Raw genomic sequence first — 54,495 nt, 5'->3', positions numbered from 1 at the left:
TCCTGGGTGGTCGCGGGCTCGCTTGCCGAGTGGCAGTCCTGGACCGGCCTTCCGTTCGACCGCAGTGGCCCGGTCGAGGTCCCCGGCGCGCTGGTGCCGGTGGACTGCGACGTCGCGGCTGGACGGGCCGTGTATGTGGAGCCGAACGTCTGGGTGCGGCACAAGTTCTCCACAGATTGAAAAACGTCGGTCGGGAGCGGGTCGAAACGCGGCAAGTTCTTGGGCATGAATCCTCAACTTGCCGTGATGGCGTCGATCCGTGGTGGCGTGTTCACCCGGGCCGACGCACGTGCCTGCGGGTACGCCGACGTTGACATCGACACCTTGCTGGACTCGGGCCGCTGGCGCCGGATCCGGCGCGGGACGTATGCCGCCCATCGATCGCTCATGCTCGTCACCGACGAGGTCCTGCACCTGCGGCAGATCTACCGGGTCCTGCGCAGGAGCGGGCCCGGGGTGTTCGCCAGCCACCAGTCCGCTGCGGCCCTGCATGCCTTACCTGTCTGGGGTCTCGACCTCACGCGTGTGCATGTGACCGCCGCGGACGGCCGATCCGGCCGGTTGCGCGGCGTGCACCGCCACATCCGCGACCCAGTCGGCCCGGGCCTGCAACTGTGGAACACGCTGCACATGGTCTCGCCGGCCCGCGCGATCGCGGAGGTGGCTGCGACCGCACCGGCCGCGCCCGCGGTGGTGCTCGCCGACGCGGCGATGTTCACCGGCGCGGTCGACCGACGTGCGCTCAAACACGCGGTCGCGATCCTTGACCACGGCAACAAGCGGGCGTCCAAGATCCTCGGACAACTGACCGGCGCGGCCTCGATCGCGGAGTCGCGTCTGCGCCACATCCTCAGCACGGAAGGGCTCCCGGCGCCCAGCCAGTCGCCGCCTCCGGATCTCGATCCGCCGGATCCCGAGGACCAGCCGGCCGAGGGCTTGTGGTTCCCCGAGGAACGCACAATTGTCGAGTTCGAGCCGCGTTTCCCCTTCGGCAGCGAGGATTCCGAGCCCGGTACGGACGACCCGATCGCCGAGTCGTCGATCTCCGACGGCCCTCGACCGGTCGAGCACTGCTGGATCCCGTGGACCGACCTCGACGACCCCGCGACCGTGGCCGACCGCATCCGAACCACGTTCGCCCGAGCCGCCCGCCGGACCGGACTCCGGCATTTCGACCTCGCCCGGGTCCGCTGACCTACCCGTTGCCCTTCAACGCGGTGGCGAACAGCTGAACGACCTTCTCCAACGCGTAGCCGACCGAAAGGACTGTATCCGTGGCCAATGCAGAGCTGATGGTCTTGTCGTCGAAGACTGAACAGGCCCGCCCCAGGAAGTTCCCCGGAGCAGGCCTGTTCGATGGACTGCTTGCGCCCGTCAGGCGCGGAAGGTCAGGCGTTCAGCGAGGTACCGGTCGAGCGCAGGCTCTCGCAGGCCTCGCCGACACGGTTCGCCATGCCCTGCTCGGCCGCCTTGCCCCAGGCGCGCGGGTCGTAGGCCTTCTTGTTGCCGACCTCGCCGTCCACCTTCAGCACGCCGTCGTAGTTGGTGAACATGTGCGCGGCCGCCGGCCGGGTGAACGCGTACTGGGTGTCGGTGTCGACGTTCATCTTGATGACGCCGTGGTCGACCGCCGCGCGGATCTCCTCCAGCGTGGAGCCGGAGCCGCCGTGGAACACCAGGTCGAACGGGCGCTCCTTGCCGACCTTGGCGCCGACCTGGTCCTGGATCTCGCCCAGGATCTCCGGCCGCAGCTTGACCGCACCCGGCTTGTAGACGCCGTGCACGTTGCCGAAGGTGAGCGCGGTCAGGTAGCGGCCATTGTCACCGGTGCCGAGCGCCTCGACCGTGGCCAGGCCGTCCTCGACCGTGGTGTAGAGCTTCTCGTTGATCTCGTTGGCGACACCGTCCTCCTCGCCACCGACGACGCCGACCTCGATCTCCAGGACGATCCGGGCCGCGGCCGCTTTGGCCAGCAGGTCCTTGGCGATCTCCAGGTTCTCGGTCAGCGGGACCGCGGAGCCGTCCCACATGTGCGACTGGAACAGCGGGTTCTCGCCGCGGGCGACGCGCTCGGCGGAGATCTCCAGCAGCGGCCGGACGAAGCCGTCCAGCTTGTCCTTCGGGCAGTGGTCGGTGTGCAGCGCGATGTTCACCGAGTAGTTCTTGGCGACCTCGTGCGCGTAGGCCGCCAGCGCGACCGAGCCGGTGACCATGTTCTTGACGGTCGACCCGGACAGGTACTCGGCGCCACCGGTGGAGACCTGGACGATGCCGTCCGAGCCGGCCTCGGCGAAGCCGCGGATCGCAGCGATCAGCGTCTGCGAGGAGCTGACGTTGATGGCCGGGTAGGCGAAGCGGTTCTGCTTGGCCTTGTCCAGCATCTCGGCGTAGACCTCAGGGGTTGCAATAGGCATGTCTCGCGGTACTCCTCACAACACAGTTCTTGTGGGTTCGGCTCCAGTATTGCCGTCCGGCACTTCGTCGTGACCGGCGGCCCACCTGCCGAACCGGCCCGGTGGCCGGGGAGCGATCAGCAGGGATGCAGACCAGTTGGTGAACAGGACCGATCCAGTTCGTTGCGGCCGGATGTCCTCCGGGTGCGGAGGCCGCCGCCGGGCCGGCCGGTCCTGCGGGATGGATCAGGCGGACCCGGTTCGCGGGCCGCGCGGAGTCAGGGCCATGTGCAGCCGGTAGCGGTCGGCGCGGTACGCCGACCAGGACAGCTCGACGACCTTGCGGCCGGCGAACGTGGTGCGCTCGAGGACCAGCAGGGGTGCCCGCCGGGCCACGCCGAGCACCCGGGCGACATGACCGTCGGCGTTGTCCGCCCGGACGGTCTGTTCGCCGGAGGTGACGACGACGTCGTACTCGCTCGCGAAGACGTCGTACAGGGTGCCGAGCTCACGGCCGAGCAGGCCGGGGAAGAGCGCGGACGGGTAGTAGCCGACCTCGTAGGCCATCGGCGACGCGTCGGCGGTGCGGAGCCGTTCGACCCGGATCACCTTGGTGCCCTTCGCGACGCGAAGGCCCTTGGCGGTCTCGTCGGACGCCTCGATCTCGCTGGCCGACAGCACCACGGTCCCCGGCTCGAGCCCGCGGGCCCGCATCTCCCGGGAGAACGAGGTGAGGTGCAGTTGCGAGTCGACCTGAGGACCGGTGACGAACGTCCCCTTGCCGTGCACCCGCTCCAGGGCGCCGGACTCGACCAGGTCGCTGATCGCCTGCCGGACGGTCACCCGGGAGACGTTCAGCTTGTCCACCAGGGCACGCTCGGAGGGGATCGGGTCCCCCGGATGCAGCTCGACGTCGATCAGCCGTTCCAGCACCGATCGGACCTGGGCCCGCTTGGTCGCCACCATGGAATCTCGATCCTCCAGACCTGGGCGGATCTCGGGGGTGCCCCGGAGCGCCGCTCACTGCTATCGTGCGCAGCATACCTGTTAAGACCAGATAGGACCAGTGATCGCAGTGGTGTCTGTCCCCACCCAGGAAACCCGGATGGCGGCCGAGATCGCCGAGCAGCCGGCCGCGCTCGCCGCCACGTTCGAGCATGTTCTGCCGCTGCGGCACGACGTCACCCGGCTGGCCGCCGGGCGCCGGAACGTGATCTTCGTGGCCCGCGGATCCTCCGACAACGCCGGCGTCTACGGGCGGTACCTGACCGAGATCCACGCCGGCCGGCAGGCGTCCCTGGCCGCCCCGTCGGTGGCCACGCTGTACGGCGCCAACCTCGACCTCTCGAACTCGCTGGTCGTCGCGGTCAGCCAGTCGGGCGCAACCCAGGAGATAGTCGACACGGCCGAGTGGGCGAAGCGGAACGGTGCCGCGATCGTCGGTATCACGAACGACGGCAACAGCCCGCTCGCATCGACGGCCGACGTCGCCCTGATCACCCAGGCCGGTCACGAGCTCGCTGTGCCGGCCACCAAGACGTACACGACCCAGCTGGCCGCGATCACCGTCGCGGTGGACGCACTGGCGCCGCGGCCGGGGATGCTGGACGCGGACATCGCCTGGGTTCCGGACGCCGCGACCAAGATGCTGTCCGGATCGGTCGAGGCGGCGGCGGACCTGCTGGCGGGCGCGCACGACGTTCTCGCGAGCGGACGTGGGCTGACGTTCGGCACCACCCTCGAGGTGGCGCTGAAGCTCGAGGAGACCTGCCTGCAGCCGGTGCGCGGACTCTCGTACGCCGACCTGAAGCACGGCCCGATCGCGGTCGTCGACTCCGACCTGGTGACGATCCTGGTGACCGCGGGCGAGGGCCCCGCGCTGCCCGGCATGATCGAGCTGGCCGGCATCGTCCGCGAGAAGGGCAGCAAGATCCTCGGCATCGGCGGCGACTCGACGTTCGCGTCCCGCTGCGACGTGAACCTGGCCGGTCCGGACCTGCCCGAGACCTTGGCGCCGCTCGCCCTGGTCATCCCGGCTCAGCGCGCGATCGAGCTCCTGGCCCGCAAGCTCGGCCTCGACCCGGACGCTCCCCGCGGCCTCCGGAAGGTCACTCAAACCGACTGAATCAAAGTGCTCACTGGGTGAGCACTTTGGGTGGCAGCGTGGTGGTCGTCAACCGGGACGACCTGAGAGAGGACCACCACGATGCTGCGAGGACTTGCGACCGTCAGCTTCTACGCCGCCGATGTGAAGGCTGCACGGGACTGGTACGAGAAGTTGCTGGGGATCGAGGCGTACTACGCCGTGCCCAGCGCGGAGGAGCCCGCGTACGTCGAGTTCCGGTTCGGCGACTTCCAGTGCGAGCTGGGGATCATCGACGCCAAGTACGCGACACACCTGGTCGGGCCGACTCCTGCTGGGGCGATCGTGCACTGGCACGTGGACGATCTGGAGGCCACGCTCGCGCGGCTGGTCGACCTCGGCGCGACAGTCAACGAGGCGATCGTCGAGCGCGGCAACAACACCGGCTTCCGGACGGCGTCGGTGGTCGACCCGTTCGGCAACCTGATCGGCATCATGACCAACCCTCACTACCTACAGGTTCTGCAGGACCTCACGCCCTAGAAGTCGATGCGCATGACGGCTCGGCGAGGGCTGGGGCGGCACGCTTCCGTGAAGCCCGCTTCGGTGAAGGTGGCGGGGGTGCCTACAGAACCGCCGTCGACGAAGTCCGGGTAGCCCTCAATCGCCTGGGCGCCACGTTCGCGGGCGAAGTCGACAGCGGCACCGGCCAGGGCGCGGCTGATGCCTCGGCGACGGTAGCCGGCGCGCGTGACGAAGCAGGTCAGCGACCACACCGTGGGGTCGGTCTTGTCCTCGTCGCGGCCCAGCCACGGCACCCGATAGTCGCGCAGCAGGCGCGCGTGATCGGCGCGCGGTGCGACCGCACACCAGCCGACAGGTTCGCCGTCGAGGTACGCGATCAGACCTGTCGTCGACGGAGCCTTTGGGTTACCGCAGGCGGTTTGCTCACGGAGCCGGGCGGCGAGTTCCTCGGGGCCTTCCGAGGCCCACGACTCCTTCGGCAGCATCCGGAACCGCTGGCACGAGCAGCGCGCCGGGTCGCCGGTCGCGAAGACGGCCTGCAGTTCCTCGACGGAGGCCTCGTTCGCCGGGACGATCTTGAGTTGCTCTGGGGTGACGGGCTCCCGCGAGCCTTTCGGGCGAACGACAGGCTGGCGCTGGATCGGCTGCCGCACCTGGCGCGGCATCGCGTCGAACGAGAGCTCGACCTCCACTGTGTCGCCCGCGTCCAGGCCGGCGGGTTTGCGTACCGCGTCCTTCAACGGGAGCAGGTAGCCGTCGTCCTTGGGGAACAGCGACGTCTTCCACTCCGTGGTACCGATCCGGGCGCGGATCGGGAGCATGCCCCAGCCGTAACTGGCGGCTGCGGCGACCGTCCGCAGGGCGTCCGCATCCTCGTCCGGTACGGGAACGAAGTAGTACGGCGCCGGACCGCGCCACTCGATGATCTCCCCGCTGAACGTCTGGTCCATGAGCCGATGCTAGGCCCGGTTCCGGTCGAACCACTTCCGGATTCGGCGCGAGCTTCAGAGGTGGCCTCGGTGGGTCAGGGCGGTGGTGATTTGGGTTGCGGCTTCTTGGAGGTGGGGCAGGAACTCTTCGTGGAGCGAGGTGGGGGTCGAGCGGGAGGCGTGGGCGGAGACGTTGAGGGCGGCGATGATCCGGCCGCGGGAGTTCCGGATCGGGGCCGCGATCGAGCGGAGGCCCAGCTCGAGCTCCTGGTCGACGAGCGCGTAGCCGTCGATTCGGGCTGTGGTGATCGTGGCGCGGAGGCTGTCGACGGAGGTGAGCGTGCGATCCGTCAGTGCTTCGGCCCGCAGCGATTCCAGGTACGCGGTGAGCTCGTCGTCGGGCAGGCCGGACAACAGCACGCGACCCATCGACGTCGGGTACGCCGGCAGCCGGGCGCCGACTCCGAGCGCGACGGTCATGATCCGGCTGGTCGGCACGCGGGCGACATACACGATGTCCGGGAGGTCGAGGGTCGCGATCGAGCAGGACTCCCGGGTCTTCGCGCTGAGCTCTTCCATGAACGGGCCGGCGAGCTCGCCGAGATCCAGCGACGACAGGTAGGCCCAGCCGAGCGCGAGCACGCGCGGGGTGAGCGCGAAGCGGCGATTGTCGTTGCGCACGTAGCCGAGCTCTTCGAGTGTGAGCAGGATCCGCCGGGCGGTCGCCGGGCTGATGCCGACGGCGCGCGCCACCTCGCTGAGTGTCAGCGACGGCGCCTCGGCAGAGAACACCCTGATCACCGCGAGCCCGCGCTCCAGCCCCTGCAGAAACGTCCCGGTAGACGCGTCACCCGCCATCGGCTAGCCTGCTTTTCGTTGAAAGAAGAACTATTCGCTGAGCGAAATCCTAGCGGAGCAACGGATGACAGGTCCAGGCGAACCCCCACCCGCCCCGCTGCCGGGCGCGTTCGTTCACACGTTCCTGCCGGGGCGGGTGGTGTTCGGTGCCGGGGCGCTGGATCAGGTTGCGTCCGAGGTCGAGGCGCTCGGCGTACGGCGGGTGCTGGTGATTGCGACGAGTTCCGCGCGCGATGCGGCGGATGTGGTCGAGGTGCAACTGAACGAGCGGTTCGCCGGGCGGATCGACGGTGTGGCGCAGCACGTGCCGACCGCAGTCGCGGACAGCGCCCGCGCCAAGGCACATGAGGTCGACGCGGACGGGATCGTCGCCATCGGCGGCGGATCAGCCATCGGACTGGCCAAAGCAATCGCCCTCACCAGCACGAGCCACGGCGGGGAGGGGCTGGGGGTTGTGGCGGTGCCTACGACTTATGCGGGGTCTGAGATGACGCCGGTGTGGGGCGAGACGTACGGCGGTCGCAAGACGACGGGGACGGACTTGCGGGTGCTGCCTCGGGTTGTGGTGTACGACCCGGTGTTGAGTCAGCACCTGCCGATGAAGGTGACCGCGGCGAGTGTGGCGAATGCGATCGCGCACTGCGTCGAGGCGGTGTGGACACCGAGGGCCGATCCGATCACGGAGACGACCGCCGTCGAAGGTCTCCGGGCTTTGAGCAGCGGACTACGAGAAGTGCTCGCGGCCCCGTACGATCTAGATGCCCGAGGCAAGCTTCTGTACGGCGCCTGTCTCGCCGGCTCCGCATTGGCGACTGCTGGCACCGGCCTGCACCACAAGCTGTGCCACTTGCTTGGTGGCACCTACAACCTCCCGCACGCGGAGACACACGCAGCCGTGCTCCCACAGGTAGTCCGCATCAACGCCCTGGCCGTACCGCAAGCAGCAGCACGCCTCACGACCGCACTGGACACACCGAGCACAGATCTGACGGGCGGACTGTTCGACCTGTTCCAGCAGGCTGGGACGGCCACGAGTTTGCAGCAGTTGGGGATGACGGCGGCGCAGGTGGACGAGGCGGCCGCGGCGTTCCGGCCGACGGAGAATCCGGTCCCGGTGACCGAGGAGTTGGTGCGAGAGATCCTGACCCGGGCCTGGGACGGCGCGCGACCTTGAAGAGCGAGGAGAGCGGATGGACCTGCAAGGCGATGACCTGACCGAGGCCGTGGTGGCCAGCTTCAGTGACAGTACGAGCGACCGCTACCGCGACGTGATGAGCGCCCTGGTGCGGCACCTGCACGCGTTCGCGCGCGAGGTCGAGCTGAGCGAGGACGAGTACTTCACCGCGATCGACTTCCTGACCAGGACCGGTCAGATCTCGACCGGCACGCGGCAGGAGTTCGTGCTGCTCGCCGACGTACTCGGACTGTCGATGCTGACCGTCGGACTGGGCAACAAGAAGCCGCCTGAGGCCACGCAGTCCACCGTGTTCGGGCCGTTCTTCGTCGAGGGATCACCCGAGGCGCAGCTCGGCGACGACATCGCGAACGGTGCTCCGGGACAGCCGTGCCTGGTGAGCGGCCGGGTCCTGAACACCAAGGGCGAGCCCATCGCCGGAGCCCTGGTCGAGACCTGGCAGGCCGACGAGGACGGGTTCTACGACGTCCAGAAGGACCTGGACGGTCCGCAGAACCGCGCGCATCTGACGACTGATGCTGCGGGCAACTACAGGTTCTGGGCAGTGAAGCCGGTCGCGTACCCGATCCCGGACGACGGCCCGGTCGGCGAACTGCTGCGGGCGGGCGGCCGCGGCCCGATGCGGCCGGCGCATATCCATTTCATGGTCACCGCTCCTGGATACGCACGCCTCATCACGCATGTCTTCGCGGCCGGCGACGAGTACCTCGGCAGCGACGCGGTCTTCGGGGTCAAGCAGTCCCTGATCGCCGATTTCACCGAGCATCAGGACGACAAGACCTACTACACCGTCGACTACGACCTCGTACTCGCGACCACCGAGGAGACGCAGGGATGATCACGACCGACGTGCTGATTGTCGGCAGCGGCCCAGCCGGCGGCGCAGCCTCGCTCTTCCTGTCGACGTACGGTGTCGACAACATCGTCCTGACCCGGTACGGCTGGACCGCGAACACGCCCCGCGCGCACATCACCAACCAGCGCACGGTCGAGCTGATGCGCGACATGGGCATCGAGGACCAGGTCGTGGGCAAGGGCACCGCGCATCATCTGATGGGCGAGACCGCGTTCTGCACCAGCCTCGCGGGCGAGGAGATCGGCCGGATCCGTACCTGGGGAACGCATCCGCGCCGACTGGCCGACTACACCGAGGCGAGCCCGTGCCTGCCGATGGACCTGCCGCAGACGCTGTTCGAGCCGATCCTCGTCAGTACGGCGGCGAGCCGCGGCGCGCGACTGCGCTTCAACACCGAGTACGAGACGCTCGAGCAGGACGACGACGGTGTCACGGCGACGGTGCGCGACCGGCTGAGCGGCACGACGTACCAGATCCGCGCGAAGTACCTGATCGGCGCGGACGGCGGGCGCAGCAAGGTGGCCCAGGACATCGACCTGCCGATGGCGGGCGCGATGGACATCGAGGGCTCGATGAACATCGTGTTCGAGGCCGACCTCAGCCGGTACGTCGCGCATCGCCCCAGCGTCCTGTACTGGGTCCTGCAGCCGGGTGCGCAGATCGGCGGGATCGGCGCCGGGCTGGTTCGCATGGTCCGCCCGTGGAACGAGTGGCTGATCGTCTGGGGCTACGACATCACGCAGCCGGCGCCGGTCGTGGACGAGGCGATGGCGACCGAGATCGTGCACAACCTGGTCGGCGACGACACGATCGACGTGAAGCTGACGGGTACGTCGGTGTGGAGCGTCAACCACATGTACGCCGAGAAGGCTTCGAAGGGTCGCGTGTTCTGTATGGGTGATGCGATCCATCGGCACCCGCCGAGCAACGGTCTCGGCTCGAACACGTCGATCCAGGACGCGTACAACCTGGCCTGGAAGCTCGCCCTGGTGGTGAAAGGGCAGGCCGCGCCGGAGCTGCTCGCCACCTACGACGAGGAGCGCGTCCCGATCGCCCGGCAGATCGTTGACCGTGCCAACAAGAGCCGGAACCAGTTCGGCCAGATCTTCCGCGCGCTCGGGATGACGCCGGACGCACCGGCCGGACGGACCATCGACTCGCGCAAGGACGACTCCCCGGAAGGTGCCGCACAACGCGAGGAACTGCGGCAGGCGATCGAGCTCAAGGACTACGAGTTCAACGCACACGGCGTCGAGCTCGGACACCGTTACAGCTCGACGGCCGTCATCGCGGACGGCACTCCGGAGCCGCCGTACGAGCGCGATCCGGAGCTCTACTACCACCCGACGACCTACCCGGGCGCGCGCCTCCCGCACTGCTGGCTGACGCGCGGATCGGACACCGTGAGCACGCTGGACGTGGTCGGCAAGGGCCGATTCACGCTGCTCACCGGCATCGGTGGCGATGCCTGGGTCAAGGCGGCGCAGTCCGTGTCCGAGCAGCTCGGCGTACCGATCGAGCCGCTCGTCATCGGCCCCGGTCGCGAGCTGGACGACCTGTACGGCGACTGGGCGCGGGCACGCGAGATCCCGGACAACGGTTGTCTGCTCGTCCGCCCGGACGCACACATCGCGTACCGCGCGTCCGAGCAGCCCGACGACGCAACCGAAGCCCTGCGTCAGGCGATGCGCAGTCTTTTAGGAGACACGCCCTAAGCCGCTGAAGAAGCCTCGGCCTTGCGGAGGATCTGGTCGAGGATCGCCGAGATCTCCGCGGTCTCGGCGTCCAGGAGGGTGATCAGCGCGACCCGGGAAGTCTCCGAGCGCGCTTCCAGAGCTGCGGCGCTCAACGCGCGCACGGTGCCCAGCTCATGTATCAGTTCGTCCCACAGAGCGTTCATCAGCAAACCCCCATGTTCCCCGTCACAAAACCAGTTACGACGAGAAGGCCTCACTTCTGTCGTCAAGAACAACGGAAGCACGCCGCCGGAAGTTACGTACTTGTCAACAACTTCCACGCGTGAGCGGGCACCACGGGCGTGTCGGCGAGTGGGAACGTCTGCTCCTGGTCGGACACGTTGAGCAGCAGGAGGACCCATTCTTCCCCGTCCGTACTGCGGAGCGCGACCGTCTCGTTGGTGAGGTGCTCGACCGTCGTCCGCGCCCGGGTCAGCCACGGATGCCTCCGACGTACGCCGATCAGTTCCTGATGCACCCGGTACGTCGGCCAACCCTGCGGCGCGAGCTCCTCGGGCGTCGGGGGGAACGCCGGCCGGATCGCGTCGTCGCCGCCGGCACGCTCCTCCTTGAGACCCCGGAACGCCTGCTCGTCGCCCGAATACACACTCGGTACCCCGCCGACCAAGAACAGGATCGCCAGCGCATGCTCCAGGTGCCGCTCGTCCTCGAGCACCGTCGCGAGCCGGGTCACATCATGGTTGCCGACGAACGTCTGCGGTACGAAGGTGTCGAGCAGCGCGTTGTGCCGGCCGAGCGCGTACGAGAGCTCGAAGAAGTTCCGGTCGTTGAGCGAACTCCAGATCGCCTTCCACAGCTCGTACTGCGTGACGGAGTCGAGCCCGCTCTTCTCCACGTACGCCGCGTAGTCGCCGTGGATGACCTCGCCGAAGTACCAGACGTCGCGGTCTCGTGGCAGCACGCTGCGCCAGAACTCGGGCGGGACCGCGTACGCGGCATCGAGGCGCCAGGCGTCGATGCCGCGATCGTTCCAGAACCGGAGGACGTCGCTGACGTACTGCGCGACCTCGGGGTTGCTGTGGTCGAGGGCGACGAGGTGCTCGTGCCCCTCGAAGGTGGCGAGGCCGCCCGCACCCTGTCGGAACCAGGACGGGTGCGCAAACGATTGTGCGACGTGGTTGAAGACGCCGTCGAGCGCGACCCGGAGACCGCGCGCGTGCGCCGCCGCGATCAGGCGATCGAAGTCCGCGTCGTCACCCAGGCGCGGATCGATGCGGAAGTGGTCGATCGTGTCGTACCCGTGCGTCTCGGCGGCGAAGATCGGCCCGAGCAGGATGCCCGAGCAGCCGAGGTTGATCGCGTAGTCGAGCCAGTTCTCCAACTGGGGCAAGCGGTGCACGACGTCGGGCACCGCAGTGGGCTCCGCACCCGTGAAGCCGAGCGGGAAGATCTGCCACCAGATCGCATGGTCAGGCCACATAACGCCTCCTCAGCACCAGCGTAGGAATGATCGCGCCACCGATCAGCTGCTCGACGGTTGACTGAAGGTGTGTCGCCGGATCCACGCGTGCATCGCGATCGCGGCGGCCGCGCCGGCGTTGATCGACCGGGTCGAGCCGAACTGGGCGATCGAGAGCACGGCGGTGCAGATCTCATGCGCCTCAGGAGTGAGCCCCGGGCCTTCCTGGCCGAAGAGGAGGACGCAGCCGGCCGGCAGGTCGTAGGTCTCCAGCGGCACCGAGCCGGGGAGGTTGTCGATGCCGATCACCGGCAGACCGGCCTCAGCGGCGTACGTCGTCAGATCGGCCAGCGTCGGGTGGTGCCGGACGTGCTGGTACCGGTCGGTCACCATCGCGCCGCGGCGGTTCCACTTCCGGTTGCCGACGATGTGCACCTCGGAGGCGAGGAACGCGTTTGCCGTCCGCACCACCGAGCCGATGTTCAGGTCGTGCTGCCAGTTCTCGATCGCGACGTGGAACGGGTTCCGGTGCTCGTCCAGATCGGCGACGATCTCCTCGAGCTTCCAGTACCGGTACTTGTCCACGACGTTGCGCCGATCGCCGTTCGCGAGCAGCTCGGGATCCAGCCGCGGGTCGTCGGGCCGCTCGCCTGCCCACGGGCCGACGCCGACCTCGCTCGGCCCCACCATGTCGGATCCCCGCAGGTCACTGCTCAGCTCTCGCACAGGTCGGGACGCTACCCTGTCCGCGTGCTTCCTCTTGTCGCGATGCTGATGCCGTCCTGGATGGACCCCGAGTACCTGCTGAACTGGATGGGTAACTGGGCCCTCTGGGGCACGATGCTGGTCGTGTTCATCGAGTGCGGGGTGCTGTTCCCGATCCTGCCCGGTGACTCGCTGCTGTTCGCGGTCGGCCTCTTCATCGCCCAGGGCACCATCAACGTCCCGCTGTGGCTGGCCTGCATCATGCTCACGGTGGCAGCGTTCCTCGGCAACGTGTCCGGCTACTACATCGGCCGCTTCCTCGGAACGTCGCTGTTCAAGAACCCGAACGCCCGGATCCTGAAGCCGAAGTACATCGAGCAGACGCACGAGTTCTTCGACCGGTACGGTCCGCGCGCGCTGGTGCTGGCCCGGTTCGTACCGATCGTCCGGACCTTCATCACGATCGTCGCCGGCGCCGGGAAGATGGACCCGAAGAAGTTCTTCCTCTGGACCGGTGTCGGCGCCGTGATCTGGGCGCCGGGCATCACGCTGCTCGGGCATGCGCTCGGCCACGTCGAGTTCATCCACAAGAACCTCGAGGCCACGCTGGTCCTGCTGGTGCTGATCTCGCTGATCCCGATGGTCGTCGAGTACGTACTGGCCCGGCGCCGCAACCGCAAGCGCAACGGCGACGCACCGAAGCACGCCGCCTCCAAGACGAACTAGAAACCCGCAGCTGGAACCTCAGTGCCCGAAGGGGAAGTGCGGGTCCGACCAGACCCAGTCCGTGCTCAGCACGGCCAGGTCCGCGACCTCAACCGCTCCGGTCGGTAGCGGGCCGACCACCTGACCGGAGCCGAGTGCACAAGCCACCCGGATCCGGTCTGCCGCCTGGTACCAGACCAGCGCCCCCCGTGGCGCCGCCCCTTCACGGAGCAGGCTGTGGTGGTCGAGCCAGCGAACCGCATCGGCTGCGTCGTGCCAGCCGCTGTCGTGCGCGTAACCGAACGCCATCCGCTGGAACTTCAACGGCCAGTCCAGCCACGCCGCCGAACCGACCCGTTCCAGCTGCCAGTTCAACGCTGCCTCGCTGTCCCGCGGGTTCGCGACCCGCGGGACGTTCCCGCGCTCCACGGCAACCTCCCCCACCCAGGCCATAGGCATCCTCCCCGATCCCCCGTCCTCGGCCTGCGTGCCGTGGCATGGTTGAAATCTTGGCGAACCCGGATACAGCCGCCGTACATTTCAGCCGGCCGTTACACCCGTCTCCGATCCGACCAGGAGCCGCCTGCAGTCCGCGGCGGCCGCGTCGTTGCCGGCCTGCTGCCAGACACGCGCCGCGCGCTCGAGAGTACGGCGGGCGTTCTCCAGACTGCCCGTGGATAGGTAGAGCTCGCCGAGGTACTGCGCCGCCTGCCCTTCGACGCTGCGATCACCCAGCCGGTGGCCGATGTCCATCGCGTCCAGCAGGGTCTTGCGGGACGCAGCCACCTCACCGCGCTCTGTCAGCGCCCGCCCGAGCAGCGCCCGGGTGTACGCGGCGCAGTGGTCGTCGCCCATCCCGTCGAAGATCGCCAGCGCCTTGCGCAGCTGCCGTACGGCTTCCTCGTGCCGCCCCTGTGTGACCCGGAGCGCCGCGATCCGCCTGCGTACCTTGGCCTCCCGGTGCGCGTCCGCCCGCCGGACAGCGATCACGAACGCCTGCGCCAGGTACCGCCGCGCGGTCACCAGGTCGCCGCGGACCAGGTAGACGTTCGCGGCGGCCGTCCGTGCCAGGGCCTCGGCGTTCGCGTTGCCGTCCTCGACGAACGCCTCGATCGCCTTCTCGTACTGCGCGAGCCCTGCGTCACGTTCGCCGCGCTCGCGCAACCAGGTCCCGAGGCCGACGGCCGCAACCCCCTCACCGAGCCGGTCGCCGACCTCAGCAAAGGCCTGAGCGGCCGCGTCGAAGTGCCGGCGCGCGGTGTCCCAGTCGTCCTGATAGACCGCGAGCTGGCCGAGGTTGCGGTGCATGATCGCCTCGCCGTGCCGGTCCCCACACTCGACCGCGCTCAGCAGGCCCTGCTGGTGCGAGCCGTTCCAGTCGTCGAAGCCGGCCCGCAGATCCAGGTACGGTCCCCAGGCCGCCGCGATCCGCCACGCGTACTCGTGCAGGCCGTTCTGCGCAGCGGCCCGGATGGCCGGCACGAACGTACTGCGCTCGCTGTCCAGCCAGGCGATCGCATCCGCGTCGGTGAACGGCGACGGGTCCGGCGCGGTCAGCGGGCCGGTGTGTTCGAGAACGCCGAAGTACTCGAAGGACAAGGCATCGTTGGCGCGGCGGAGCTTGTTCAGGATCGCGTCGACGACGGTCTCGACGTCCCGTACCGCCTGCGCCTGCTGCTCGTCGGTGCCGACCCCGAGGGCGTGCAGCCGGAGCAGATCGTGCACCCGGTAGCGCGCCGTACCGCGGTCGTCGACCGAGCTGATCCGGACCAGGTTGACCTCGATCAGCCGGTCCAGACTGCGCCGTACGGCGGCCGGCGACGCGACCGCTTCGAGCGCACGCGCCGAGAAGACACCGACCGCGAAGTGCCCGATCAGCCTGTACAGCCGGGCCTCTTCGGAGCTGAGCGCGTCGTAGCTCAGGTCCGCACTGGTCCGTACGGCGAGCTCACCGATGCTCAGCTCGTCCAACCGGGAGGTCTCGTCGCGTAGGCGCCGGGCGAGCTCGCGCGCGCTCAGATCGGGTCGCTGCGCCAGCCGGCTGCCGACGATCCGGATCGCGAGCGGCAGGTTCGCGCACGCGGTGAGGATCTCCTCGGCCTCCGGGGACGACGGGTCGATACGGCCGGCGCCGGCCACCGACGCCAGCAGTCCCGCGGCCTCGTGGTCGTCGAACGTGTCGAGCGGCGTGCTCGCCCCGGCCAGGTCCATCAGCCGGTTGCGGCTCGTCACCACCACCGCCGACGCACCGGTACCAGGCATCAGCGCAGCGACCTGACCTGCGGTCGCCACGTCGTCGAGGATGATCAGCACCCGGCGGCTCGCCAGCTCGGACCGCAACATCGCCGAACGGCGCTCGGGATCAGTAGGGATCGCGAAGTCGGGCAGGTTGAGGCTCAGCAACAGGTCGGTCAGCGCCGCGGCCGGATCACGTGGCTGCGTCGCGCCGTGCATGTCCAGATAGATCTGCCCGTCCGGAAAGTGCTCCCGGACCAGGTGCCCCAGCCGTACAGCGAGCGAGGTCTTTCCGGTCCCCGGCGCACCGGTGATGACCGCGATCGGCGGGCGCACCGGGTCGCGGCCGCAGACCAGGTCGCGCAGCTGCTCCAAGTGGTCCTGCCGGCCACTGAAGTCGGCCAGGTCGAGTGGCAGCTGGCTCGGCGGCCGCACCGGGTCGGTCAGCTCGGGCGCCGCCATCGGCCCGGGCGGCGCGGCGGGGCTCGGGCGTTCCGCCGTACGGTCCGCGGGGATGCCTGGGTTCGGCCAGTTGGCCGAGCGGCCGTTCTCGGCGCGGGCGCCGGCGGCTTCCAGTTCCGGGCCTGGCTTGATGTCTAGCTCGTCGGCGAGCGTCTGTACTGCCTTGGCGTACGCCGCTCGTGCTTCGCCGACACGTCCCGCTGCCACGAGCGCGTCGACCAGGCGGCGCCACAGCTGCTCGTCGTACGGGTCGTCGGTCAGCCGCGCGCTCAGCAGTACGGCAGCACCACTCGCGTCGCCGTACTCGAGCCGCAGGTCCAGGAGCGTGTCGACGAGCCCGCGGTGCTGTGCCTCGAGGCGGGCTATGGAGCCCTCCCACGCGGCCGGCATCGGCAGGTCCTCGAGCGGACGACCACGCCAGAGCGAGTACGCGCGAGACAACACCTGCATCGCCTGGCGGCCGTCGCCCGCGTCCCGCAGGTGACCGCCCTCGGCCAGCAGCGACTCGAACAGGCTGGCGTCGAGCTCGTCGACACCCACCTCGATGCTGTAGCCCGCGGCCGACGTGTCGATCGGCGCAGGCAGGCCGGCGTCCTGAAGGACACCGCGGAGCGCGCGGACGTACGTCCGGATGTTGGCAGTGGCGGACCGCGGCGGGTTGCTCTCCCAGAGCGCGTCCGCGATCAGGTCGGTGGAGACGAACCGGTTCGGGTGCAGGAGCAGCGTCGCGAGCAACTGGCGCGGCTTGGCGGCCTTGAGCGGCTGTCCCTGGGCGTGAACGAGCCGCAGAGGTCCGAGGATTCCGTACCTCAGACTGTCCACACGCTCGGCCTCTCCACTCTTGAACCGACCTATCGTGGCATCCGCCGGTCCCCGGCGGGAAGGCCGATGTACGCCGGATGTATCTCAGTCCGGCACTGTTGACACAGGTACCGGGGGGAGGGCAGGCCCGGAGGTGGCGACTTGACCGCCGTCACACCGGGCCTGGCACTGGGAGTGAGTCCTGGATCGGGGGACCTGGATCACGGGGAACCGGTGCCTACTGGCCACCGGTGAATGGCGGCTGTCCGTCCTGTGGCGCGGGGGAACCCGCAGGCGGCCCGCCCACCGGTGGCTCTCCCTGGTACCCCTGACCCTGCTGCTGCGTCGGGTACTGGCCCTGACCCGGCTGACCCTGGTACGGCGGCTGCTGAGCGGGCTGCTGCTGGGCCGGCTGCTGCTGGTAGCCGCCCGGGATCTGCTGCTGCGGGTAGCCCTGCTGGAAGTTGCCCTGCTGGTAGCCGCCCTGGTCGCCCGGCATCTGCGGGTGGATCTGACCCGACGACGGCGCACCCGGCTGCATCTGCGGCGGCGCCTGCTCACCCGCGACCGAACCGATGGTGCCGAACGAGACCTGCGGCACCGCGCGCACCTGCTCGTCCTTGACCTCGAAGTACCCGGCCTTCTCGAACTTGAAGCCGTTCGCGATCAGGTTCGACGGGAACGCCTCGATGCGGGTGTTGTAGTCGCCGACGTTCGCGTTGTAGAACCGGCGGCCGGCCGCGATCCGGTCCTCGGTGTCGGTCAGCTCGCGCTGCAGACCCAGGAAGTTCTGGTTCGACTGCAGCTGCGGGTACTGCTCGACCGAGATCATCATCTGCCGCAGCGCGCCGGACAACTGGCCCTCGGCCGCCGCCCGCTGCTCCGGGTTCGCGCCCTGGGTGTTGACCGCCTGGGTACGCAGCCGAGCGACCTCCTCGAACACGTGCCGCTCGTGCGCCGCGTACGCGCGCACCGTCTCGACCAGGTTCGGGATCAGGTCGTACCGGCGGTGCAACTCGACGTCGATCTGCCGCCACGACTCCTGGATCAGGTTTCGCTGCTTGACGAACCGGTTGTACGACGTGATCAGCAGGATCGCCACGATGACGATGACCGCGACGATCGCGAGGATGACCCAAAGCATGACAAGAGCTCCCGAGAGTTGGCAGTGCTGAGAGCGACTCTACGGGTACGTAGGTCCGCCGGGCTGTTGCTGCTGCGGCGGGTAGGCAGGCGGTTGCTGCGGGTACGCCGCCTGCTGCGGGTACTGCTGCTGGGGCGGGACCTGTTGGGGCGGCAACTGTTGCGGGGTCTGCTCCTGGGGGCGGGGGTCGACGCCGGCGTAGTCGCGCCAGACGTACGGCGGAACGTTCTCGACCACCTGCTGCAGCAGGGCGAGCCGGTTCATCACCTCGTTCGGGTTGTGCGCACCGCTGTCCCAGCCGACCAGCGAGTTCCCCTCGAACCGCCAGCCGATCTCACCGCGGGCCAGCAGCATCTCCATCATCCGCGGCGTCACCACCGCGTGCCCGAACCGCTCGTCGTCGGCCTTCACCCGGAACGCCCGGTTGAACTGCTCGCTCTCGAACTGCAGGTCGCGGAACCCGAAGGCGTTCGCGATAGCGCCGCCGAAGATCCCCTCATGCGTCACCTGCAACTGCGGGAGCGCGCCCGGCATCTGCAGCACGACGACGCCGAAGTTGTGCGTGGTCGTCGTACGGCGGCCCTTGGAGTCGGTCGAATGCGTCTGGTAGCTGTAGTCGAAGGCAACCATCTGGTGCCCGTTGTACGGACCGGACAGCACGTTCTTGACCCGCCGGTTGTCACCGGTCTGGAACGGCGTACCGCCCCACTGGCCGGCGAGCGAGTTGTTGACCGGCACGTACGACCAGCCCTGCTGGGTGGCGAACCCGGCGAACAGCTCGCGCCGCTTCTTGGCCCGGTAGTAGTTGAAGTAGAACATCCCGCCGGCGACCAGCAGCGCGACCAGGATGATCAGTACTGTGCTGCCGCGCATCAGCCGAGCCCCAGGTCCTCGAGCCCGAACACGGTCCGGTACTCGAGCCCTTCCGCCTCGACCCGTTCCTGTGCGCCGGTCGAACGGTCCACGATCACCGCGACCGCGACCACCTCCGCGCCGGCCTCGCGCAACGCCTCGACGGCGGTGAGCACCGACCCGCCTGTCGTCGACGTGTCCTCGACCGCGAGCACCCGCCGGCCCTTCACGTCCGGACCCTCGATCCGCCGCTGCAGTCCGTGCGTCTTCTCGGCCTTCCGTACGACGAAGGCGTCGAGCGTACGGCCCTGCTGGGCGGCGGCGTGCAACATCGACATCGCGACCGGGTCCGCGCCGAGCGTCAGGCCGCCGACCGCGTCGAACTCCAGGTCCTTGGTCAGCTCGAGCATCGCCGGGCCGATCAGCGGCGCGGCGGCTGCGTCGAGCGTGATGCGCCGCAGGTCGACGTAGTAGTCGGCCTCCTTGCCGGACGCCAGCGTCACCCGCCCGTGCACGATCGCCTTGCTCTTGACCTGCTCCAGCAGTCCGTCCCGGTCGTAGCTCATGAGCCTTGAGCTTAGAGGACGGTCGGGCCGCTACTTTTTGGTGACCTTGGTCAGGTGGCCGAAGGCGACGGAGCGGTCCGGGGAGTGGAACAGGTCCTGACAGGTGGTCAGCGTGATGATCGATCGGGTCGGCGGCTGGCGCTTGCCGGGGACCGGGTCGAGGACCCAGGTGTCGGTCTGCGGGACGGTCAGGTCGCGCGGCGAGGCGTCCAGTGTGTACGTATACACGGAGTCGGCGGTCTCGACCACGACCTCGTCGCCGGCTCGCAGGTCGAGCAGTTTGCGGAACGGCGAACCGTGCGTGACGCGGTGCCCCGCGATCGCGAAATTCCCGGGCTGTCCGGGCAGCTGGGTCTGCGGGTAGTGCCCGATCCCGCGCGCCAGGTCGTCCGCGGCGACGCCCTGCACGATCGGCTTCTCCCAGTCCGTACCGAACTTCGGGATCCGCAACAACGCCAACGGCTCCCCGGACTTCGGAGCAGCCGTGGTCGTAGGAGTCGTGGACGGCGCCGTCGGAGGCTTCTGCCACTGCTGCCGGAGCGAGCCCTTGGCCTTCCCCATCTGCTCGTTCGCGGCGATCCCGGTCCCGAAGTACTGCCACCCGACCCAGCCGAGCGCCCCGAGCCCAGCCACCAGGAACACGATCCCGAGCCCCCTGATCACTCCCCGCATGCGACCAGGGTAGGGCCCGTATGCAGTTGGACTGAAAAGCTTGTGTACGACGTGTCGATGGACGGGGGTGGTTGCCCAGGACGACGATGTGGGCATGAAGGCGCTCGTGAAGGCCGAGGCTCGGCCCGGTCTGTGGTTGCAGGATGTTCCGGAGCCGAAGATCGAGGCCGACGAAGTACTGATCAAGGTACTCCGGACCGGCTTGTGCGGCACCGACCTGCACATCCAGAACTGGGACCCGTGGGCCCAGAAGAACGTCCCGGTCCCGATGGTCACCGGCCACGAGTTCTGCGGCGAGGTGGTCGAGATCGGCGTCGGCGTACGCGACGTCGCGGTCGGCGACCTGGTCAGCGGTGAGGGGCACCTGGTGTGCGGCCGCTGCCGCAACTGCCGGGCCGGCCGCCGGCACCTGTGCATCAAGACCCGCGGCCTCGGCGTCCACGTACCGGGTGCGTTCGCGGAGTACGTCGCGCTCCCGGCGATGAACGCGTGGGTGCACAAGGACCCGGTGGACCTCGACGTCGCCGCGATCTTCGACCCGTTCGGCAACGCGGTCCACACGGCGCTGTCGTTCCCACTCGTCGGCGAGGACGTTCTGATCACCGGCGCCGGCCCGATCGGCGTGATGGCCGCCGCGGTCGCCCTGCACGCGGGTGCGCGGAACGTGGTGATCACCGACCTGTCGGAGTACCGGCTGGACCTGGCCCGGAAGATCGGCGTCACCCGCGCGGTGAACGTCGCCGAGGAGACGATCGCGCAGGCGCAGCAGAGCCTCGGGATGCGCGAGGGCTTCGACGTCGGGATGGAGATGTCCGGGCAGCCGGCCGCGCTCCGCGACATGCTCGCGAACATGACCCACGGCGGGAAGGTCGCGATGCTCGGCCTGCCGTCCGACGAGATCGCGATCGACTGGGGCACGGTGGTGCTCAACATGCTGACGATCAAGGGCATCTACGGGCGGGAGATGTTCGAGACCTGGTACTCGATGTCGGTGATGCTCGAACGCGGCCTTGACCTGACGCCGGTGATCACCCACCGGTTCGGGTACGGCGACTTCGAGCGCGCGTTCGACGTCGCGCGCCAGGGGCAGTGCGGCAAGGTGATCATGGACTGGACGACGGAATCCCTGGAGGAGAAGCACTGATGTTCGCATCGATGCGGGACGATTTGACGACCACCATCGGCGAGATCCGGGACGCCGGGCTGTACAAGTCCGAGCGGGTGATCACCTCGCCACAGCAGGCACTGATCTCGGTTGCCACCGGCAACGAAGTATTGAACTTCTGCGCGAACAACTACCTCGGCCTGTCCGACCACCCGGAGGTTGTCGCGGCGGCCAAGGACGCCCTGGACCGCTGGGGATTCGGGCTGTCGTCGGTCCGGTTCATCTGCGGTACGCAGCAGATCCACAAGGACCTGGAAGGTGCCCTGAGCAACTTCCTCGGCACCGAGGACACGATCCTCTACAGCTCCTGCTTCGACGCGAACGGCGGCCTCTTCGAGACCCTGCTCGGGGCCGCGGACGCGATCATCTCCGACGAGCTCAACCACGCCAGCATCATCGACGGCGTCCGGCTCTCGAAGGCCAAGCGGTACCGCTACAAGAACCGCGACATGGCCGATCTCGAGGCCCAGCTCAAGGACGCGGCGGACGCGCGGTACCGGCTGATCGCCACCGACGGCGTGTTCTCGATGGACGGGTACGTCGCGCCACTGGACGAGATCTGCGACCTGGCCGAGCGCTACGACGCGCTGGTGATGGTCGACGACTCGCACGCGGTCGGCTTCGTCGGCGACGACGGTGCGGGCACGCCGTCGCTGTTCGGCGTGCAGGACCGCGTCGACATCGTCACCGGGACGCTCGGCAAGGCACTCGGCGGCGCCTCCGGTGGATACGTATCCGCCCGCCGCGAGATCGTGGAGCTGCTGCGGCAGCGTTCCCGCCCGTACCTGTTCTCGAACTCGCTGGCCCCGTCGGTGACGGCTGCCTCCCTGAAGGCGCTCGAGCTGATCGGCGGCTCCAGCGACCTCCGCGACAAGCTCACCGCGAACACCAAGCTCTTCCGCACCAAGATGACCGAGGCCGGCTTCGACGTGCTGCCCGGCGACCACCCGATCGCCCCGGTGATGATCGGCGACGCCGCCGCAGCCGGCCGCCTGGCCGACAAGCTCCTCGACCTGGGCATCTACGTGATCGGCTTCTCGTACCCCGTGGTCCCCCAAGGCAAGGCCCGCATCCGCGTCCAACTCTCCGCGGCCCACTCCACCGAAGACGTAGAACGCGCCATCACAGCCTTCACCGAGGCCCGAGCCGCGCTCAGCTGAGCAGCTCAGCCGGATCCAGCCGGTACCAGTCGGGGCCGACGAAGAAATGCAGCGCCGGCCCCCGTCCGACGACCTCGGCGCCGACCATCGAGCCGCCGTCGGGGCGCACCACCCGGTACTCGCGATCGACCTGGACGTATCCGTCCGCGAGCCGTCCGACGACGAGCCGATCCGCGTCGTCGCCGTACCCGCCGTAGAAGGCGACAGCGTCCCTGCGGATCGCGACCGCCTTCGCGCCCTGCACGGTGTTGCCAAAGGACCTGACCGTCGTACCGCGTAGTTCGACCAGTGGGAAGTCTGTGTAGTAGCAGCTCCACGCAGCCTCGCCGTCGACGTTCAGCGCGTAGCAATCGGCGATGTCCAGCTCGAAGACATCCGGCTCGGCCTCGAGCTGCGGCGTGAAGCGAACGAGGCCGGGTGCCCCGATCGGTTCGGTGCCGTCGCCGGACCCCCAGCCGTAGTTGCCGAACACGCCCTCGTCGAAGTACCCGACCCAGACCGCACCGGACGGCGTGGCGAGCACGTGCTGGATCCCGTCGCCGAAGAGCCCGTGCCCGACCGGCCGCCCGCCCGCGTCGTACAGGATCGCGTTCGGGGGCGTGCGGTCCTGGCCGCGCCGTGCCCGCGGAGCGACAATCAGGAACCCTCCGCCGGGCATCGGCTGCACCATCGGAAAGGTCAGCGAGAGTCCGGCGATCTCGATCTCCTGCACCAGGTCCGGTGCGTGGATCGTCGCCCGTACCGGAAGCGGCCGAGCGAGCCGGTCGACCGGGAAGCTGGCGCCACCCGGGCCAGTTTCGCGCCCATGAAACTGCGGAGCGTCCGCAGCGGAAGCCCACAGCGCACCCGCCTCCCCCGCCGCGCCGACCGACACCGCGACAAGTTCGGCGCCCGCACTGCTCGGTTCCAGTCTCCCGATGGACATCGCCGCCACCGGAACGCGCTTGTGCTGCTTGCGCCACTTCATCCGGCAATTGTCCATGTCCTCGGGCAGGATGCCGGTATGGCGGTGATGAGTGGGCGGGCTGTTAATCGGGCGACGTTGGCTCGGCAGTTGTTGTTGGGGCGGGAGGCGGTGCCGGCCGGTGAGGTGGTGGGGCGGCTGGTGGGGATGCAGGGGCAGGAGGCCAAGCATCCGTACGTCGGGTTGTGGTCGCGGATCGACGGGTTCGAGGAGGGCGAGCTGGATCGGGCCGTCCGCGAGCGCGAGGTCGTCCGCGGGACGATGTTCCGGGGCACGTTGCATCTGGTGACTGCCGCGGACTATCTGCGGTTCCGTACGACGGTGGCGCCGGTGCTCGAGGCGGTGTTGAAGGTGCTGGGCGACCGCGGCGCGGGACTCGAGCCGGACAAGGTGGTCGCCGCGGCGAAGAAGCTGCTCGCGAAGGAACCGCTGACCTTCACCGAGGTCCGCGACGCACTGCAACAACAGTTCCCGGATGTGAACGAGCGCGCCCTCGGGTTCTGTACGCGGATGCTCGTGCCGCTCGTGATGCACCCCGCCGACGTCCGCTGGTCCTGGACCGCGAACTCACGCTTCACCCCCGCGGAGGACTGGATCGGCAAGAAGCTGCACGCGAAGGCCGAGGCCACCGAGCTCGTCACGCGATACCTGCAGGCGTTCGGCCCGGCCACGCCCGCGGACTTCCAGACCTGGTCCGGGCTGCCGAAGGCGAAGCCGTTGTTCGACGAGCTCGATCTGGTGACATTGACCGACGACGCGGGCAAGACGCTGTACGACGTACCGGATGCGCCGCGACCGGATGCAGACACACCGGCGCCGGTGTGCTTCCTCCCGGAGTTCGACAACCTCCTGCTCTCGCACGCGAAACGCGAGCGGATCATCGCCGACGAACACAAGCCGGCCGTCTTCACCAAGAACCTCCGCGTCAAGGCGACGTACACCGTGGACGGCCTGGTCGCGGGGCTCTGGACGAGCGAGAAGAAGCGTGGTGTGGCCACTCTCACGCTGACGCCGTTCGGCCGGACGCTCAAGAAGACGCAGGCGGAGCTGGAGCGTGAGGGCAGCGGGCTGATCCGGTTCCTGGAGCCGGACGCTAAGTCGTTCGGCGTGGTTACGGACGGTTAATGAGGTTGTTGTCACACGTCAGAGGACTGGGCCGGAAACCATTTGCCGGGTGGAATAGCCAGATGAGTACAGTCCCCTCAATCACTCTGGACAACGGCGTCGAGATCCCGCAGCTGGGCCTGGGGGTCTGGCAGGTCGAGGACGCGATCGTCACCGATGTGGTCACGACGGCCTTCGAGACCGGCTACCGGCATGTCGACACCGCCGCGATCTACGGCAACGAGGCCGGCGTCGGCCGCGCCATCGCCGCCGCCGGCATCCCGCGGGACGAGCTGTTCGTCACCACCAAGGTGTGGAACTCCGACCAGGGCTACGACAGCACGCTGAAGGCGTTCGACACCAGCCTGGCGAAGCTCGGCCTGGAGACCGTCGACCTCTACCTGATCCACTGGCAGTCGCTGCAGCGCGATCTGTACGTCGACACCTGGAAGGCGCTCGAGCAGCTGTACGCCGACAAGCGGGTGCGCGCGATCGGCGTCTCGAACTTCCACGAGCCGGCGCTCCGGCGGCTCTTCGAGGAGACCTCGATCCGCCCCGCGGTGAACCAGATCGAGCTGCACCCGGCGCTCCCGCAGGACGAGCTGCGCGCGTTCAACGCCGAGAACGACATCGTCACCCAGGCGTGGAGCCCGCTCGCGTCCGGTCAGCTGCTCGGCAGCCCGGCGCTGGAGACGATCGGCACGAAGTACGGCAAGTCGCCGGCCCAGGTGATGATCCGCTGGCACCTGCAGCTCGGCAACGTGGTGATCCCGAAGACGATCACCCCGAGCCGGATCAAGGAGAACTTCGAGGTCTTCGACTTCCGCCTCGACAACGACGACATGGCCGCGATCGCCGACCTGGAGACCGGGCAGCGCACCGGCGGCGACCCCGACATCTTCGGCTGATCCCACCCCGGCGCGCCCCCACCCGGCGCGGTCAGACGAACGGACCCGCGCCCCCGCGCTCCACCGCCGCCGCCCCGCTCCCATTTGCCTGGCAGACCCACACATTTGCCTGGCAGACCCACGAAATTCGGGGTTCTACACCGGTAACCACGGTGCAGAACCCCGAATTTGCCTGGCCCACCAGGCAAATTCGCGCGGGGCTGGTCCGCCTTGGTGACGGCGCGGCGTCCTCGGTACGGGCATCGGGGCCGGCACCTGGACGGGCCAGTGGCGCGCGTGCGGACCGGCAGCAGCACATAGGCAGGTTGCGCTGTGTGGATGTGGGGTCGGGCATGGTTGGGGTTTTCGCGCTCAGCGCGTGCATGAGGTTTGCGCTGAGGGCGTGCAGGAGGTTTGCGCGCTCAGCGGGCGGATGGGGCGGTTTGGATCAGGTCGAGGAAGCGGGCCAGGGCCGGGGAGCGGTTGTCGGGAGACCAGACGACGGAGAGCTGCCAGGTCGGAAGGCCGTCGGACAACTCGCGGTAGACGACCGTGTCCGGGTTCGACGGTGGCGTCGGGCCGATCAGGAGTGAGATGCCGAGCCCGGCCGCGACCAGCGACACGATGGTCTGTACGTCGGCAGCGTCCTGCTCGATCCGCGGCGTGAACCCGGCCGCGCGGCAGAACCCGACGATCGTGTCGTACACCGCCGGGCCGCTCGGCCGCGAGTAGAACACGAACGGCTGGTCCCCAAGGTCCGCGAGCCGCAGCCGCTTCCGCCGCGCCAGCCGATGCCGCGCCGGCAACGCCACCACCAACCGGTCCTCCGCCACCACCCGCGACGTCAGCCCCACCCCGCTCAACCCCACGACGCCGGCGGTCGGAGTGGTCGGGCGCATGAGGCCCACGTCGATTCGGCCGTCGCGGAGGGCTTCGGTCTGCCGGAGCGTTGTCCACGACTCCAGGTCCAGGACGACCTCGGGGTACGTCTGCCGGAAGACGCCGAGCAACCGCGGCAGCGCCTCGAAGGTTGCCGACTGCACGAACCGCAGCCGGAGCGTCCCGAGCTCGCCGCGTTGCGTCCGCTGCGCCGTACGTACCGCCTCGTCCGACCGCCGCAGCAGATCCTGCGCGTCCGCGAGGAACGTCGCCCCCGCCGCCGTCAGTACGAACCGGCGCTTCACCCGGGCGAACAACTCCACCCCGAGGTCGTGCTCGAGCGCAGCGATCTGCCGGCTGAGCGACGGCTGCGTGAGATGCAGCCGGAGCGCCGCGCGCCCGACGTTCAGCTCCTCGGCAACGACCACGAACGACCTGAGCTGGCGCAGTTCCATGGCATCAATCATGCACCAGACGCATCAACTCTGCGCATAACTTTCATTGGACGTATCAAGGTCGGGTTTCTTACCGTCGAAGGGTCGAAAGGAAACACCGTGCACTACGTACCCTTCTCAGTGATCAAGTCGATCCACGAACAGACCCATTCCGCGATGCCGGACGCCCCGATCCGTCCGTACGTCCCGAAGCAGCACCCGATCCGCGACGCCGTCCGCCGGTGGCGCGCCCGCCGTACTCGGCCCGAGATCGAGCTGACCCTGATCGAGAGCCCGGAGGACCTGTGCCAAGCTGAGGTCCGTGATCGAGGTACGGCGCCTGCGGGTGTTGCGCGCGCTTGCTGACCACGGGACCGTGACGGCGGCCGCCGAGGTGCTGCATCTGACGCCCTCGGCGGTCTCCCAGCAACTGGCGGCCCTGGAGACCGAGGTCGGCCAGGAACTGCTCGAACGCCGCGGCCGCCGGGTCGCCATCACCTCCGCCGGCCGCCTGCTGCTCACTCACGCCGACACGATCCTCGCCGAGGTCGAACGGGCCGAGGACGCGATGCGGCTGCACGCGAACGGTGCGAACGGCGAGGTCCGGGTCGTTGCCTTCGCCACCGCAATCACTCTCCTGGTGGCACCGGCCCTGACCCGGCTGCGCGAGACCAGCCCCGGGCTCAATCTCGTCGTCCGCGACGCCGAGGGCCATCAAGGCATCACCCACCTGCTCGACGGTGACGCCGACCTCGCGATCGCCGTCGAGCATCGCGGCTCCCCACGGCCGGACGACCAGCGCCTGGCCCGGATCCCCTTGTACGCCGAGCCTTTCGTCGCGGTCCTCCCACGCGACCATCCGGCGGCCGGCCAGCAGACGCTCGAGCTGAGCGTGCTGTCGAACGACGACTGGGTGATGACCGCGCCCGGCAACCCGATCCGCGACGTCGTCCTGCTCGCCTGCGAACAGGCCGGGTTCCAGCCACGGATCGTTCATCAGTCCGACGACTTCCGCGCAGTCGCCGCCCTGGTCGCGGCCGGCGGCGGTGTCTCACTCGTCCCGCGCCTCGCCGTACCGGAACCGACCCGCGCGCGGATCCTCCCACTTGCCGACCCTGCCCCCACACGCCGCGTGTACGCCGCCGTCCGCACCAGCCGCGCCGAACATCCACTCATCACGGCAACCCTCGCCGTACTGACCGAGGTCGCCGAAAAGCTCTAGTTGGAGATCACCACGGTCTTGCGGGTCAGTGCAGCGTTGTCGATCGCGTTGAGCACGTACGTGGCAACATCGGCGCGGGTGATCGTGAAGCCGCCGCGGACGGTGCCCTCGGTGTTGCTGCGGATGGTGCCCTTCGCGGAGCCGTTGGTGAGCATCGGCGGGCACACGATCGTCCAGTCCAGCGGTCCGGCACCGATCAGCTCCTCCATCCGCCGGGCGTCCGCGAACGACTCGCGCAGGATCCGCTGGAGGATGGGCTTCACGACGTACTTCGTGAACGGTCCGTCTCCACGGGTGTGAATCCCGGCGACGCTGACCAGTACGAGTCGCCGTACGTCGCTCTCGCTCATCGCCTGCAGGATGCTCGCAGCGCTCGACTCCATCACGTCGCTCGGGCCCTTCGGACGCGGGCCGAGCGCGGACAGTACGGCATCGTGGCCGGGGAGCAGCGGTGCGATCGCCTGTGGATCCATCACGTCCGCGGTCACCACCTCGGTCAGCCCACCCGCCACGCCGGCCCGCGCCGCCACCAGCCGGAGCTCAGGTAGTGGCACCTGCAGGCTCGAACCCTCGCGGACCACTGCGGTCACGGCGTGCCCCGCCGCCACCGCTTGCCGTACCAGCTCGGTCCCGATTCGTCCTGACGCGCCGAACACCAGCAGCTTCATCGCCGATCCCTCCCGGTTAGTAAACACTCACTCACCATGGTTAGTGAACACTCACCAACCTGTCAAGCTAGAGTTCGGGCATGGGGACCAGGGACGAGATTCTGGACGCGGCCGCCGAGGTGCTGCGGACGCAGGGCTATGCGCGGGCGACCACCCGATCGATCGCGCAGGTCGCCGGATACTCCGAGGCCGCGCTCTACAAGCACTTCGCGGACAAGTCCGCGATCCTGCTCGCGGTCATCCACGAGCGGATGCCAGAACTCCCCGGCTCGCTGAAGGAGCTGATCGGCAACCCGGGCAGCGGAACGGTCCGCGGCAATCTGACCCGGCTGGCCCGCCTGGCGATCGACTTCTACGTCCAGGGTTTCCCGATCCTGGTGTCACTGTTCTCGTCCCGCGAACTGCTCAGCGCGCACCGGCTCCGCCTCCAGGAGCTGAACGCGGGCCCGCACCGGGCGCAGGAAGGCCTGGTCCGCTACCTGCGCGAGGAGCAGAAGCTCGGACGGATCCGGCGGACCGCGGATGTTCCGGCCGCGGCGGCCTTGCTGTTCGGGGCGTGCTTCCAGCGCGGGTTCGAGGTCAACTTCACGGGGATCACGCCCTCGGACGAAGAGACGAACAAGTACGCGGCTGCGCTCGGCAAGACGCTCTACGAATCGCTACGCCCGGCGGCGGCCGTCCAGGCCAACGGTTGAGACCCGCGCGATCAGTGCCCGCGGCGTGAAGCGGGCGGCGGCCGCGATCAGCTTGTAGCGGCGGCTCGGGATCGAGATCGCCTTGCCACGCATCAGGTCCTTCCAGGCCGCGTCGACCAGGTCGGTCGCGTCCAGCCACATGAACGACGGGATGAGCGACTTGTCCATCCCCATCCGTTCGTGGAACTCGGTGTGCACGAACCCCGGGCAGAGCGCCATCACCGCCACGCCCTTGGCGTGTAGTCCGGTCGCGAGCCCGGCTGAGAAGCTGGTCACCCAGGCCTTGTGCGCGCTGTAGATGTTGCGCTGCAGAAAACCGGCGACCGAGGACACGTTGACCACGGCGCCCGATCCGCGTTCGATCATCGGCAGTACGGCGGCGTGCGTGAGCCGCAGTACGACCCGGACGAGCAGGTCCAGCTGCTTCTCCTCGACGTCGACCGGGTTCTCCCAGAACGGTTTCTTCTGCCCGAAGCCGGCGTTGTTCACCACGACCTCGACCGGTCCGGTCCGGAAGCGTTCCTCGACGCGGGCGAGATCGTCGGCGTCGGTCAGGTCCGCGGCGAGCACCTCGCACTCGACACCGTGCAGCCGCGTGACCTCGGCCGCGACCTCTTTCAGCCGCGCCTCGTCCCGCGACACCAGCACCAGGTCGTACCCCTCCAGCGCCAGCTTGTCCGCGAACGCCCGGCCGATCCCGGTCGTCGGCCCGGTCACGAGCGCAGTCGGCATGCTTCCAGCCCTCCGTCGATGACACCTTCAGTCTGTCACTACATTGGCAGGGTGCTGGTTGACATCGACACCTGGGTCCTCGACCTCGACAACACGCTGTACCCACCCGCCATCGGTCTTGCGGACCAGATGAACGTCCGCATTCGCGCCTACCTGACCAAGCTCTTCGACGCCGACGAAGGCGAGACCCGCCGGCTCCAGGCTCAGTTGGTCGCGGAGCACGGGACGACGCTGCGCGGCCTGATGAACAACCACGGCATCGACCCGCACGACTACCTCGCGTGGGAACACACCATCGACTACTCAGTACTGACCCCGGACCCAGCGCTGACGTCCGCGCTCGGGGGGCTGCCGGGGGTGCGGTACGTGTACACGAACGGTTCGGCGTACCACGCCGAGCAGGTGCTCACCCGGCTCGGATTGACCGACCACGTCGACGGCGTGTTCGACATCCTCGCCGGTGAGCTGGTCCCGAAGCCGTACGCGGCGAGCCTGGACGCGTTCCTCACCCGGTTCGGGATCGACCCGGAGCGGGCCGCGATGTTCGACGATCTCGAGGTGAACCTCACGTTGCCGCACGAGCGTGGGATGACGACGGTCTGGGTGTCCGGGGGGACGCCGTACGAGCAGCTCGCCGACCGGCGGTGGCGAGCCTCGGACCTGCCGGAGTTCCTGCGCGCAAACGTCTGATGAATCATCGCGCCACGGGCTGACCCCACGCGGGCGCCGGGTGGATGTGACCAGAAGTGGTCTGAGGACTTACTCTTCAGGGGGAGGTGACGGATGGCTGCTACGGACAAGGCGCTGGCGGGGTTGCGGCAGATGATCGCGTCCGGGGAGCTCGGGCCGGGGGCGAAGTTCCCGCCCGAGCCGGAGTTGTGCGATCACCTGGGCGTGTCCCGGAGCTCGTTGCGCGAGGCGGTCCGGTCGCTCGGAGCGCTCGGCGTGATCGAGTCCCGGCACGGCTCGGGGACGTACGTGTCGGCGCTCGACCCGGCCGCGATCATCAGCCGGTTCTCGCTGTCGGTGGAGCTGATCCCGCTCGAGGGCGTGCTGGAGCTCCTCGAGGTACGGCGGGTGCTCGAGTCGCACGCCACCGCCGCTGCGGCCGCGCGCCAGGACCCGGACCTCGCGACCCGGTTGAGCGCGCTGCTCGACCGGCTCGAGTCGATCACCGACGCGACGGAGATCCAGCACCTGGACTGGGAGTTCCACAGCATGATCTGCGTGGCCGGCGGGAACCCGACCGTCACCGCGCTCACGGACGTGATCCGTGGCCGCGGCGGGCACTACCGGATCTTCGATCCGGGTGTCGACTTCGACGCGATCAAGCAGACCAGCGACCGCGGGCACCGCGCGATCCTCGCCGCGATCCAGACCCGCGACCCGGCGGCCGCCGCAACCGCGGCCTCCGCCCACATCGCCCAGACCGAGGTCTGGCTCCGCGCCCTCCGCCCGGTCCCGCAGCCGGCCCTGCCGTGACCTGGAGCCTCCGGCCCGCGACCGTTGACGACCTCGAGGACCTCGCCGAACTCCGCGCTGTCGTCATGCGCCCGGACCTCGAACGTCTCGGCCGCTACGACCCGCACCGCGTCCAGCAACGGTTGCGCGACGCCTACACACCGCAACACACCCGGATCATCGAGATCGACAGCGATCTGGCCGGCTCGATCACGCTCCGCCCCGCCGCCGCCCCGGACCCGCAAAGCACCCCCGGCGCCGGGCGGGGTTCGGACCGCCGCGCGGACCGGCGCACTAGCCCAGGTGCGGACCGCGGCGCGGACCGGGGTGACGGGGTTCGATGGCTGGAGCACTTCTATCTCGCCCCGCGCCACCAGGGGCGCGGTGTCGGGTCCGCCGTACTCCGCTCGGTGCTGGAGCAGGCGGGCACCGACATCTGGCTGAACGTCCTGCAGGGCAGCCCGGCCCGCAAGCTGTACGAGAGGCACGGCTTCGTCGTGGCGAGCGAGGACCCGGTCGACGTCTTCATGGTCCGGGACGCGGATCCCCAGGCCATCACAATCAGCTGATCCCGGCGCCCTCCCGCTCAGCCTCGCCGGTGGCGGCCGATTGTGATGGCCTGGGGGTCCGGAAGGCGAGCGCGAGCACGATCGCGCCGACGAGTACGAACCCGGCGGCGACCGCGGCCGCGACGTGCATCGCGTGCACGAACGTGTCGTTCGCCGTCTGCACCAGTTCGGGCCGGTGCAGCACGCCGGCCGCGTGACGAGTCGTCTCCGCCGACGTACCGATCGCCTCGCTGTTCGGCAGGCCGGCGAGCGACGGCGCGATCCGGTGCTGGTACGTCGACGACACGATCGTCCCGAGTACGGCGACGCCGAGCACGCTGCCGACCTGACGCAGGGCGTTGTTGACCGCGGAGCCGGCACCCATCCGATCCATCGGGAGCGTCGCCATCACGGCCGCGGTGGTGGGCGCGACGGTCATGCCGATCGCGAGACCGGCCAGGCCGCCGATGATCCCGATCACGATCAGCGAGGTGTCGACGTCGTACAGGAGGTTCGCCGCGAAGCACAGCGAGAGCGTCAGGATCGCCGTACCGGACACCTTGGCGACACCGAGACGTGCGGCGATCCGGGCACCGAGGGGCGCACCAACGATCACACCGACAGCGCCCGGCAGCGACATCAAGCCGGCGTGCAGAGCGCTCATCCCGCGCGCACCCTGCAGGTAGAACGCCAGGTAAAAGCCCTGCCCGGTAATGGTGAGGAAGACGGCCGCCAGCGAGAAGTTGCCTGCCGCGAACCGGCGGTTGCGGAACAGTCGCGGATCGAAGCTCGGGTCGTGCTCGCGGGCTTCGGAGTACAGGAAGCCGGCGAGCAGAACCAGACCGGCAGCGATGCTCGCCCACACCTGCCAGCGATCCCAGCCGCCTTGGTGGCCGCCCTCGATCAGGCCGTACGACAGCCCGAGCAGACCGAACGTGGACAGGCCGAGGCCGAGCGGGTCGAGACGGCGGCGTTGCGGACTGCGCGGATTCGGGAGCACGACGGCCGCGCCGATCAGGCCGAACACGACGAGCGGCAGGTTGATGGTGAAGACCGAGCCCCACCAGAAGTGGTCGATCAGCAGACCGCCGAGCACCGGTCCGACGGCAACCCCGACACCCGCGGACGAGGACCAGATCGCGATCGCGCCGGCCCGGCGTTCCGGTGGGAAGGTCCAGCCGATGATCGCCATCGACGTCGGCATGATCAGCGCGCCACCGAGCCCCATCGTGGCGCGGGCGAGGATCAGGCCGGTCGGGTCGGCGGCCCATGCGGCCCAGGCGGAAGCGATGCCGAAGATCAGCAGGCCGAGCATCAGAACCGTGCGGTGGCCGTAGCGGTCGCCGAGCGCGCCGGCGAGGAACAGGGCGGTGGCGAAGAGCAGCGAGTAGATGCCGACCGCCCACTGGAGCTGGCCGGGTGTGGCGCCGAGACCGTCGACGGGATCGGCGAGGCGTTCGAGAGCAATGCCGAGAACGGTCGAGTCGATCCAGATCAGCACGGCCGAGACGACCAGGATGGACAGGATGCGACGTTGCCGTGGGGGGTCGATCGTAGACACGAGGTCTCCTATAATTGACAGGACCCTGACGAGGATTCCGATGATCCTCGATTGACAGGAACCTGTCAATCGCCTTTTCGGCAGAATGTGGGCATGGACGTCAACGACGAGACCGGCTGTGTGACCTTTCTGGTGCGGCACGCCTGGCTGAGCATGCGGTCCGCGCTCGCGGCCGCGCTCGACGAGCACGGGCTGTCGGTGCAGCAGTACGGGACGCTGCTGTGCGTCCGGGAGGCGCCCGGCCTGACCGTCGCCGAGGTCGGTCGCGTGGTCGGTACGACGCGGCAGTCAGCGAACGAGCTGATCACCGGCATGGAGCGCGCCGGCCTCGTCGAGCGGCGCCCGAACCCCAAGGACCGCCGTACCCAGCAGGTCCACCTCACCGCGGGCGGCGAACGTCGCCTGGCCGAGGCGGCCCCCGCGATCCGCAAGGTCGAGAACGAGCTCGAAGCCGCCTTCAGCCGGCCCGACCGCGCCACCGCGCGAGCCTGGCTTGCACACATGGTCACCGCGGTCGAGGGTTAGGCAGACGTACCCTCAGACGATGCGCGCACATGCTGAGCGGTTGGACGGGTTGGGTACGACGGTGTTCGCGGAGATGTCCGCGCTCGCGATCGCGACCGGCTCGGTGAACCTCGGCCAGGGATTCCCCGACCAGGACGGGCCGGACTCGCTGCTCGAGGACGCGGTCGCGGCGATCCGCGGCGGCGCGAACCAGTACGCACCCGCGCGCGGCGTGCCCACGCTCCGGCAGGCGGTTGCCGATCACCAGCAGCGGTTCTACGGGCTCGAGTACGACCCGGACACCCAGGTCCTGATCACCACCGGCGCCACCGAGGCGGTCGCGGCCGCACTGCTCGCGTTCGTCGAGCCGGGTGACGAGGTGATCGCACTCGAGCCGTACTACGACTCGTACGCGGCCGGGATCGCGTTCGCGGGCGGCCGCCGGGTCCCGGTCACGCTGCGCGCGCCGTCGTACCGGCTGGATCTCGACGAACTGCGCGCCGCCGTCACCGCGCGGACGAAGGTGCTGCTGATCAACTCACCGCACAACCCGACCGGTACCGTCCTCACCGACGACGAGCTCCGCGGGATCTGCGCGGTCGCGCTCGAACACGACCTGATCGTCATCACGGACGAGGTCTACGAACACCTCGTGTACGACGGGACGCACCGGCCGCTGGCGTCGTACGAAGGCATGGCAGACCGGACCGTTTCGATCAGCAGCGCCGGGAAGACGTTCGCGGTCACCGGTTGGAAGATCGGCTGGGTGACCGGATCGCCCGACGTCGTGACGGCGGTGACGACCGCGAAACAGTTCCTGACCTTCACCTCGGGCGCACCGTTCCAGCCCGCGGTCGCCAATGCGCTTGCCCTGGGCAATGACTACTACGACACGCTGCGCGCCGGCCTGCGGTCCCGCCGCGACCTGCTCAGCGACGGCCTCGCCGCCCTCGGCTTCGAGGTCCATCGCCCCGCCGCCACGTACTTCGTCACCACCGACATCCGCCCCCTCGGCCACACCGACGGCATCGACTTCTGCCGCATGCTCCCCGAACGAACCGGCGTCGTAGCCATCCCCCACCAGGTCTTCTACGACAACACCCCCCTCGGCCGCCCTCTGGTCCGCTGGGCCTTCTGCAAAAAGCCCGAAGTACTCCAAGAAGCCCTGACCCGCCTCCAAAAGCTATGAGCTGTGGATGCCGACAAACAGAACGCTGGTGTGGTGGGGATTGGCATTCAACGGATTGTCCAGGAGTACGGCGCTGCTCGACCCGTGTTGTCCACAGGTGTCGTGGGGCCGTGCGGGGCAACCCGGGGCAGATCGTCAGGGCAGGAATTTCGCGAGCGTTTCGGGGTCGCGGGCGATGGCGGTGGACTGGTCGTCGGCGGTGATGATGGGGCGTTGGATGAGGATGGGGGTGCTGACCATGGCCTCGATCCAATCGGAGCGGTGGTCGGGGTCGCGGGGGAGGTCGCGGAGGGGTTTGGCTGCGGGTTCGTTGTGGCGGACGACATCCCAGGGCTCGAGGTTGAGGCGCGTCAGCACGTCGGCCAACTCCTCGGCCGTGGGCGGGTCGTCGAGGTAGCGCCGTACGGTGTAGTCGACGCCGGCGTCGTCGAAGGCCTTGGTGGCGGCGCGGCACTTCGAGCAGGCGGGGTTGATCCAGATCTCCACGAGGGTCTCCTGAGCGTCAGCGGTGCAGGAACCAGACTTTGGTGGGGCGCTGCATCATCAGGATCAGCAGCGTGACGTGCACGGCGAGGCCGAGCAGGCTGGCCGGGAGCGCCATCACTCCGCCGGCGATCCCCATCACCGCGACCGCGATCAGCACGTACCGCGCCCAGCCGTGGCGCTTCCGGACGTAGAACGCCGGCACCAGGTAGACGACCGCACACACCAGGGCGGCCGCGACCGCGACCGGGGTGTTGCCGCGGGAGCCGGTGAGCACCTCGGAGATCTGACCGCCCGCGGACGTCAGCGCGAGCCCGGCGAGCAACAGGCACATCGCACCCAGCCCGGCGGAAATGACCGCAGAGATCGTCACCTGCTTGGGCACCGCGGTCGCCTGCGGCCCGTACGTGTCCGGGACGTCACCGAACAGTCCGCTGTACGGCCCCGGCCGGCTCTCGACCGGCTCGTCACCGTGCTGCCCAGTCATCCGCTCCGAACTTCCTTCCCAAGACCCCGTCCCCCCGATCCTCCCAGACCACCCAAGCCCCGATCTGGGCCGACCTGCCGCAAGACAAAGGAAAGGCCCGGTCGCGAGGGCCGGGCCTTTCGGACGGTTGGTCAGGAGACGTCGAGGGCGTCCTTGGACTCGTTGAGGGTGACCTTGACGGTTTCACCGTCGCGGACCGAGCCGTCGAGCAGGCCGCGGGCGAGCTCGTCGCCGATCGCGGACTGCACCAGGCGGCGCAGCGGGCGGGCGCCGTACACCGGGTCGTACCCGGTCATCGCCAGCCACTCCATCGCACCCTCGTCGACCTCGAGCGTGATCCGCCGGTCGGCGAGCCGCTTCTGCAGCGAGTTGATCTGCAGGCCGACGATCTGTGTCAGCTCCTCGCTGCCGAGCGCGTCGAACAGCACGATCTCGTCCAGCCGGTTGATGAACTCCGGCTTGAACGACTGCCGCACCACGGCCATCACCTGGTCGCGCTTGACCTTGTCGTCGAGCGACATGTCGGCCAGGTACGTCGAGCCGAGGTTGCTGGTCAGGATCAGGATGACGTTCCGGAAGTCGACCGTACGACCCTGACCGTCGGTCAGACGGCCGTCGTCGAGCACCTGCAGCAGGATGTCGAAGACCTCGGGGTGCGCCTTCTCCACCTCGTCGAGCAGGATCACCGAGTACGGACGCCGGCGGACCGCTTCGGTCAGCTGGCCGCCCTCCTCGTACCCGACGTAGCCGGGCGGGGCACCGACGAGCCGCGCGACGCTGTGCTTCTCGCTGTACTCCGACATGTCGATGCGGACCATCGCCCGCTCGTCGTCGAACAGGAAGTCCGCGAGCGCCTTCGCCAGCTCGGTCTTACCCACGCCGGTCGGGCCGAGGAACAGGAACGAACCGGTCGGCCGGTCCGGGTCGGAGATGCCCGCCCGCGCCCGCCGGACGGCGTCGCTGACGGCCTTCACCGGGCGGCGCTGACCGATCAGCCGGCGCCCCAGCTCGTCCTCCATCCGGAGCAACTTGCCGGTCTCGCCCTCGAGCAGCCGTCCGGTCGGGATGCCGGTCCACATCGCGATCACCTCGGCGATCTCGGTCGGGCCGACCTCCTCGTTCACCATCGCTTCGGGGCCTTCGGCAACCTCTTCCTCGGCGTCGGCCTCCTCGAGCTCCTTGCTGAGCTGGGGAATCTCGCCGTACAGCAGCCGGGACGCGGTCTCCAGGTCGCCGTCGCGCTGGGCGCGCTCAGCCTGGCCGCGCAGCTCGTCGATGCGCTCCTTGACCTCGCCGACCCGGTTCAGGCCGGACTTCTCGCGGTCCCAGCGGGCCTCGAGCGCGCGCAGCTCCTCCTCGCGGTCGGCGAGGTCGGCGCGCAGCCGCTCCAGCCGCTCCTGCGACGAGGCGTCCTCCTCGCGGGACAGCGCGAGCTCCTCCATCTTCAGCCGGTCGACGGTACGGCGCAGCGAGTCGATCTCGACCGGGGACGAATCGATCTCCATCCGCAGCCGGGAGGCCGACTCGTCGACCAGGTCGATCGCCTTGTCGGGCAGCTGCCGGCCGGAGATGTACCGGTTCGACAGGGTCGCCGCGGCGACCAGCGCGGAGTCGGAGATCGCGACCTTGTGGTGCGCCTCGTACCGCTCCTTCAGGCCACGCAGGATCGCGATCGAGTCCTCGACCGACGGCTCACCGACGAACACCTGCTGGAAACGCCGCTCCAGCGCGGGGTCCTTCTCGATCCGGGTCCGGTACTCGTCCAGGGTGGTGGCGCCGATCATCCGCAGCTCGCCGCGGGCCAGCATCGGCTTCAGCATGTTGCCGGCGTCCATCGCGCCCTCGCCGGACGCGCCCGCGCCGACGACCGTGTGCAGCTCGTCGATGAACGTGATGATCTGACCGTCGGACTCCTTGATCTCGGTCAGCACGGCCTTCAGCCGCTCCTCGAACTCACCGCGGTACTTCGCACCGGCGACCATTGCGCCGAGGTCGAGGCTGATCAGCCGTCGACCGCGCAGCGATTCCGGTACGTCACCCGCGATGATCCGCTGGGCGAGTCCCTCGACGACGGCGGTCTTGCCGACGCCGGGCTCGCCGATCAGCACCGGGTTGTTCTTGGTACGGCGGGACAGCACCTGCACCACGCGCCGGATCTCGGAGTCGCGCCCGATCACCGGGTCGAGCTTCCCGTCCTTGGCGCGCTCGGTCAGGTCGACACCGTACTTCTCCAGGGTCTTGGTGGTGCCTTCGGCCTCCGGGGAGGTGATCCGCCGGTTGCCGCGCATCTGGTCGAACGCGGTCAGCAGCGCGTCGGCCGTGACGCCCAGAGCGCTCTTCGCCGGGCCCTCGACGGTCGCGAGCGCGATCAGCAGGTGCTCGGTGGATACGTATTCATCACCGAGTCCGAGCGCACGCTGCTCCGCCTGGTTGAGCACGTCGCCGGTCTTCGGCGACAGGCTCGGCGCCTGCACGCTGCCGCCGCTCGCCTTCGGGAGCCGGGCGAGCTGCTCGGCCGTCTTCCGCCGGACCGCGTCGCGATCGCCGCCGGCCGCCTCGAGCAGGCCGATCGTGGTGCCCTCGGGCTGCGCGAGCAGTCCGGACAGGAGGTGAATCGGTTCCACGGTCGGATTGCCCGCCGCGGACGTCTGGCGGATCGCGACCGACAGGGTTTCCCGGGCCAGCGTCGTCAACCGCTGAACATCCATCAGGTTCCAGCCTTTCAGTTCCAGCAACAACAGTCACTGGGTACAACTTATCCAAACTTGAGTCCATTCCACTCAACTCTGGACGATTCCCAGGGACAAGTCAGGGTTGTCAGCTGCGACCGACTGCTACCAGGCCGGCGTCGTAGGCGAGGATCACGGCCTGGACGCGGTCGCGGGCGCCAGTTTTGGCGAGCATCCGGCTGACGTGGGTCTTGACCGTGTGCTCGGTGAGGTGCAGTTCGGTGGCGATCTCCGCGTTGGAGTTCCCCTTGGCCACCAGCACCAGGATCTCGCGTTCGCGGGCGGTCAGCAGGCCGAGCCTGGCGACGTCCTCGGGGGCGACCTGGTTCTCGGCGAAGCGGTCGATCAGCCGCCGCGTCACGGGCGGCGCGAGCAGTGCGTCACCGGCAGCGATCACCCGGACGGCGTTGATCAGCTCGTCGCGGGAGGACCGCTTCAGCAGGAACCCGCTGGCCCCGGCCCGGAGCGCGTCGTATACGTATTCATCCAGGTCGAACGTGGTCAGGATCACCACCCGCGGTCCCCCGGCCAGCTGCCGGGTCGCCTCGATCCCGTCCATCACGGGCATCCGGACGTCCATCAGTACGACGGCCAGGTCCAGGATCGCGGCCGCCTGCCGGACCGCGTCCGCGCCGTCGGTCGCCTGCGCGACCACCTCGATGTCCGGCTGTCCGTCGAGGATCATCGCGATCCCGTCCCGGACCAGGTCCTGGTCGTCGACCACCATCACCTTGATCGGCCGCCCGTCCACGGCCGGCACCGGCGGGGTCACCGACTGCCTTCGACCGGGAACCAGGCGGTGACGGTCGTGCCGGAGCCCGGCGTACTGCGGAGATCCAGAGTGCCGCCCTCGATCCGGACCCGCTCGCGCATCCCGGCCAGCCCGTGTCGCATCCCATCAGCAGCCGCCGCGACGTCGAACCCGCTGCCGTCGTCGCTCACCTCGACCCGCACCCCCGTCTGCTCCACCCGTACGCGTACCTGCGCCGCGGACGCCTTCGCGTGCCGTATGACGTTCGTCAACGCCTCCTGCACCACCCGGTACGCCGCCACCTGCTGTCCTTCGGACGGGCCGTCCAGATCACCGGACACCTCGAGCTCGACCGGCAGATGACCGTCCGACACATCCGCGACCAACTGTGGCAGATCCGCGAGGCCAGGCTGCGGCGCCAGCTGCGGATCCGGCACCCCGTCGGCGTCGCGGAGCGCGGACAACAACCGGTCGAGCTCACTCAGCGCCCGTCGGCCCGCATCACCGATCCGCTGGAATCCCGCCAGTACGTCGGCGTCGCCCCGCCGTACGAGATCCGGCCCTGTCTCCGCCTGGATCACCATCAAGTTCACCGCATGCGCGACCACGTCGTGCAGGTCCCGCGCGATGTGCGACCGCTCGGTCAGTACGACCCGCGCCACCTCCCGCTCCACCGCAACCTGCTCCAGCTCGGCCTCGCGCTGCGCGGACTGCACGTTCCGCCGGTAGAGCCGGACCGCGATCCCCACGCACAACGGGACGAGCAGCGCCAGCGACAGACTGACCGGCCACCGCCGATTCACCATGTCGTCGGCCACCTGGTTGTACGTCAGGCCGGGCTGATTCGCGATCCCGGGATAGATCCGTACCAGCACCGGATACTTCACCAACGCTGCGATCGTCGGCAGCGCCGCCAGCACAACGATTGCCATCGGCATCGACCAACGCAACGCCTGCCGCGCAGTCCCGACCGAGTAGAGGGCAACGGCCAGCGCAAACAGCAGCAACCACAGCTTGTCGGTCTGCCAGTACGACAGCAGCGCCGCAAGACCAATGACAGCGACCGGTACGGCGGGGACCCGGCGGCGGGCCGCCAACGTCAACGGCGCGAAGGCCACCACGTACGGGAGCCACCCGGGCGCCGTCCACCAGTTCCCGTGAACCCGGTCTCCCCACAGCTCGACGAAGACCATCGAGACGGCGGCCGCACCGAGCAGCAGCCCGCCCGACAACTCGTCGGAGCTGCGCCGCACCGCGCGCAGCATCCCCTCCAACCGCTCCCCCGCCGTACGCCGCACCGGCGTGACACCCTGCCGACGTCGCAGCAGCAGTGCAGCAACGGCGAACACGGCAATGACAACAGAGAACCACCAGGTCCAGCCGGACGTGGTCACGCGCTTCCACGCCACTTGCGCGATCCCGTTGACGGTCGTGACCTGGCCATCGACGACGAAGCGCACAAAGACGTGCGGATAGATCGACAGCTGCAACCATCCGCGCCGCAGATCAGCCAGCAGCGGAAGGCCGGCCAGGACCACACACAGAACGACACCGGTGCGAGTCCCCCACCGGGTCGGCAGCCACCACGCGGCGAGCAGGCAGCCTACGAGCAGCGGCCACGGCACACCACCGGCCAGCAGCGACCATCCGTACGCACCGGCGAGCAGTCCGCCCATCGCAAGGGCGGGAGCGACACGACGTACGGCGATCAGCAAGGCCGACCAGGCAACAACCGTCGGCAGCCAGGGCGAAGCGTAGGCCCAGTAGTCGGCGCGTTGCACCAGCCAGTACTGGGTCACCGCCGTCGCACCGAGGGCGAGGACGACGTCCGGCCAACTGATCCCCGGATCGGTCGGGGACATCCGGCTCCAAAGTCTCGTCACGGCTACATTCTGCGGGGATCAGGACGGCTTGCAGTCACTCTTTCGAGTGACATCGGCCGGCTCGGGGGTCATTCGTTGCATTGAGCAAGGACCGTCCTTGCAGGCGATGCGGCACACCGACGTTCGCAGGAATTGTCGTCGGCATGACCTTCAGTCCCGTCCAAGCACCGCCGCAGCCACGCACCGTCCGGCCGGTACGCCGCAGTATTTTCCTGGTCGCTGCGGTCGCGTTCGCCGGATTGTGCCTCGCGATCTGGCCACCGCACGCCCTGCAGTACGACCTCCGCGTGTACGTCGTCGCGGCCCGAGCGTTCCTGCACGGGCAGGACATCTACACCGCGCACCACGCCTTTCCGAACGACATGCTGCTCGGCTTCACCTATCCGCCGTTCGCAGCACTGATGTTCGCGCCGATCGCGGCCCTGGGTACGGAGACCGGCCGCGCCGTCATGACGTTGGCCAACGCCGCCACACTGCTGGTCATCGGGCTCATCACCACACGTGCCCTCGGGCCGGGCTGGCCGAAGGCGCGAGTCATGACGATCGGCCTGGCCGTCGGCGCAGCAGGAATCGCCCTCGAGCCGGTCCGGTCGACGTTCGCCCTCGGGCAGGTCAACCTGTTCCTCCTCGCACTCGTCCTCGTCGACCTGCTCGGGTACGTGCCGAGCCGGGTTCGCGGCGTACTGGTCGGAATCGCCACCGGCATCAAGCTCACGCCGGGCATCTTCATCGTCTACCTGCTCGTGGCCCGCCGGTACCGCGAGGCGATGGTCGCCTCCGTCGCGACCGGCGCAACGATCCTCGTCGGCGCTGTCGCGATGCCGGACGGCTCACGCCAGTTCTGGGGGCACTATCTGCTCGATCCCAGTCGCCCGGGCGCGACGCACTTCGTCAGCAACCAGGCGTGGCGCGGGGTGTTCGCCCGAATCGCCGGCGGCGTGGACGGCATCGGGCCCGCGTGGATCGTTGCCGTAGGCATCACTCTCACCATCGGCTACGTCGCGATCCGAAAGGCCTGCACGCGCCGTACCTCGGCGACCGTGAGTACACCCATCACGGGTTCCAGCTGTTCCTGGGCAACTCGTACGCAGTCTGCGCCGCGCTGACGCTGCTCCTGGCCGCGGCTCAGACGGTGAACTCGGACGCGCGGAGGCGGTAGACCTGCAGGTTGAGGTCGTAGTACTTGTCGGTCTCGCCGACCCACTCCATACCGAGGCGGCGCGCGGTGGCGATCGCGCGCTTGTTGTGCGGCCGGGCGACGGCGAACAGCTCGTCGACCTCGCCGGTGCCGAACGCCCAGCGCATCAGCGCACGGCTCGCCTCGGTCGCGTACCCGTGGCCCCAGGCGCTCGGCCGGAGCTGCCAGCCGATCTCGAGATCCTCCTCGTACGGCGGGAGGAGCCGGACCAGCAGCGCGCCGACGATCTCACCGTCGTCCTGGCGCGCGACCGCCCAGCGACCGGCCGGAACCACGAAGTTCGGCTGAGCCTCGATCCAGGACTGCAGGATCAGCCGCATGGTCGCGGCATCCGGCACCTTGTCGATGGCAGGTGACAGCCAGGGCGCCACGTCGGCGGAGCCAAAGATCTCCAGCGCCGCGTCGGCGTCGTCTTCCTCCCAGTCCCGGATCACGAGCCGGTCCGTCTCCAGCTTCAGGGTCACCTCGCCAGAGTATGCGGTCAGGCTGCGCAGACAACAGGAACAGCAGGTGAAAAGGGAACCGCAGGGCGGTCCTGAACGGACCACCCTGCGGGGGCCGAAGGGCGCCGGGGGGTCAGCGCACCTTCGACTTGCGGAGGCGCCGCGGGGGAACGACGGCCTCCACCGGTACGGAGGCTCCGAGGGGTGGATCCGGAAGGCCTCCGATGGCCTGGTGTGGGTTGTGACGGCGGGTCAGCGCGGGCCGAGTTCCAGGGGCTGGGTGCGGATCCATCGCGTCGTGGTCTGCTGCCGGCCCATGGCGATCACGTCGCCCGCGGGGCCGGCCGAGAAGACCCTGCTGGTCGCCGTACGCCGGGAGGCGCCGACGCCGCGCTGAACCTCGGCCAGGAGCTGGTTGACCCGCTTGCGCAGATCCTCCACCTCCGACTGTAGCGCGAGGATGTGCTGGATTCCCGCGAGGTTGATGCCGTCTTCTTGTGACAGATGCTGCACGTAGCGCAGCTTCGCCACGTCGTACGCCGAGTACCTCCGGCCACGGCCGGACGCCCGGCTCGGCACCACCAGGCCGAGCCGGTCGTACTGGCGCAATGTCTGCGGATGCATGCCGGCCAGCTGGGCCGCGACCGAGATCACATAGATCGGGGTGCGGTCGTCCCAGGTCGGCACCTGGCTGAACGGGATGCCCATCACGACGTCCCGAACAACCCGGCCCGCAGATCAGGATGATCCGACGCGGAGTTGAACTCCTGCAGCTTTTCCTTCTGCTCGTCGGTCAACTCGTGCGGCACCTGCACCTCGAGGGTGAGCAGCAGGTCGCCCTTCGTCCCGTCCCGGCGCACCGAACCCTTGCCGCGGACGCGCAGCTTGCTGCCGTTCGCCGTACCGGCCGGGATCCGGACTGTGACCGGCAAGCCGTCCAGCGTCGGGACCTTGATCTCCGCGCCCAGCGCCGCCTCGGTGAAGCTCACCGGGACGTTCAGCGTCAGGTGCTCACCCTGCCGACCGAAGATCCGGTGCGATTTGGTGTGCACGGTGACGTACAGGTCGCCCGCGGGGCCACCTCGCTCGCCGGCCGCGCCCTTGCCCTTCAGGCGGATCCGCTGGCCGTCCTGCACACCCGCGGGGATCCGGACCTGCATGGTCTTGCTCGACTGGCCGCGGCCGGAGCCGTGGCAGGTCTCGCACGGCTGGTCGACGACCAGACCTCGACCCTTGCACTCGGTGCACGGCTCGGTCATGGCGAACACGCCACCCTGGACCGAGGTCTGCATGCCGGTGCCTTCGCACTTGAGGCAGACCTTCGGCACCGTGCCGTACTTGGCGCCGGTCCCCCGGCAGGTCGGGCACGGCTCGTCGCTGGTCATCCGGAGGCCGACCGTGACACCGTTCACGGCCTCGGCGAACTCGATCGTCGCCTCGGTCTCGATGTCCTGGCCGCGCCGCGGACGCGCCGTCGTGGTGGTCGTCCGCTGGCCGCCACCGCCGAACATGCCGCCCAGGATGTCGCCGAGGCCGCCGCCGGTGTTCTGCCCGCCGCCCCGGTTGAACAGGTCGCCGACGTTGAAGTCGAACCCGCCACCGGTCTGACCGCTGCCGCCGGGCATCCGGAAGCCGCCGCTGCCGAACAGCCGGCGCGCCTCGTCGTACTCCTTGCGCTTCTTCGGGTCGCCGACCACGTCGTACGCCTCGGAGACCTCCTTGAACTTGGCCTCCGCCTTGGTGTCGCCGGCGTTGGAGTCAGGGTGGTACTTGCGTGCCAGCTTGCGGTAGGACTTCTTGATCTCGTCGGCCTCGGCGGTCTTGGAGACGCCCAGAACCTTGTAGAAGTCCTTCTCGATCCAGTCCTTCGTGCTCATCCGGCGCCTCCCCTCCCGTCTCGACCTGTGTTACTCCGCGGACCCGTCCGCGTCTTCATCTGTGCCCTCCACCGGCGCGTCGGCCTTCGCGGCCTCGCCCGGCAGTTGTTCGGTCGGCTCCGACACGGCCACCCGGGCCGCCCGCAGAACACGCTCGCCGAGCCGGTAGCCCGGTTGCATGATCATCGTCGCGGTCGGACCGTCGACGTCGTCGGAGTAGTTGTGCAGCAGGGCCTCGTGGATCCGCGGGTCGAAGGCATCGCCCTTCTCGCCGAACTTCACCAGGCCGAGCTTCTCGGTGACTCGCTCCAGCGACTCCGAGACCGCCTTGAACGCGCCCTCCAGCTCGCCGGCCTCGCGGGCCCGGCCGACATCGTCCAGGATCCCGAGCAGCTCGGTGAGGACGGTGCCGACCACCAGCTCCCGGGCCGCCTCGCGGTCCCGGTCGACGCGGCGCTTGTAGTTCACGTACTCCGCCTGCAGTCGCTGCAGGTCGGCCGTACGTTCCTTGAGCGCCTCGGTCAGCAGAGCCTCCTGAGCGGACGGACCGATCAGGTCGGACGGGTCCCGGGGCGGCTGGCCCGCGGGGCCGTCGGCCGCGGGGGCCCCGGACGTGTCCGAGGGCTCCCGCAGCTTGCCGGTCTCCGGGTCGATCCGGCGCTTGTCGCGGACGACGGGGTCGCCGTCACCGAACTCGCTGCCAGTCGGTCGATCCGTCACTTGTCCTCCGTCTTGTCCTGCGGCCGGTCCTCGTCCACGATCTCGGCGTCGACGACGTCGTCGTCGTTGCTCGCGCTGGTCGTGTCCTCGGAGGTCGCGCCGTCGTCGGTCGAGCCGCCGGCGGCCTGGGCGTTCGCGTACATCGCGGCACCCATCTTCTGGCTGGACTGGGCGAGCTTCTCCGAGGCGGCCTTGACCGTGTCGGCGTCGTCACCCTCGAGGGCCTTCTTCAGCTCGGCCACGCCGTCCTTGACCTCGGTCTTGACGTCGTCCGGGACCTTGTCCTCGTTCTCCTGCAGGAACTTCTCGGTCTGGTAGACGAGGCTCTCGGCCTGGTTCCGGTTCTCGACGGCCTCGCGGCGCTGCCGGTCCTCCTCGGCGTACTGCTCGGCGTCGCGGACCATCGACTCGATGTCGGTCTTCGGCAGCGCGGAGCCACCGGTCACCGTCATCCGCTGCTCCTTGCCGGTGGCCAGGTCCTTGGCGTTCACGTGCACGATGCCGTTCGCGTCGATGTCGAAGGTGACCTCGATCTGCGGCACGTTCCGCGGCGCCGGCGGCAGGCCGGTCAGCTCGAAGTTGCCGAGCGACTTGTTGTCGCGGGCCATCTCGCGCTCGCCCTGGTAGACCTGGATCATCACCGACGGCTGGTTGTCCTCGGCCGTGGTGAAGATCTCCGAGCCCTTGGTCGGGATCGTGGTGTTGCGCTCGATGATCTTGGTGAACACGCCACCCTTGGTCTCGATGCCGAGGCTCAGCGGGGTCACGTCGAGCAGCAGGACGTCCTTGACCTCACCCTTCAGCACACCGGCCTGGAGCGACGCTCCGACTGCTACAACCTCGTCCGGGTTCACGCCCTTGTTCGGGTCCTTGCCACCGGTCAGCTCCTTGACCAGGTCGGCCACCGCGGGCATCCGGGTCGAACCGCCGACCAGGATCACGTGGTCGATCTTGCTGACGTCGATGCCGGCGTCCTTGATGACGGCCTTGAACGGGGCGCGGGCGCGCTCCAGCAGGTCGTTGCTCATCTTCTGGAACTCGGCCCGGGAGAGCTTCTCCTCCAGGTGCAGCGGTCCCGCGTCGGTGAGGCTCAGGTACGGCAGGTGGATCGTGGTCTCGGCGGCGCTGGACAGCTCGATCTTGGCCTTCTCGGCGGCCTCGTTCAGCCGCTGCATGGCCATCTTGTCGCCGGACAGGTCGGTGCCGTTCTTGTTCTTGAACTGGGTCACCAGCCACTGGACGATCCGGTTGTCCCAGTCGTCACCACCGAGGTGGTTGTCACCGCTGGTCGCCTTCACCTCGAAGACGCCGTCGCCGATCTCCAGCAGGGAGACGTCGAACGTACCGCCACCCAGGTCGAAGACCAGGATGGTCTGCTCGGTGCCCTTGTCCAGGCCGTACGCGAGCGCGGCCGCGGTCGGCTCGTTGACGATCCGGTGCACCTTCAGGCCCGCGATCTCGCCGGCCTCCTTGGTCGCCTGGCGCTGCGCGTCGGAGAAGTACGCCGGCACGGTGATGACCGCGTCGGTGACCTGCTCCCCGAGGTACGCCTCGGCGTCCCGCTTCAGCTTCTGCAGCACGAACGCGCTGATCTGCTGCGGGGTGAACTTCTTGCCGTCGATGTCCACGTTCCAGGCCTCGCCCATGTGGCGCTTGACCGAGCGGATCGTGCGGTCGACGTTCGTGGTCGCCTGGCGCTTCGCGACCTCGCCGACCAGGACCTCGCCGTTCTTGGCGAAAGCCACCACCGAGGGCGTCGTGCGCGCTCCCTCGGCGTTGGGGATGACGGTGGGCTCGCCACCTTCCAGTACGGCGATGACGGAGTTCGTCGTACCGAGATCGATACCGACCGCGCGGGCCATGCTGTTACCTCCACGAAGTTGAGTGATACAGACTCAATGTTGCCTGTTCGCCCGCCTCGGTTCAAATCCGTGACGCAACAAACTTGAGTTCACTGGGCTCAACATTGCACACCGCCCCGGTCATTCCCAAGGGCACCCCCGGATTTAAGGGTGCCGGCCAGGGTGCGGCCAGGGAGACCCCTCCCGGTGCAAGCGCTTACCGTGCGATCCTGATCACTGTGAAACTCCGCCCGATGACCGCTGCCGACGCCGCCGCGGTCGTCGCGCTGAACTCCACCGCGGACGGCCTGGTCGAGCCGCTGAACGCGGACCGGCTGGACTGGCTCCGGCTGATCGCCGCCCACGCCGTCGTCGTCGACCTGGACGGCCGCCCGGCCGGGTTCGTCCTCACCTTCACACCCGGATCGGCGTACGACGGGCTCGCGTTCGAGTCGTTCACCCGTACGTACGCCGACCGCTTCCTGTTCATCGAGCGGATCGTGATCGGCGCCGACGACCGCCGCCAGGGCCTCGCCACCTCGGTCTATCGGGCCATCGAGCGCTCGGCGCAACCGTTCGACCGGACGGTCGCGGCCGTACCGCTCGGCAGCGCGGCGTTCAGCTTCCACACCGCCCGCGGGTATCACGAGGTCGGAAAACAGCACCTCCCGAACGGCACCACGACCGCGCTGGTCTCCAAGGAGCTTTAGAGCTGCCGTACGTCGAGGAGCGCACGCATGGGCAACTCGTACCGCAGGCGCGGCTCCATCAGCCCGTCGACGATGCAGGCTGCCCCGATCCAGTGCGCCCCGCACTCGTCCACCAGCGCTTTCGCCGCCTGCGCGGTCGCCCCGGTGTCGATCCAGTCGTCGACCACCAACACATGATCGGACGGCTGGATCAAGTGCCGCCGGAAGCCGAACACGACATGACGGTCCTGGTAGTCGGGCGCCGAGGTGTGCCGTACCCACCGGTCGCTGTCGATCGACGTACCGCCCGCCTTGCGCATCTCGACGAACCCGACGCCCAGCGCGGCAGCGGTCAGCGCCCCGAGCAACGACCCGCGCGACACCGGCCCGAGCACCACGCTCGGCACCTCGTCGTACAGCCCCGCCAACGCCGGGCCGAGCTCCCGCAACAGCTCAGCATCCCGCCACCACCCGGTCAGATCCGCATTACAGCTTCACGCCCCCCGATCCGTCCGCCAGCAAAACCCACTCCGAAGCCGCGCTCTCGTGTCCATACCCCTAGCGTGGCGCCCCTCCCCCGAGCCCGCACCTGAATTAGCGGGGGGCAGGGGGATCCCCAGGCCATCACAATCGCCGGGTCGACGCCCGCCCACGCGGGAGGCGACGGCCGGGGCGCGCATTGTGATGGCCTGGCGGTCCGCGTGTGGATAACTCGAGCGGCGAAACCGGCGATTACGTCACGATGAGTACATGCCTGAAGTCGTAGATGTTCTGTTGCGCCGCGAGGGCACGGCGACGTTCGGGCAGTTGCGCGCCCTCGTCTCTGGACGCGCGATCCGCGCAGCCCTGGACGGCGGATCGATCCGCCGCATCGCGAAAGGCGTGTACGCGCTGCCGGCTGCGCCCGATCCCATCGCGGCCGCACGCGCCCAGGGCGGGCTCGTGTCGCATGTCAGCGCCGCGGTCCTGCACGGCTTCGATGTTCTGGAGTTGCCGGACAAGCCGCAGATCACCGTCCCGCGGGGCCAACACCGACGACTGAGCCCGGTGGCGTGCGAACTGCATTGGGCGGACAACGTATCCGCCGACGGTCCCTGCACCACCAGGCTGCAGACGGTGCTGGACTGTGCGCGGACCCTGCCGTTCGCGGCCGGTCTGACGATCGCGGACTCGGCGCTCCGCGGGCGCGCGTTGGACCGATCCCAGCTCATGGTCGCGGCCGCCGACCTGAGCGGGCCCGGGTGCCGTCGAGCGCGTCGGGTCGCGGCGGCCGCGGACGACCGGTCCGAGTCACCGCTGGAGTCGGTCGTGCGCGCGATTCTGATCGAGGCCGGCATCGAGGGCTTCGAGCCGCAGGTCGTCGTTCGGGACGGCGTCTTCTCGGCGCGCGTCGACCTGGGACACCGGGAACTCTTGCTGGCGCTCGAGGCCGACAGCTTCGCCTTCCACGGTTCGAGGGCAGCACTGGCCCGGGATTGTCGCCGGCACACCAACCTCACTATCCGCGGCTGGCGGGTGCTCCGCTTCTCCTGGGAGGACGTGATGTTTCACCCGGAGTGGGTGGTCGACGCGGTCCGGCAGGCAATGGCCGGATCCCCAGGCCATCACAATGTGCGGATGCGGGCTGCCTCAGGCGGGACCGAGTGGGTGGCGTGCTGATTGTGATGGGCTGGCGGTCCGCCCCCGCATTCAGACTGGGCGGCCGGCGAGGAAGGTTTGGGTTACGAGGGGGACGGCGGGGCGGTAGGGGAGGTGTAGGTGGGTGGGGGCGTCGAGGACTGTGAGGTTGGCTTGGGCGCCGGGGGTCAGGTGGCCGAGGTCGGGGCGGCGGAGGGAGGCGGCGCCGCCGGCGGTGGCGGACCAGAGGGCCTCGGCGGGGGTCATGTGCATCTCGCGGACGGCGAGGGCGATGCAGAAGGGCATCGAGGAGGAGTAGCCGGAGCCGGGGTTGCAGTCGGTGGCGAGGGCTACGGTGACGCCGGCGTCCAGGAGGCGGCGGGCGTCGGGGTACGGCGACCTGGTGGAGAACTCGATCGCGGGCAGCAGGCCGGCGACGACCCCGCTGGAGGCAAGCGCGTCGACGTCCGCGTCGGTGAGGTACGTGCAGTGGTCGGCGGAGGCCGCGCCGACCTCGGCGGCGAGCTGGACGCCTGGGCCCTCGCCGAGCTGGTTGGCGTGGATGCGCGGCTGCAGCCCGCGTGCGATCCCGGCCTGGAGGATCGCGCGCCCCTGGTCCGCGTCGAACGCACCACGCTCGACGAACACGTCGATCCACTTCGCGTGCGGTGCCGCGGCGTCGAGCATCGGCCCGGTCACCAGCGACACGTACCCCGCCGGGTCGTCCGCGTACTCGGCCGGTACGACGTGCGCACCCAGGTACGTCGTCTCGTCGGTGAACTGCCCCGCGATCTGCAGGCTGCGCGCCTCGTCCGCGACCGTCAGGCCGTACCCGGACTTGATCTCGACCGTAGTCGTGCCCTGGCGGCGCATCTCGGTCACGAGTCGGGAGACGTTCGCGGTCAGCTGCTCGTCGGTCGCCTCGCGGGTCGCCGCGACCGTGGTCCGAATGCCGCCGGCCGAGTACGGCGTACCGGTCATCCGGGCAGCGAACTCGGCCGCACGGTCCCCCGCGAACACCAGATGTGAATGCGAGTCGACGAACCCGGGGATCACTGCACGGCCGCCGAGGTCGACCGCACTGTCCGCCGCCGGGGCGTCACGGCGCGATCCGACCCACGCGACCGTACTCCCCTCGATCACGAGCGCCGCATCCCCGACCTCGCCCAGCAGCCCGCCTCGCGCGGGGTCGTTGGTCACCAGCGAATTGATTCCGGTCAGGAGGAGTGAGGTCATCGGGTCACCGCCGTGATCGAGGAAGCCAACTCAGCCGCGACATCCACCCGAAGATGTTTGCCATCGGCAACCAGGTGTTTGCCGGAGACGACGACATCTGACACGTCCGCGGCCGATGCGGCGAACACGGCCGTTTCTCCGGTGCCACCGGTGCCGGCGGTGCGAACGGTGTCGAGGCGGATCGCCACCAGATCCGCGCGGGCTCCGGACGCGATCGCGCCGGCGTCGTCGAAGCCGATCGATCGATGACCGTCGACAGTGGCGGCCTTCAGCAGCTCGGCCGCCGACCAGTGTCCGCGTTCCTGGGTCGCGAGGCGTTCGTTGAGCTCGACCGCGCGCATCTCCTCGAACAGGTCGATCACCGCGTGGCTGTCCGATCCGAGCGTCAGCGCCGAACCGGCGTCGCGCAACTGCGTGGCCGGTCCGATGCCGTCTGCCAGGTCGCGTTCGGTCGTCGGGCAGAAGCAGGAGTACGTCGCCGAGCTCCCGAGCAGCCCGACATCGACCGAGGTCAGATGCGTCGCATGCACCGCACTCGTACGCCCACTGAGGAACCCGGCCTCGTCGAGAACCTGCGCCGGCGTCCGCCCGTACGCAGCGAGGCTGGCCTCGTTCTCAGCAACCTGCTCGGACAGATGAACATGCAGCGGTACGTCAGGGAATGCCGACGCGACCGCACCGAGCTGATCCTGCGGAACGCCCCGGATCGAATGCGCCGCCGCCCCGACCACCACGTCCTCGGCGCCCTGCAGCCCAGCGACCCGGGAGGCCCAAGCGGTCGCATCGCCGTCACTGAAGCGTTGCTGTACGTCGTTGAGCGGCTGATCGATGCCGCCGGCAACGTAACAGGTGTCGAGCAGCGCGATCCTGATGCCGACGTCCCGCGCGGCCGAGATCAGCGCCACACCCATCGCATTCGCGTCGTCGTACCGTTTGCCGCCGGGCGCGTGGTGCAGGTAGTGGAACTCGCCGACCGCGGTGATGCCGGCCAGCAGCATCTCGCCGTACGCCGCGCGGGCGAGGTCGTAGTACGTGTCGGGGGTGAGCGCGGCGGCGACGGCGTACATCTGCTCGCGCCACGTCCAGAACGTCCCGCGCTCGGTCTGCGTCCGGCCGCGGAGCGCGCGGTGGAACGCGTGACTGTGACAGTTCGCGAGGCCGGGGACGACCAGACCGTTCAGGATCTGCGCGTCGCCCGGATCCACATCGGTCTCCACCGATGTGAATCGGCCGTCCGCAACGGTCAGCAGGACTCGGGATGCGAGACCGCTCGGGAGGACGGCGGTCTCGCACCAGTACGAGGTCACTTCGCGAGGTCCTTCAGTACGGCAGCCAAGGCTTCGACGCCCGCGAGGCAGTCGTCCTGTTCCGCGTACTCCGCGGGGGAATGTGAGACGCCGGTCGGGTTGCGGACGAACAGCATCGCGGTCGGGATCCCGGCCGCGGAGAACACGCCCGCGTCGTGGCCCGCTCCGGTCGGCAGGACCGGGGCGCCATCGAGAACGTTCACGAGCCGATCGCGGAGGCCGGCCGGGAAGTCTACGATCGGCGAGACCGACTCGGCGGTGACCTCGAGCGTGGTGCCGTCGCGCTCGGCGCGTTCGGTGGCTTGCTTGGTGATTGCTGCGAGCAACGATTCGAGGGTGCCGGTGTCGGCGGCGCGGGCGTCGAGCCAGGCGGTGACCTGGGACGGTACGGCGTTGGTGCCGTTCGGCTCGACGGAGACGCGGCCGAAGGTGGCGCGGGCGCCGGCCAGGCGGGCCTGTTTGTTCGCGGCGAGGGCGGTCATTGCGTACGTCAGCATCGGGTCGTGCCGGTCTTCCATCAGGGTCGTACCGGCGTGATTGGCCTCGCCGCCGAACGTGAAGCGGTAGCGCCCGTGCGGCCAGATCGAGCTCGCGACGCCGACCGGTGCGGTCAGACCCCGGCCCTGCTCGACGTGCAACTCGATGAAGGTCCCCATCCGCTCCACCAGGGGTGAGGGACCGATCGCGGTCGGGTCGAGGCCGGCCTGCTCCAGGGCTTGGGCGAGGCCGACCCCCGTACGGTCCTGTAACTGCAGGGCCTTGTCCGCGGGCAGTACGCCGGTCGCGACCCGGGACCCCAGGCAGGGCATCCCGAACCGCGCTCCTTCTTCCTCCACGAACGCCCCGATCCCGATCGGCACGCCCGGCTCGAACCCCTCGGCCCGCAACCGATCCACCGCCGCCAAGGCCGAAACCACCCCAAGAGGCCCATCGAACGCGCCACCATCAATCACCGAGTCCAGATGACTCCCGGTGACCACCCCAGGACCGTCGCCGGCGCTCCACCAGGCGATGTGGTTGCCTATTGGGTCGGTTTGGACGGGGAGGTTGCGGGCGGCGCACTGGTCCAGGAACCAGTGCGTCGCCTCGCGTTCGGTGGGGGACCAGCCGCCGCGGGTGTAACCGCCGGTTTCGGGGTCACGGCCGATGGCGGACTCGTCGGCCCACAGGGTTTCGAAGCTCAAGACCGGCTCACGACAACGGGTTCTTCGACAGCCAGTCCTTGGCGACCGCGTCCGCGCTCTCCTTGCCGACGTCGATCCGCTTGACCAGGTCGGTCAGCGCGTCCGTGGTCAGCTTGGCGTCGACCGCGTTCAGCGCCGCGGTGACGTCGTCGGACTTGTGGTCGGTCCGGATCAGCGGAACGATGTTGTTCGGGGGCAGGATGCCCTCCGGGTCGTCCAGCTGCACCCAGCCCTTGTCCTTGATCACGGCCTGGGTGGTGAACAGGTCGGTGACCTGGATGGTGTTGTCGGTGAGCGCCTTGATGCTCAGCGGGCCACCGGCGTCCAGCGTCTTGTAGTCCTTGAACTCGACGCCGTACTTCTCCTTGAGCCCCTTCAGGCCCGCGGTCCGGACCTTGAACTCGGTCGACCCGCCGGCGACCAGTTCCTTGCCGACCGGCTTCAGGTCGGCCAGCGACTTCAGGTTGTACTTGTCCGCGGTCGCCTTGGTCACCACGATGGTGTCCTCGTCGGCGGCCGGCGACATCTCCAGGACCTCCAGCCCGGACGGCAGCGCCTTCTTCAGCGCGTCGTACGACTTCTGGGCGTCGGTCTCGGTGGAGTTCTTGTCGAAGTACACCAGTGCGGCACCGGTGTACTCCGGGACGAGGTCGACGGACCCGTCCTTGATCGCGGCCATGTAGGTCTCGCGGTTGCCGATGTTCGGCTTCTTCTTGACCTCGATGCCCTTGGCCGCGAGC

At 69.0% G+C, this 54,495-nt stretch carries 56 protein-coding genes (2 of these 56 only partly in view); 23 read left to right on the top strand and 33 right to left on the bottom strand.

Features of this window, described 5'->3' with window-relative positions; genetic code table 11:
* Window positions 1–180, top strand: partial view of an N-acetyltransferase gene (locus ACGFI6_RS12485; protein WP_393117749.1) — the 3' end only. Its footprint begins 582 nt before the window's first position; only the last 180 of its 762 coding nucleotides appear in the window; its start codon lies beyond the left edge, outside the window; its stop codon occupies window positions 178–180.
* A 45-nt stretch (window positions 181–225) separates the two neighbouring features.
* The gene (locus tag ACGFI6_RS12480) at window positions 226–1,194 is read left to right on the top strand and encodes a type IV toxin-antitoxin system AbiEi family antitoxin domain-containing protein (RefSeq protein ID WP_393117747.1); all 969 of its coding nucleotides are present in this window, start codon (window positions 226–228) and stop codon (window positions 1,192–1,194) included.
* A gap of 194 nt (window positions 1,195–1,388) precedes the next feature.
* Here ACGFI6_RS12480 and fbaA read toward each other — a convergent pair whose 3' ends face one another.
* Complete coding sequence (fbaA, locus tag ACGFI6_RS12475) at window positions 1,389–2,414, bottom strand: class II fructose-bisphosphate aldolase (protein WP_393117745.1); 1,026 nt, start codon at window positions 2,412–2,414, stop codon at window positions 1,389–1,391.
* 225 nt (window positions 2,415–2,639) lie between these two features.
* Window positions 2,640–3,359 (bottom strand): GntR family transcriptional regulator, encoded by a 720-nt coding sequence (locus tag ACGFI6_RS12470; protein WP_130388014.1) that lies wholly within the window; start codon window positions 3,357–3,359, stop codon window positions 2,640–2,642.
* 139 nt (window positions 3,360–3,498) lie between these two features.
* On the opposite strand from ACGFI6_RS12470, the gene ACGFI6_RS12465 reads away from it, so the two are divergent.
* A complete protein-coding gene (locus ACGFI6_RS12465) occupies window positions 3,499–4,518 on the top strand; it encodes an SIS domain-containing protein (RefSeq protein WP_393117743.1) in 1,020 nt (339 codons plus the stop codon).
* An 81-nt stretch (window positions 4,519–4,599) separates the two neighbouring features.
* Entirely contained in the window at window positions 4,600–5,019 is a 420-nt protein-coding gene (locus tag ACGFI6_RS12460; protein ID WP_393117741.1) for a VOC family protein, read from the top strand.
* Here ACGFI6_RS12460 and ACGFI6_RS12455 read toward each other — a convergent pair.
* Window positions 5,016–5,951, bottom strand: coding sequence for a GNAT family N-acetyltransferase (locus tag ACGFI6_RS12455; RefSeq protein WP_393117739.1), 936 nt, complete (start codon window positions 5,949–5,951; stop codon window positions 5,016–5,018). The two genes, ACGFI6_RS12460 and ACGFI6_RS12455, sit on opposite strands and share 4 nt — an antisense overlap.
* 54 nt (window positions 5,952–6,005) lie before the next feature.
* Window positions 6,006–6,788 (bottom strand): IclR family transcriptional regulator C-terminal domain-containing protein, encoded by a 783-nt coding sequence (locus ACGFI6_RS12450; protein WP_393117737.1) that lies wholly within the window; start codon window positions 6,786–6,788, stop codon window positions 6,006–6,008.
* A gap of 64 nt (window positions 6,789–6,852) precedes the next feature.
* Here ACGFI6_RS12450 and ACGFI6_RS12445 point away from each other — a divergent pair, with 64 nt between their 5' ends.
* From ACGFI6_RS12445 to ACGFI6_RS12435, 3 genes are read left to right on the top strand one after another with little or no spacing between them, the layout of a single operon-like run.
* Complete coding sequence (locus ACGFI6_RS12445) at window positions 6,853–7,962, top strand: maleylacetate reductase (RefSeq protein ID WP_393117735.1); 1,110 nt, start codon at window positions 6,853–6,855, stop codon at window positions 7,960–7,962.
* Between the two features lie 16 nt (window positions 7,963–7,978).
* Window positions 7,979–8,821 (top strand): intradiol ring-cleavage dioxygenase, encoded by an 843-nt coding sequence (locus ACGFI6_RS12440; protein WP_393117733.1) that lies wholly within the window; start codon window positions 7,979–7,981, stop codon window positions 8,819–8,821.
* Entirely contained in the window at window positions 8,818–10,554 is a 1,737-nt protein-coding gene (locus ACGFI6_RS12435) for an FAD-dependent oxidoreductase (RefSeq protein ID WP_393117731.1), read from the top strand. Before ACGFI6_RS12440 ends, ACGFI6_RS12435 begins: the two co-directional genes overlap by 4 nt.
* On the opposite strand, the gene ACGFI6_RS12430 is transcribed toward ACGFI6_RS12435, so the two are convergent.
* The 3 genes from ACGFI6_RS12430 to ACGFI6_RS12420 form a co-directional block, all read right to left on the bottom strand.
* Window positions 10,551–10,739, bottom strand: coding sequence for a hypothetical protein (locus ACGFI6_RS12430; RefSeq protein ID WP_393117729.1), 189 nt, complete (start codon window positions 10,737–10,739; stop codon window positions 10,551–10,553). The two genes, ACGFI6_RS12435 and ACGFI6_RS12430, sit on opposite strands and share 4 nt — an antisense overlap.
* A gap of 92 nt (window positions 10,740–10,831) precedes the next feature.
* On the bottom strand, window positions 10,832–12,016 hold the full coding sequence (locus ACGFI6_RS12425) for an alpha-amylase family protein (RefSeq protein ID WP_393117727.1): 1,185 nt from the start codon (window positions 12,014–12,016) through the stop codon (window positions 10,832–10,834).
* A gap of 42 nt (window positions 12,017–12,058) precedes the next feature.
* The gene (locus ACGFI6_RS12420; RefSeq protein WP_393117725.1) at window positions 12,059–12,685 is read right to left on the bottom strand and encodes a TrmH family RNA methyltransferase; all 627 of its coding nucleotides are present in this window, start codon (window positions 12,683–12,685) and stop codon (window positions 12,059–12,061) included.
* A 60-nt stretch (window positions 12,686–12,745) separates the two neighbouring features.
* Here ACGFI6_RS12420 and ACGFI6_RS12415 point away from each other — a divergent pair, with 60 nt between their 5' ends.
* Entirely contained in the window at window positions 12,746–13,426 is a 681-nt protein-coding gene (locus ACGFI6_RS12415; protein WP_393117723.1) for a DedA family protein, read from the top strand.
* Between the two features lie 18 nt (window positions 13,427–13,444).
* Here the strand turns inward: ACGFI6_RS12415 and ACGFI6_RS12410 are convergent, their stop codons facing one another.
* The 6 genes from ACGFI6_RS12410 to ACGFI6_RS12385 all read right to left on the bottom strand — a co-directional run bounded on the left by ACGFI6_RS12410 (window position 13,445) and on the right by ACGFI6_RS12385 (window position 20,137).
* Window positions 13,445–13,858: a hypothetical protein gene (locus ACGFI6_RS12410; protein ID WP_393117721.1), complete on the bottom strand. Its 414-nt coding sequence runs from the start codon at window positions 13,856–13,858 to the stop codon at window positions 13,445–13,447.
* Between the two features lie 87 nt (window positions 13,859–13,945).
* Window positions 13,946–16,924 (bottom strand): BTAD domain-containing putative transcriptional regulator, encoded by a 2,979-nt coding sequence (locus ACGFI6_RS12405; RefSeq protein ID WP_393117719.1) that lies wholly within the window; start codon window positions 16,922–16,924, stop codon window positions 13,946–13,948.
* A 217-nt stretch (window positions 16,925–17,141) separates the two neighbouring features.
* Complete coding sequence (locus ACGFI6_RS12400; RefSeq protein WP_393117718.1) at window positions 17,142–18,047, bottom strand: LemA family protein; 906 nt, start codon at window positions 18,045–18,047, stop codon at window positions 17,142–17,144.
* A 39-nt stretch (window positions 18,048–18,086) separates the two neighbouring features.
* Window positions 18,087–18,920: a hypothetical protein gene (locus ACGFI6_RS12395; RefSeq protein WP_393117716.1), complete on the bottom strand. Its 834-nt coding sequence runs from the start codon at window positions 18,918–18,920 to the stop codon at window positions 18,087–18,089.
* Window positions 18,920–19,465: an orotate phosphoribosyltransferase gene (gene pyrE / locus ACGFI6_RS12390; RefSeq protein WP_393117714.1), complete on the bottom strand. Its 546-nt coding sequence runs from the start codon at window positions 19,463–19,465 to the stop codon at window positions 18,920–18,922. Before pyrE ends, ACGFI6_RS12395 begins: the two co-directional genes overlap by 1 nt.
* A 30-nt stretch (window positions 19,466–19,495) precedes the next feature.
* On the bottom strand, window positions 19,496–20,137 hold the full coding sequence (locus ACGFI6_RS12385; protein ID WP_393117712.1) for a class E sortase: 642 nt from the start codon (window positions 20,135–20,137) through the stop codon (window positions 19,496–19,498).
* A gap of 94 nt (window positions 20,138–20,231) precedes the next feature.
* Between ACGFI6_RS12385 and tdh the strand changes: the two genes are divergently transcribed.
* Complete coding sequence (gene tdh / locus ACGFI6_RS12380; protein WP_393117711.1) at window positions 20,232–21,281, top strand: L-threonine 3-dehydrogenase; 1,050 nt, start codon at window positions 20,232–20,234, stop codon at window positions 21,279–21,281.
* Complete coding sequence (locus ACGFI6_RS12375; protein WP_393117709.1) at window positions 21,281–22,462, top strand: glycine C-acetyltransferase; 1,182 nt, start codon at window positions 21,281–21,283, stop codon at window positions 22,460–22,462. The genes tdh and ACGFI6_RS12375 overlap by 1 nt, the downstream gene beginning before the upstream one ends.
* Here ACGFI6_RS12375 and ACGFI6_RS12370 read toward each other — a convergent pair.
* Window positions 22,455–23,429 carry a hypothetical protein gene (locus tag ACGFI6_RS12370; protein WP_393117708.1) on the bottom strand — a complete coding sequence of 325 codons (975 nt, stop codon included), beginning with the start codon at window positions 23,427–23,429 and terminating at the stop codon, window positions 22,455–22,457. The genes ACGFI6_RS12375 and ACGFI6_RS12370 overlap by 8 nt on opposite strands.
* 36 nt (window positions 23,430–23,465) lie before the next feature.
* Here ACGFI6_RS12370 and ACGFI6_RS12365 point away from each other — a divergent pair, with 36 nt between their 5' ends.
* Both ACGFI6_RS12365 and ACGFI6_RS12360 read left to right on the top strand, forming a co-directional pair.
* Window positions 23,466–24,551, top strand: coding sequence for a winged helix DNA-binding domain-containing protein (locus ACGFI6_RS12365; RefSeq protein ID WP_393117706.1), 1,086 nt, complete (start codon window positions 23,466–23,468; stop codon window positions 24,549–24,551).
* A 62-nt stretch (window positions 24,552–24,613) separates the two neighbouring features.
* A complete protein-coding gene (locus ACGFI6_RS12360) occupies window positions 24,614–25,438 on the top strand; it encodes an aldo/keto reductase (protein WP_393117704.1) in 825 nt (274 codons plus the stop codon).
* A 401-nt stretch (window positions 25,439–25,839) separates the two neighbouring features.
* Here the strand turns inward: ACGFI6_RS12360 and ACGFI6_RS12355 are convergent, their stop codons facing one another.
* Window positions 25,840–26,751, bottom strand: a complete 912-nt coding sequence (locus tag ACGFI6_RS12355; RefSeq protein WP_393117702.1) for a LysR substrate-binding domain-containing protein — start codon at window positions 26,749–26,751, stop codon at window positions 25,840–25,842.
* A 99-nt stretch (window positions 26,752–26,850) separates the two neighbouring features.
* Here ACGFI6_RS12355 and ACGFI6_RS12350 point away from each other — a divergent pair, with 99 nt between their 5' ends.
* Both ACGFI6_RS12350 and ACGFI6_RS12345 read left to right on the top strand, forming a co-directional pair.
* On the top strand, window positions 26,851–27,096 hold the full coding sequence (locus tag ACGFI6_RS12350) for a hypothetical protein (RefSeq protein ID WP_393117700.1): 246 nt from the start codon (window positions 26,851–26,853) through the stop codon (window positions 27,094–27,096).
* Window positions 27,053–27,952: a LysR family transcriptional regulator gene (locus ACGFI6_RS12345; protein WP_393117699.1), complete on the top strand. Its 900-nt coding sequence runs from the start codon at window positions 27,053–27,055 to the stop codon at window positions 27,950–27,952. Before ACGFI6_RS12350 ends, ACGFI6_RS12345 begins: the two co-directional genes overlap by 44 nt.
* Here the strand turns inward: ACGFI6_RS12345 and ACGFI6_RS12340 are convergent.
* Window positions 27,949–28,620, bottom strand: coding sequence for an NAD(P)-dependent oxidoreductase (locus ACGFI6_RS12340; RefSeq protein ID WP_393117697.1), 672 nt, complete (start codon window positions 28,618–28,620; stop codon window positions 27,949–27,951). The two genes, ACGFI6_RS12345 and ACGFI6_RS12340, sit on opposite strands and share 4 nt — an antisense overlap.
* Before the next feature lie 80 nt (window positions 28,621–28,700).
* Between ACGFI6_RS12340 and ACGFI6_RS12335 the strand changes: the two genes are divergently transcribed.
* Window positions 28,701–29,315, top strand: coding sequence for a TetR/AcrR family transcriptional regulator (locus ACGFI6_RS12335; protein WP_393117696.1), 615 nt, complete (start codon window positions 28,701–28,703; stop codon window positions 29,313–29,315).
* Here ACGFI6_RS12335 and ACGFI6_RS12330 read toward each other — a convergent pair.
* Window positions 29,280–30,047: an SDR family NAD(P)-dependent oxidoreductase gene (locus ACGFI6_RS12330; protein ID WP_393117695.1), complete on the bottom strand. Its 768-nt coding sequence runs from the start codon at window positions 30,045–30,047 to the stop codon at window positions 29,280–29,282. The genes ACGFI6_RS12335 and ACGFI6_RS12330 overlap by 36 nt on opposite strands.
* Window positions 30,048–30,098: 51 nt before the next feature.
* Between ACGFI6_RS12330 and ACGFI6_RS12325 the strand changes: the two genes are divergently transcribed.
* From ACGFI6_RS12325 to ACGFI6_RS12315, 3 genes are all read left to right on the top strand, one after another.
* Window positions 30,099–30,737, top strand: coding sequence for a pyrimidine 5'-nucleotidase (locus ACGFI6_RS12325; RefSeq protein ID WP_393117693.1), 639 nt, complete (start codon window positions 30,099–30,101; stop codon window positions 30,735–30,737).
* A 93-nt stretch (window positions 30,738–30,830) separates the two neighbouring features.
* Window positions 30,831–31,529 (top strand): FadR/GntR family transcriptional regulator, encoded by a 699-nt coding sequence (locus tag ACGFI6_RS12320; RefSeq protein ID WP_393117691.1) that lies wholly within the window; start codon window positions 30,831–30,833, stop codon window positions 31,527–31,529.
* The gene (locus tag ACGFI6_RS12315; protein ID WP_393117689.1) at window positions 31,526–32,077 is read left to right on the top strand and encodes a GNAT family N-acetyltransferase; all 552 of its coding nucleotides are present in this window, start codon (window positions 31,526–31,528) and stop codon (window positions 32,075–32,077) included. The genes ACGFI6_RS12320 and ACGFI6_RS12315 overlap by 4 nt, the downstream gene beginning before the upstream one ends.
* Here ACGFI6_RS12315 and ACGFI6_RS12310 read toward each other — a convergent pair.
* Complete coding sequence (locus ACGFI6_RS12310; RefSeq protein WP_393117687.1) at window positions 32,070–33,617, bottom strand: MFS transporter; 1,548 nt, start codon at window positions 33,615–33,617, stop codon at window positions 32,070–32,072. The two genes, ACGFI6_RS12315 and ACGFI6_RS12310, sit on opposite strands and share 8 nt — an antisense overlap.
* Before the next feature lie 93 nt (window positions 33,618–33,710).
* Here ACGFI6_RS12310 and ACGFI6_RS12305 point away from each other — a divergent pair, with 93 nt between their 5' ends.
* Together ACGFI6_RS12305 and ACGFI6_RS12300 are read left to right on the top strand one after the other, a co-directional pair.
* Complete coding sequence (locus ACGFI6_RS12305) at window positions 33,711–34,142, top strand: MarR family winged helix-turn-helix transcriptional regulator (RefSeq protein WP_393117685.1); 432 nt, start codon at window positions 33,711–33,713, stop codon at window positions 34,140–34,142.
* 19 nt (window positions 34,143–34,161) lie between these two features.
* Complete coding sequence (locus ACGFI6_RS12300; RefSeq protein ID WP_393117683.1) at window positions 34,162–35,310, top strand: pyridoxal phosphate-dependent aminotransferase; 1,149 nt, start codon at window positions 34,162–34,164, stop codon at window positions 35,308–35,310.
* A 135-nt stretch (window positions 35,311–35,445) separates the two neighbouring features.
* Here the strand turns inward: ACGFI6_RS12300 and ACGFI6_RS12295 are convergent, their stop codons facing one another.
* From ACGFI6_RS12295 to ACGFI6_RS12275, 5 genes are all read right to left on the bottom strand, one after another.
* Window positions 35,446–35,796: an ArsC/Spx/MgsR family protein gene (locus tag ACGFI6_RS12295; protein WP_393117682.1), complete on the bottom strand. Its 351-nt coding sequence runs from the start codon at window positions 35,794–35,796 to the stop codon at window positions 35,446–35,448.
* Window positions 35,797–35,812: 16 nt separating this feature from the next.
* On the bottom strand, window positions 35,813–36,280 hold the full coding sequence (locus ACGFI6_RS12290; protein WP_393117680.1) for a hypothetical protein: 468 nt from the start codon (window positions 36,278–36,280) through the stop codon (window positions 35,813–35,815).
* Window positions 36,281–36,411: 131 nt separating this feature from the next.
* Window positions 36,412–38,988, bottom strand: coding sequence for an ATP-dependent chaperone ClpB (gene clpB / locus ACGFI6_RS12285; protein WP_393117678.1), 2,577 nt, complete (start codon window positions 38,986–38,988; stop codon window positions 36,412–36,414).
* Window positions 38,989–39,097: 109 nt separating this feature from the next.
* The gene (locus tag ACGFI6_RS12280) at window positions 39,098–39,781 is read right to left on the bottom strand and encodes a response regulator (protein ID WP_393117676.1); all 684 of its coding nucleotides are present in this window, start codon (window positions 39,779–39,781) and stop codon (window positions 39,098–39,100) included.
* Window positions 39,778–41,643, bottom strand: coding sequence for an ATP-binding protein (locus tag ACGFI6_RS12275; RefSeq protein ID WP_393117674.1), 1,866 nt, complete (start codon window positions 41,641–41,643; stop codon window positions 39,778–39,780). The genes ACGFI6_RS12280 and ACGFI6_RS12275 overlap by 4 nt, the downstream gene beginning before the upstream one ends.
* 143 nt (window positions 41,644–41,786) lie before the next feature.
* Here ACGFI6_RS12275 and ACGFI6_RS12270 point away from each other — a divergent pair, with 143 nt between their 5' ends.
* Window positions 41,787–42,749, top strand: coding sequence for a glycosyltransferase 87 family protein (locus ACGFI6_RS12270; protein ID WP_393117672.1), 963 nt, complete (start codon window positions 41,787–41,789; stop codon window positions 42,747–42,749).
* Between the two features lie 19 nt (window positions 42,750–42,768).
* On the opposite strand, the gene ACGFI6_RS12265 is transcribed toward ACGFI6_RS12270, so the two are convergent.
* The 5 genes from ACGFI6_RS12265 to dnaK form a co-directional block, all read right to left on the bottom strand.
* A complete protein-coding gene (locus tag ACGFI6_RS12265; protein ID WP_393117670.1) occupies window positions 42,769–43,305 on the bottom strand; it encodes a GNAT family N-acetyltransferase in 537 nt (178 codons plus the stop codon).
* A 231-nt stretch (window positions 43,306–43,536) separates the two neighbouring features.
* Entirely contained in the window at window positions 43,537–43,992 is a 456-nt protein-coding gene (locus ACGFI6_RS12260) for a heat shock protein transcriptional repressor HspR (RefSeq protein ID WP_393117668.1), read from the bottom strand.
* Window positions 43,992–45,161, bottom strand: coding sequence for a molecular chaperone DnaJ (gene dnaJ, locus ACGFI6_RS12255; protein ID WP_393117667.1), 1,170 nt, complete (start codon window positions 45,159–45,161; stop codon window positions 43,992–43,994). The genes ACGFI6_RS12260 and dnaJ overlap by 1 nt, the downstream gene beginning before the upstream one ends.
* Window positions 45,162–45,191: 30 nt before the next feature.
* Complete coding sequence (gene grpE, locus ACGFI6_RS12250; protein ID WP_393117665.1) at window positions 45,192–45,881, bottom strand: nucleotide exchange factor GrpE; 690 nt, start codon at window positions 45,879–45,881, stop codon at window positions 45,192–45,194.
* Window positions 45,878–47,743, bottom strand: coding sequence for a molecular chaperone DnaK (gene dnaK, locus ACGFI6_RS12245; protein WP_393117663.1), 1,866 nt, complete (start codon window positions 47,741–47,743; stop codon window positions 45,878–45,880). Before dnaK ends, grpE begins: the two co-directional genes overlap by 4 nt.
* A gap of 233 nt (window positions 47,744–47,976) precedes the next feature.
* Between dnaK and ACGFI6_RS12240 the strand changes: the two genes are divergently transcribed.
* Complete coding sequence (locus tag ACGFI6_RS12240) at window positions 47,977–48,432, top strand: GNAT family N-acetyltransferase (protein ID WP_393117661.1); 456 nt, start codon at window positions 47,977–47,979, stop codon at window positions 48,430–48,432.
* Here the strand turns inward: ACGFI6_RS12240 and ACGFI6_RS12235 are convergent.
* Window positions 48,429–48,860 (bottom strand): phosphoribosyltransferase family protein, encoded by a 432-nt coding sequence (locus ACGFI6_RS12235; RefSeq protein ID WP_393117659.1) that lies wholly within the window; start codon window positions 48,858–48,860, stop codon window positions 48,429–48,431. The genes ACGFI6_RS12240 and ACGFI6_RS12235 overlap by 4 nt on opposite strands.
* Window positions 48,861–49,161: 301 nt before the next feature.
* Between ACGFI6_RS12235 and ACGFI6_RS12230 the strand changes: the two genes are divergently transcribed.
* Window positions 49,162–50,070 carry a DUF559 domain-containing protein gene (locus ACGFI6_RS12230; RefSeq protein ID WP_393117658.1) on the top strand — a complete coding sequence of 303 codons (909 nt, stop codon included), beginning with the start codon at window positions 49,162–49,164 and terminating at the stop codon, window positions 50,068–50,070.
* A 30-nt stretch (window positions 50,071–50,100) separates the two neighbouring features.
* On the opposite strand, the gene hutI is transcribed toward ACGFI6_RS12230, so the two are convergent.
* The 4 genes in view from hutI to ACGFI6_RS12210 are tightly spaced (at most 7 nt apart) and all read right to left on the bottom strand, a layout consistent with a single transcriptional unit that may run on beyond the window.
* Window positions 50,101–51,264 (bottom strand): imidazolonepropionase, encoded by a 1,164-nt coding sequence (gene hutI, locus ACGFI6_RS12225; RefSeq protein ID WP_393117656.1) that lies wholly within the window; start codon window positions 51,262–51,264, stop codon window positions 50,101–50,103.
* Window positions 51,261–52,571: a formimidoylglutamate deiminase gene (locus ACGFI6_RS12220; RefSeq protein WP_393117655.1), complete on the bottom strand. Its 1,311-nt coding sequence runs from the start codon at window positions 52,569–52,571 to the stop codon at window positions 51,261–51,263. Before ACGFI6_RS12220 ends, hutI begins: the two co-directional genes overlap by 4 nt.
* The gene (locus ACGFI6_RS12215; RefSeq protein WP_393117653.1) at window positions 52,568–53,755 is read right to left on the bottom strand and encodes an allantoate amidohydrolase; all 1,188 of its coding nucleotides are present in this window, start codon (window positions 53,753–53,755) and stop codon (window positions 52,568–52,570) included. Before ACGFI6_RS12215 ends, ACGFI6_RS12220 begins: the two co-directional genes overlap by 4 nt.
* Window positions 53,756–53,762: 7 nt before the next feature.
* A protein-coding gene (locus ACGFI6_RS12210) for an ABC transporter substrate-binding protein (RefSeq protein ID WP_393117652.1) crosses the window boundary here: on the bottom strand, window positions 53,763–54,495 show its 3' portion. The gene runs 197 nt beyond the window's last position; only the last 733 of its 930 coding nucleotides appear in the window; its start codon lies off the right edge, out of view; the stop codon is at window positions 53,763–53,765.

It is taken from the genome of Kribbella sp. NPDC048928 (assembly GCF_043197975.1).
In the GTDB taxonomy this organism is placed as follows: Bacteria; Actinomycetota; Actinomycetes; order Propionibacteriales; family Kribbellaceae; genus Kribbella.
Note: the sequence above shows the minus strand (reverse complement) of the source record. Positions and strands in the feature narration are given on the sequence as shown.

Coding starts and splice junctions, on each gene's coding strand:
- ACGFI6_RS12340 (WP_393117697.1), bottom strand. CDS start 28,620: ATGAAGCTGCTGGTGTTCGGCGCGTCAGGACGAATCGGGACCGAGCTG.
- ACGFI6_RS12430 (WP_393117729.1), bottom strand. CDS start 10,739: ATGAACGCTCTGTGGGACGAACTGATACATGAGCTGGGCACCGTGCGC.
- ACGFI6_RS12230 (WP_393117658.1), top strand. CDS start 49,162: ATGCCTGAAGTCGTAGATGTTCTGTTGCGCCGCGAGGGCACGGCGACG.
- ACGFI6_RS12400 (WP_393117718.1), bottom strand. CDS start 18,047: ATGCTTTGGGTCATCCTCGCGATCGTCGCGGTCATCGTCATCGTGGCG.
- ACGFI6_RS12465 (WP_393117743.1), top strand. CDS start 3,499: ATGGCGGCCGAGATCGCCGAGCAGCCGGCCGCGCTCGCCGCCACGTTC.
- dnaK (WP_393117663.1), bottom strand. CDS start 47,743: ATGGCCCGCGCGGTCGGTATCGATCTCGGTACGACGAACTCCGTCATC.
- ACGFI6_RS12395 (WP_393117716.1), bottom strand. CDS start 18,920: ATGCGCGGCAGCACAGTACTGATCATCCTGGTCGCGCTGCTGGTCGCC.
- ACGFI6_RS12480 (WP_393117747.1), top strand. CDS start 226: ATGAATCCTCAACTTGCCGTGATGGCGTCGATCCGTGGTGGCGTGTTC.
- ACGFI6_RS12330 (WP_393117695.1), bottom strand. CDS start 30,047: ATGCCGACTGCGCTCGTGACCGGGCCGACGACCGGGATCGGCCGGGCG.
- ACGFI6_RS12365 (WP_393117706.1), top strand. CDS start 23,466: ATGGCGGTGATGAGTGGGCGGGCTGTTAATCGGGCGACGTTGGCTCGG.
- ACGFI6_RS12470 (WP_130388014.1), bottom strand. CDS start 3,359: ATGGTGGCGACCAAGCGGGCCCAGGTCCGATCGGTGCTGGAACGGCTG.
- hutI (WP_393117656.1), bottom strand. CDS start 51,264: ATGACCTCACTCCTCCTGACCGGAATCAATTCGCTGGTGACCAACGAC.
- ACGFI6_RS12445 (WP_393117735.1), top strand. CDS start 6,853: ATGACAGGTCCAGGCGAACCCCCACCCGCCCCGCTGCCGGGCGCGTTC.
- ACGFI6_RS12375 (WP_393117709.1), top strand. CDS start 21,281: ATGTTCGCATCGATGCGGGACGATTTGACGACCACCATCGGCGAGATC.
- ACGFI6_RS12305 (WP_393117685.1), top strand. CDS start 33,711: ATGGACGTCAACGACGAGACCGGCTGTGTGACCTTTCTGGTGCGGCAC.
- pyrE (WP_393117714.1), bottom strand. CDS start 19,465: ATGAGCTACGACCGGGACGGACTGCTGGAGCAGGTCAAGAGCAAGGCG.
- ACGFI6_RS12455 (WP_393117739.1), bottom strand. CDS start 5,951: ATGGACCAGACGTTCAGCGGGGAGATCATCGAGTGGCGCGGTCCGGCG.
- ACGFI6_RS12385 (WP_393117712.1), bottom strand. CDS start 20,137: ATGCGGGGAGTGATCAGGGGGCTCGGGATCGTGTTCCTGGTGGCTGGG.
- ACGFI6_RS12370 (WP_393117708.1), bottom strand. CDS start 23,429: ATGAAGTGGCGCAAGCAGCACAAGCGCGTTCCGGTGGCGGCGATGTCC.
- ACGFI6_RS12260 (WP_393117668.1), bottom strand. CDS start 43,992: ATGGGCATCCCGTTCAGCCAGGTGCCGACCTGGGACGACCGCACCCCG.
- ACGFI6_RS12460 (WP_393117741.1), top strand. CDS start 4,600: ATGCTGCGAGGACTTGCGACCGTCAGCTTCTACGCCGCCGATGTGAAG.
- ACGFI6_RS12450 (WP_393117737.1), bottom strand. CDS start 6,788: ATGGCGGGTGACGCGTCTACCGGGACGTTTCTGCAGGGGCTGGAGCGC.
- ACGFI6_RS12410 (WP_393117721.1), bottom strand. CDS start 13,858: ATGGCCTGGGTGGGGGAGGTTGCCGTGGAGCGCGGGAACGTCCCGCGG.
- ACGFI6_RS12335 (WP_393117696.1), top strand. CDS start 28,701: ATGGGGACCAGGGACGAGATTCTGGACGCGGCCGCCGAGGTGCTGCGG.
- ACGFI6_RS12240 (WP_393117661.1), top strand. CDS start 47,977: ATGACCGCTGCCGACGCCGCCGCGGTCGTCGCGCTGAACTCCACCGCG.
- ACGFI6_RS12435 (WP_393117731.1), top strand. CDS start 8,818: ATGATCACGACCGACGTGCTGATTGTCGGCAGCGGCCCAGCCGGCGGC.
- ACGFI6_RS12300 (WP_393117683.1), top strand. CDS start 34,162: ATGCGCGCACATGCTGAGCGGTTGGACGGGTTGGGTACGACGGTGTTC.
- ACGFI6_RS12425 (WP_393117727.1), bottom strand. CDS start 12,016: ATGTGGCCTGACCATGCGATCTGGTGGCAGATCTTCCCGCTCGGCTTC.
- clpB (WP_393117678.1), bottom strand. CDS start 38,988: ATGGATGTTCAGCGGTTGACGACGCTGGCCCGGGAAACCCTGTCGGTC.
- ACGFI6_RS12420 (WP_393117725.1), bottom strand. CDS start 12,685: ATGGTGGGGCCGAGCGAGGTCGGCGTCGGCCCGTGGGCAGGCGAGCGG.
- fbaA (WP_393117745.1), bottom strand. CDS start 2,414: ATGCCTATTGCAACCCCTGAGGTCTACGCCGAGATGCTGGACAAGGCC.
- ACGFI6_RS12270 (WP_393117672.1), top strand. CDS start 41,787: ATGACCTTCAGTCCCGTCCAAGCACCGCCGCAGCCACGCACCGTCCGG.
- dnaJ (WP_393117667.1), bottom strand. CDS start 45,161: ATGAGCACGAAGGACTGGATCGAGAAGGACTTCTACAAGGTTCTGGGC.
- ACGFI6_RS12320 (WP_393117691.1), top strand. CDS start 30,831: ATGGCTGCTACGGACAAGGCGCTGGCGGGGTTGCGGCAGATGATCGCG.
- tdh (WP_393117711.1), top strand. CDS start 20,232: ATGAAGGCGCTCGTGAAGGCCGAGGCTCGGCCCGGTCTGTGGTTGCAG.
- ACGFI6_RS12440 (WP_393117733.1), top strand. CDS start 7,979: ATGGACCTGCAAGGCGATGACCTGACCGAGGCCGTGGTGGCCAGCTTC.
- ACGFI6_RS12290 (WP_393117680.1), bottom strand. CDS start 36,280: ATGACTGGGCAGCACGGTGACGAGCCGGTCGAGAGCCGGCCGGGGCCG.
- ACGFI6_RS12360 (WP_393117704.1), top strand. CDS start 24,614: ATGAGTACAGTCCCCTCAATCACTCTGGACAACGGCGTCGAGATCCCG.
- ACGFI6_RS12355 (WP_393117702.1), bottom strand. CDS start 26,751: ATGGAACTGCGCCAGCTCAGGTCGTTCGTGGTCGTTGCCGAGGAGCTG.